At 74.3% G+C, this 56,765-nt stretch carries 48 protein-coding genes (1 of these 48 running past the window's edge); 31 read left to right on the forward strand and 17 right to left on the reverse strand.

Annotated elements, in window-relative coordinates; all coding sequences use genetic code 11:
- Positions 1-147: 147 nt before the first annotated feature.
- Positions 148-792 (forward strand): GNAT family N-acetyltransferase, encoded by a 645-nt coding sequence (locus ACFYYN_RS21490; RefSeq protein ID WP_500331257.1) that lies wholly within the window; start codon positions 148-150, stop codon positions 790-792.
- 12 nt (positions 793-804) lie between these two features.
- On the opposite strand, the gene ACFYYN_RS21495 is transcribed toward ACFYYN_RS21490, so the two are convergent.
- On the reverse strand, positions 805-1,239 hold the full coding sequence (locus ACFYYN_RS21495) for an ATP-binding protein (RefSeq protein ID WP_499510363.1): 435 nt from the start codon (positions 1,237-1,239) through the stop codon (positions 805-807).
- A gap of 288 nt (positions 1,240-1,527) precedes the next feature.
- On the opposite strand from ACFYYN_RS21495, the gene ACFYYN_RS21500 reads away from it, so the two are divergent.
- Both ACFYYN_RS21500 and ACFYYN_RS21505 read left to right on the forward strand, forming a co-directional pair.
- Positions 1,528-2,379 (forward strand): helix-turn-helix domain-containing protein, encoded by an 852-nt coding sequence (locus ACFYYN_RS21500; RefSeq protein ID WP_499510364.1) that lies wholly within the window; start codon positions 1,528-1,530, stop codon positions 2,377-2,379.
- 15 nt (positions 2,380-2,394) lie between these two features.
- The gene (locus ACFYYN_RS21505; RefSeq protein WP_500331253.1) at positions 2,395-2,646 is read left to right on the forward strand and encodes a DUF397 domain-containing protein; all 252 of its coding nucleotides are present in this window, start codon (positions 2,395-2,397) and stop codon (positions 2,644-2,646) included.
- A 2-nt stretch (positions 2,647-2,648) separates the two neighbouring features.
- On the opposite strand, the gene ACFYYN_RS21510 is transcribed toward ACFYYN_RS21505, so the two are convergent.
- Positions 2,649-3,797: an 8-amino-7-oxononanoate synthase gene (locus ACFYYN_RS21510; protein WP_500547107.1), complete on the reverse strand. Its 1,149-nt coding sequence runs from the start codon at positions 3,795-3,797 to the stop codon at positions 2,649-2,651.
- 147 nt (positions 3,798-3,944) lie between these two features.
- Here ACFYYN_RS21510 and bioB point away from each other — a divergent pair, with 147 nt between their 5' ends.
- The 10 genes from bioB (at position 3,945) to ACFYYN_RS21560 (ending at position 19,030) form a co-directional block, all read left to right on the forward strand.
- A complete protein-coding gene (bioB, locus tag ACFYYN_RS21515; protein ID WP_500547108.1) occupies positions 3,945-5,168 on the forward strand; it encodes a biotin synthase BioB in 1,224 nt (407 codons plus the stop codon).
- Positions 5,161-6,453, forward strand: a complete 1,293-nt coding sequence (locus ACFYYN_RS21520; RefSeq protein WP_500370982.1) for an adenosylmethionine--8-amino-7-oxononanoate transaminase — start codon at positions 5,161-5,163, stop codon at positions 6,451-6,453. The genes bioB and ACFYYN_RS21520 overlap by 8 nt, the downstream gene beginning before the upstream one ends.
- The gene (bioD, locus tag ACFYYN_RS21525; protein WP_500358544.1) at positions 6,450-7,181 is read left to right on the forward strand and encodes a dethiobiotin synthase; all 732 of its coding nucleotides are present in this window, start codon (positions 6,450-6,452) and stop codon (positions 7,179-7,181) included. Before ACFYYN_RS21520 ends, bioD begins: the two co-directional genes overlap by 4 nt.
- 144 nt (positions 7,182-7,325) lie before the next feature.
- Positions 7,326-8,003: a class I SAM-dependent methyltransferase gene (locus ACFYYN_RS21530; protein ID WP_500547109.1), complete on the forward strand. Its 678-nt coding sequence runs from the start codon at positions 7,326-7,328 to the stop codon at positions 8,001-8,003.
- Between the two features lie 40 nt (positions 8,004-8,043).
- On the forward strand, positions 8,044-8,607 hold the full coding sequence (locus ACFYYN_RS21535) for a TetR/AcrR family transcriptional regulator (protein WP_500547110.1): 564 nt from the start codon (positions 8,044-8,046) through the stop codon (positions 8,605-8,607).
- A 125-nt stretch (positions 8,608-8,732) separates the two neighbouring features.
- Positions 8,733-12,365, forward strand: coding sequence for a WGR and DUF4132 domain-containing protein (locus tag ACFYYN_RS21540; protein ID WP_500547111.1), 3,633 nt, complete (start codon positions 8,733-8,735; stop codon positions 12,363-12,365).
- Positions 12,362-13,489, forward strand: coding sequence for an ATP-binding protein (locus ACFYYN_RS21545; RefSeq protein ID WP_500547112.1), 1,128 nt, complete (start codon positions 12,362-12,364; stop codon positions 13,487-13,489). Before ACFYYN_RS21540 ends, ACFYYN_RS21545 begins: the two co-directional genes overlap by 4 nt.
- Positions 13,489-15,858, forward strand: a complete 2,370-nt coding sequence (locus ACFYYN_RS21550) for a DUF5682 family protein (RefSeq protein ID WP_500547113.1) — start codon at positions 13,489-13,491, stop codon at positions 15,856-15,858. The genes ACFYYN_RS21545 and ACFYYN_RS21550 overlap by 1 nt, the downstream gene beginning before the upstream one ends.
- Positions 15,855-17,030, forward strand: a complete 1,176-nt coding sequence (locus ACFYYN_RS21555) for a VWA domain-containing protein (protein WP_500547114.1) — start codon at positions 15,855-15,857, stop codon at positions 17,028-17,030. The genes ACFYYN_RS21550 and ACFYYN_RS21555 overlap by 4 nt, the downstream gene beginning before the upstream one ends.
- Positions 17,027-19,030, forward strand: a complete 2,004-nt coding sequence (locus ACFYYN_RS21560; protein WP_500547115.1) for a YehQ family protein — start codon at positions 17,027-17,029, stop codon at positions 19,028-19,030. The genes ACFYYN_RS21555 and ACFYYN_RS21560 overlap by 4 nt, the downstream gene beginning before the upstream one ends.
- A gap of 29 nt (positions 19,031-19,059) precedes the next feature.
- Here the strand turns inward: ACFYYN_RS21560 and ACFYYN_RS21565 are convergent, their stop codons facing one another.
- The 3 genes from ACFYYN_RS21565 to ACFYYN_RS21575 form a co-directional block, all read right to left on the reverse strand.
- Positions 19,060-19,431, reverse strand: a complete 372-nt coding sequence (locus ACFYYN_RS21565; protein WP_500547116.1) for a fic family toxin-antitoxin system, toxin component — start codon at positions 19,429-19,431, stop codon at positions 19,060-19,062.
- Positions 19,428-19,655, reverse strand: coding sequence for a toxin-antitoxin system HicB family antitoxin (locus ACFYYN_RS21570; protein ID WP_500547117.1), 228 nt, complete (start codon positions 19,653-19,655; stop codon positions 19,428-19,430). The genes ACFYYN_RS21565 and ACFYYN_RS21570 overlap by 4 nt, the downstream gene beginning before the upstream one ends.
- Positions 19,656-19,768: 113 nt before the next feature.
- Positions 19,769-20,359 carry a DUF3558 domain-containing protein gene (locus tag ACFYYN_RS21575; RefSeq protein ID WP_500547118.1) on the reverse strand — a complete coding sequence of 197 codons (591 nt, stop codon included), beginning with the start codon at positions 20,357-20,359 and terminating at the stop codon, positions 19,769-19,771.
- Between the two features lie 243 nt (positions 20,360-20,602).
- Between ACFYYN_RS21575 and ACFYYN_RS21580 the strand changes: the two genes are divergently transcribed.
- The 8 genes from ACFYYN_RS21580 to ACFYYN_RS21615 all read left to right on the forward strand — a co-directional run bounded on the left by ACFYYN_RS21580 (position 20,603) and on the right by ACFYYN_RS21615 (position 29,318).
- On the forward strand, positions 20,603-21,388 hold the full coding sequence (locus tag ACFYYN_RS21580; RefSeq protein ID WP_500331231.1) for an ABC transporter ATP-binding protein: 786 nt from the start codon (positions 20,603-20,605) through the stop codon (positions 21,386-21,388).
- Positions 21,389-21,399: 11 nt separating this feature from the next.
- Positions 21,400-23,967, forward strand: coding sequence for an ABC transporter permease (locus ACFYYN_RS21585; protein WP_500547119.1), 2,568 nt, complete (start codon positions 21,400-21,402; stop codon positions 23,965-23,967).
- Positions 23,968-24,026: 59 nt separating this feature from the next.
- Complete coding sequence (locus tag ACFYYN_RS21590) at positions 24,027-24,986, forward strand: TIGR03621 family F420-dependent LLM class oxidoreductase (RefSeq protein WP_500547120.1); 960 nt, start codon at positions 24,027-24,029, stop codon at positions 24,984-24,986.
- Between the two features lie 81 nt (positions 24,987-25,067).
- Positions 25,068-25,499 carry a GNAT family N-acetyltransferase gene (locus ACFYYN_RS21595; protein WP_500331226.1) on the forward strand — a complete coding sequence of 144 codons (432 nt, stop codon included), beginning with the start codon at positions 25,068-25,070 and terminating at the stop codon, positions 25,497-25,499.
- Between the two features lie 181 nt (positions 25,500-25,680).
- Positions 25,681-27,045 (forward strand): hemolysin family protein, encoded by a 1,365-nt coding sequence (locus ACFYYN_RS21600; protein WP_500331224.1) that lies wholly within the window; start codon positions 25,681-25,683, stop codon positions 27,043-27,045.
- Entirely contained in the window at positions 27,042-28,067 is a 1,026-nt protein-coding gene (locus ACFYYN_RS21605; protein WP_500547121.1) for a hemolysin family protein, read from the forward strand. The genes ACFYYN_RS21600 and ACFYYN_RS21605 overlap by 4 nt, the downstream gene beginning before the upstream one ends.
- Before the next feature lie 37 nt (positions 28,068-28,104).
- On the forward strand, positions 28,105-28,875 hold the full coding sequence (locus tag ACFYYN_RS21610) for an SGNH/GDSL hydrolase family protein (protein ID WP_500547122.1): 771 nt from the start codon (positions 28,105-28,107) through the stop codon (positions 28,873-28,875).
- 131 nt (positions 28,876-29,006) lie between these two features.
- Complete coding sequence (locus tag ACFYYN_RS21615) at positions 29,007-29,318, forward strand: hypothetical protein (protein ID WP_500547123.1); 312 nt, start codon at positions 29,007-29,009, stop codon at positions 29,316-29,318.
- 191 nt (positions 29,319-29,509) lie between these two features.
- On the opposite strand, the gene ACFYYN_RS21620 is transcribed toward ACFYYN_RS21615, so the two are convergent.
- Positions 29,510-29,746: a hypothetical protein gene (locus tag ACFYYN_RS21620; RefSeq protein WP_500547124.1), complete on the reverse strand. Its 237-nt coding sequence runs from the start codon at positions 29,744-29,746 to the stop codon at positions 29,510-29,512.
- A 182-nt stretch (positions 29,747-29,928) separates the two neighbouring features.
- Here ACFYYN_RS21620 and purB point away from each other — a divergent pair, with 182 nt between their 5' ends.
- From purB to ACFYYN_RS21635, 3 genes are all read left to right on the forward strand, one after another.
- Positions 29,929-31,362, forward strand: a complete 1,434-nt coding sequence (gene purB / locus ACFYYN_RS21625; protein ID WP_500547125.1) for an adenylosuccinate lyase — start codon at positions 29,929-29,931, stop codon at positions 31,360-31,362.
- Positions 31,363-31,430: 68 nt separating this feature from the next.
- Positions 31,431-31,919, forward strand: a complete 489-nt coding sequence (gene mug / locus ACFYYN_RS21630; RefSeq protein ID WP_500547126.1) for a G/U mismatch-specific DNA glycosylase — start codon at positions 31,431-31,433, stop codon at positions 31,917-31,919.
- Positions 31,920-31,926: 7 nt separating this feature from the next.
- Positions 31,927-32,685 (forward strand): hypothetical protein, encoded by a 759-nt coding sequence (locus ACFYYN_RS21635; protein ID WP_500547127.1) that lies wholly within the window; start codon positions 31,927-31,929, stop codon positions 32,683-32,685.
- A 27-nt stretch (positions 32,686-32,712) separates the two neighbouring features.
- Here the strand turns inward: ACFYYN_RS21635 and ACFYYN_RS21640 are convergent, their stop codons facing one another.
- The 4 genes from ACFYYN_RS21640 to ACFYYN_RS21655 form a co-directional block, all read right to left on the reverse strand.
- Positions 32,713-33,399 (reverse strand): HAD family hydrolase, encoded by a 687-nt coding sequence (locus tag ACFYYN_RS21640; protein WP_500547128.1) that lies wholly within the window; start codon positions 33,397-33,399, stop codon positions 32,713-32,715.
- 4 nt (positions 33,400-33,403) lie between these two features.
- Positions 33,404-34,054, reverse strand: a complete 651-nt coding sequence (gene ribB / locus ACFYYN_RS21645; protein ID WP_500437472.1) for a 3,4-dihydroxy-2-butanone-4-phosphate synthase — start codon at positions 34,052-34,054, stop codon at positions 33,404-33,406.
- A gap of 98 nt (positions 34,055-34,152) precedes the next feature.
- The gene (locus tag ACFYYN_RS21650; protein WP_500547129.1) at positions 34,153-35,496 is read right to left on the reverse strand and encodes a glycoside hydrolase domain-containing protein; all 1,344 of its coding nucleotides are present in this window, start codon (positions 35,494-35,496) and stop codon (positions 34,153-34,155) included.
- 171 nt (positions 35,497-35,667) lie between these two features.
- On the reverse strand, positions 35,668-36,114 hold the full coding sequence (locus tag ACFYYN_RS21655; RefSeq protein WP_500547130.1) for a hypothetical protein: 447 nt from the start codon (positions 36,112-36,114) through the stop codon (positions 35,668-35,670).
- A gap of 128 nt (positions 36,115-36,242) precedes the next feature.
- Between ACFYYN_RS21655 and ACFYYN_RS21660 the strand changes: the two genes are divergently transcribed.
- Together ACFYYN_RS21660 and ACFYYN_RS21665 are read left to right on the forward strand one after the other, a co-directional pair.
- Positions 36,243-37,400 carry an ROK family transcriptional regulator gene (locus tag ACFYYN_RS21660; protein ID WP_499510395.1) on the forward strand — a complete coding sequence of 386 codons (1,158 nt, stop codon included), beginning with the start codon at positions 36,243-36,245 and terminating at the stop codon, positions 37,398-37,400.
- 225 nt (positions 37,401-37,625) lie between these two features.
- Positions 37,626-39,260, forward strand: coding sequence for an alpha/beta hydrolase (locus tag ACFYYN_RS21665; RefSeq protein ID WP_500547131.1), 1,635 nt, complete (start codon positions 37,626-37,628; stop codon positions 39,258-39,260).
- Positions 39,261-39,297: 37 nt separating this feature from the next.
- On the opposite strand, the gene ACFYYN_RS21670 is transcribed toward ACFYYN_RS21665, so the two are convergent.
- Complete coding sequence (locus ACFYYN_RS21670) at positions 39,298-40,062, reverse strand: GntR family transcriptional regulator (protein WP_500547132.1); 765 nt, start codon at positions 40,060-40,062, stop codon at positions 39,298-39,300.
- Positions 40,063-40,322: 260 nt separating this feature from the next.
- On the opposite strand from ACFYYN_RS21670, the gene ACFYYN_RS21675 reads away from it, so the two are divergent.
- Positions 40,323-41,069 (forward strand): SDR family oxidoreductase, encoded by a 747-nt coding sequence (locus ACFYYN_RS21675; RefSeq protein ID WP_500547133.1) that lies wholly within the window; start codon positions 40,323-40,325, stop codon positions 41,067-41,069.
- Between the two features lie 9 nt (positions 41,070-41,078).
- Here ACFYYN_RS21675 and ACFYYN_RS21680 read toward each other — a convergent pair whose 3' ends face one another.
- Together ACFYYN_RS21680 and sigJ are read right to left on the reverse strand one after the other, a co-directional pair.
- Positions 41,079-42,902 carry a tetratricopeptide repeat protein gene (locus tag ACFYYN_RS21680; RefSeq protein WP_500547134.1) on the reverse strand — a complete coding sequence of 608 codons (1,824 nt, stop codon included), beginning with the start codon at positions 42,900-42,902 and terminating at the stop codon, positions 41,079-41,081.
- Between the two features lie 200 nt (positions 42,903-43,102).
- Positions 43,103-44,020 (reverse strand): RNA polymerase sigma factor SigJ, encoded by a 918-nt coding sequence (sigJ, locus tag ACFYYN_RS21685; RefSeq protein ID WP_500547135.1) that lies wholly within the window; start codon positions 44,018-44,020, stop codon positions 43,103-43,105.
- Between the two features lie 212 nt (positions 44,021-44,232).
- Here sigJ and ACFYYN_RS21690 point away from each other — a divergent pair, with 212 nt between their 5' ends.
- Entirely contained in the window at positions 44,233-45,684 is a 1,452-nt protein-coding gene (locus ACFYYN_RS21690; protein ID WP_500547136.1) for an NCS2 family permease, read from the forward strand.
- Between the two features lie 129 nt (positions 45,685-45,813).
- Here ACFYYN_RS21690 and ACFYYN_RS21695 read toward each other — a convergent pair whose 3' ends face one another.
- Positions 45,814-46,731: a DMT family transporter gene (locus tag ACFYYN_RS21695; RefSeq protein WP_500547137.1), complete on the reverse strand. Its 918-nt coding sequence runs from the start codon at positions 46,729-46,731 to the stop codon at positions 45,814-45,816.
- A gap of 48 nt (positions 46,732-46,779) precedes the next feature.
- On the opposite strand from ACFYYN_RS21695, the gene pdxR reads away from it, so the two are divergent.
- The 3 genes from pdxR (at position 46,780) to ACFYYN_RS21710 (ending at position 50,475) form a co-directional block, all read left to right on the forward strand.
- Entirely contained in the window at positions 46,780-48,267 is a 1,488-nt protein-coding gene (pdxR, locus tag ACFYYN_RS21700) for a MocR-like pyridoxine biosynthesis transcription factor PdxR (RefSeq protein ID WP_500547138.1), read from the forward strand.
- Between the two features lie 157 nt (positions 48,268-48,424).
- On the forward strand, positions 48,425-49,663 hold the full coding sequence (locus ACFYYN_RS21705; protein WP_500547139.1) for an MFS transporter: 1,239 nt from the start codon (positions 48,425-48,427) through the stop codon (positions 49,661-49,663).
- A 50-nt stretch (positions 49,664-49,713) separates the two neighbouring features.
- Positions 49,714-50,475 carry an N-acetyltransferase gene (locus ACFYYN_RS21710; protein WP_500547140.1) on the forward strand — a complete coding sequence of 254 codons (762 nt, stop codon included), beginning with the start codon at positions 49,714-49,716 and terminating at the stop codon, positions 50,473-50,475.
- Here the strand turns inward: ACFYYN_RS21710 and ACFYYN_RS21715 are convergent.
- From ACFYYN_RS21715 to ACFYYN_RS21725, 3 genes are all read right to left on the reverse strand, one after another.
- Positions 50,472-52,313 carry a glycoside hydrolase family 15 protein gene (locus ACFYYN_RS21715; RefSeq protein WP_500331190.1) on the reverse strand — a complete coding sequence of 614 codons (1,842 nt, stop codon included), beginning with the start codon at positions 52,311-52,313 and terminating at the stop codon, positions 50,472-50,474. The genes ACFYYN_RS21710 and ACFYYN_RS21715 overlap by 4 nt on opposite strands.
- 165 nt (positions 52,314-52,478) lie before the next feature.
- On the reverse strand, positions 52,479-55,403 hold the full coding sequence (locus tag ACFYYN_RS21720) for an ATP-binding protein (RefSeq protein ID WP_500547141.1): 2,925 nt from the start codon (positions 55,401-55,403) through the stop codon (positions 52,479-52,481).
- Positions 55,400-56,765, reverse strand: partial view of an HSP90 family protein gene (locus ACFYYN_RS21725; protein ID WP_500547142.1) — the 3' portion only. 473 nt of this gene lie beyond the right edge of the window; only the last 1,366 of its 1,839 coding nucleotides appear in the window; its start codon lies beyond the right edge, outside the window; it ends in the stop codon at positions 55,400-55,402. Before ACFYYN_RS21725 ends, ACFYYN_RS21720 begins: the two co-directional genes overlap by 4 nt.

A 56,765-nucleotide genomic window follows, 5' to 3' on the forward strand; every position in this document is an offset into this window, starting at 1 on the left:
ACCCGCGGGGGGGGGGGGGGGTTGTTATCTGTGGGCCGCCCGCCGGGGGGGGGGGGGGGGGGGCCGGGCCCGCGGGGGGGGGGGGGGGGGCGGGGGGCCCCCGGCCCCCCGCGACCGGCGCCGCGGACGTGCCGGTAGCGTGACGGTGTGTCGCTGATACGGATCCTCGCCGACGCCGCCGCGGGCGTCTTCCCGCCCGCCGACGGCTCGGTGACCGTCGTGCCGCAGCCCGCGCCGCGCGACGCCGGGGTGATCGCCTTCACCGCCCATGCCGTGGTCTTCGCGGACGCCGATCCGGAGCGGATCCGCGGACTGCTCCCGCCCGGCGACCTCTCGGCGCCGCTCAATCCGCCGTTCCTCACCGCGCTGTGCGGGCTGCTGGACCGCACGGTGAACAACGTCGACCTGCTGACCGCCGCCCCGGCCCTGCCGGGGCCGCCGCCGGCCGCCCTGGGCCTGCCCCTGCGGGAGACCGCCGACCGGGGTCATCCGCGGATCGTCCGGGCCCTGCGGCACCGTGACGGGGTACGGGCGTGGACGGTGCCCGGGGGCACCGTGCTGACGGGCCGGGGTGTGGCGGGCCGCTGGGAGGCGGCCGTGGAGGTCGATCCGGGGGCGCGCGGTGCGGGCCTCGGCCGCCGGCTCGCGCTGGCGGCACGTCATCTCGTCCCGGAGGGCGGGACGGTGTGGGCGCAGATCGCCCCGGGCAACGCGGCGAGCGTGCGGGCGTTCACGGCGGCGGGCTTCGTGCCGATGGGCGCCGAGGCGCTGCTGCTCACCCGGGAGGGCTGAGGGCCGCCGGGCTCACTCGACGGCGGCGGCGGTGGCCCAGGGCAGGCTGATCCACACCGTCTTGCCGCCCTCCGCGGTGGGGGTGACCAGGAGCGTGCCACCCGCCTCCGCCGTGAGGTGACGGATGATCACCATGCCGCGGCCGTTGTCCTGCTGCACGGCGGCGGGCAGCCGCTGGGGCCACCGGGGGTGGCTGTCGGTGACACCGATGCGCAGCTGCTCGTCCCGGTCCAGCTGGACGTCGAGGGTGAAGGTGGGGGACTGGCCGAGGGTGTGCAGCACGGCGTTGGTCGCGAGCTCGGAGACGATGAGCCGGACGGAGTCGGCGGGGTCCGAGTCCTCGGGCATGCCCCACTCCACCAGCAGCTCGCTCACGTAGCGACGTACCGCGGGGACCGAGGCAGGGTCGCTCGGCAGGGTGACGGATGCTTCCTGGTGGTCTGCCATGGCGACGCTGTCCCTTTCCCGCCGTGACCAGGACGCCGGCGCCTGCCGCGCCCGTGGCCGCGCGCGCGACGGCCGGCGGCGCCGTGCCCCGCCTTCCGCGCGGCACGTCCCCGTTCGGCACTCACGCGCCAGAGTGTCACTCATCGTGCCCTTAATCGGGTGTCACCACAGCTATATGCATATATCTGTCGCCCAAAGCGGTGAACTCTGCTACGAGAGAACGTATTTGCGCGGCAGACTTCGCCCGGGGACCGGCGGGGGTGCCGGGAACCGGGAGGTGCACACACCATGCAGCAGGTGCCGGCGGTACGCCGCCGCAAGATCGGCTCGGAATTGCGTCGTCTGCGCGACACGGCGGGGCTCACGAGCGGTGAGGCCGCCCAGCGCCTGGGATGGCACCAGTCCAAGGTCAGCAGGATCGAGACCGGCCGCAGCGGCGTGCGCCCCGAGGACGTCACGGCACTGCTGGACGTGTACGGGGTGCGCGACCAGCGGTTGCGGGAGATGCTCTCCGCGCTGGCGGGCGAGGGCGACCGGCGTGGCTGGTGGCATGAGTTCCGCGAGGAACTCCCGTCCGCCTACCGGGACTTCATCTCCCTGGAGACCGACGCCTGCCGGGCGCGGACCCTGGAGACGACGGTGGTGCCGGGACTGCTGCAGACCCCGGACTACGCCCGCGAGCTCACCCGGTCCGTCCTGCCGCAGCTCGGTCCGCGGCAGATCGCGACCCTGGTGCAGGTGCGGATGGCCCGCCAGGCGGTGCTGCGCGCCGATCCTCCGCTGGAGCTGTGGGCGGTGCTGGACGAGGCGGTGCTGCGCCGCAGGGTCGGGGGTCCCGGAGTGATGGCGGCGCAATTGAGCCATCTTGTGGAGCTGGGTTCACTGCCTCATGTGCATCTGCAGGTGCTGCCTTTCTCGGCCGGTGGGCATATAGGCGTCACAGGCCCTTTCGTAATCTTCTCATTTCCGCGCATTGCTGATCTCGACGTGGTTGTTCTCGACCATTTGACGAGTAGTCTCTATCTAGATCAGCACGAGGACGTCAGGGCGTACGGTGCTGCCTTCAATCGGTTGCGCTCCCATGCCCTGTCGAGTGAGCAGTCGCTGTCCTTCATCTCCGGCATCGGCAAAGGCGCGTAAGGAGGCACACCCCCCATGTCCAACGCTCTGCCTCAGTACGTCACCTCCAGTGCGTCCCTCTCAGGTGTGAATTGGCGACGCAGCAGCTACAGCACGGCGGCGAACAACTGCGTCGAGACGGCCCTCATCGGGGACGGGCCGCTCTCGGGACAGCTCGCCGTACGCGACTCCAAGGATGTGCGCGGCCCCGCCCTGCTCTTCCCCCCGGCGGCCTGGGCGGAGTTCCTCACCGCCGTGACGACGGGGAGCCTGACCGAACGCCCCTGAACTCAGGGGCGCGGCGGCGCCGTACGGACGATCGTCCCCACGGCGTCGCCGATCTCCCGGTCCGTCAGGTCCGCCCGCGCGGTGAGCCGCAACCGCGAGATCCCGTCGGGCACGGACGGTGGCCGGAAGCAGCCCACGGCGAGACCCGCCTCACGGCACGCCCCGGCCCACGCGACGGCCGCCTCCGGCGACGGCGCCCGCACCGACACCACGCACGCGTCCGGCGCGGTGGCGTCCAGGCCCGCCCCCACCAGCCGCTCGTACAGCTCGCGGGCGACCGCCCGGGCCCGTACGGCGCGTTCCGGCTCACGCCCCAGCAGACGCAGCGCACCGAGCGCCGCGCCGGTGGCCGCCGGGGCGAGGCCCGTGTCGAAGATGAACGTCCGCGCGGCGTTGACCAGGTGCTCGATGACGCGGGCCGGTCCCAGCACCACGCCGCCCTGGCTGCCCAGGGACTTGGAGAGCGTGGCGGTGCACACCAGTCCGGGCGCGCCCGCCAGACCCGCCTCCGCGGCCGCCCCCCGGCCTCCGGGACCGAGCACCCCGAGCCCGTGGGCGTCGTCCACCAGCAGCGCGGCGCCGTGCTCGCGGCAGGCGGCGGCCAGCGCGCCGAGCGGGGCCGCGTCGCCGTCCACCGAGAAGACCGAGTCGGTGACGGCCACGGCGGGGCCGTCGTGGCCGGTCAGCGCCTTGCGCAGGGCGTCCGGATCGGCGTGCCGCACGACCTCGGTGGTGGCGCGGGAGAGCCGGCAGCCGTCGATGAGCGAGGCGTGGTTGCCGCTGTCGGAGACGAGGAGCGTGCCCGGCTCGGTGCTGAGCGCCGTGACGGCGGCGAGGTTGGCGGCGTACCCGGAGGCCAGGACCAGCGCCGCCTCGAAGCCGCAGAAGGCGGCCAGTTCGGCCTCCAGCTCGGCGTGGAGCTCGGTGCTGCCGGTGACCAGCCGTGAACCGGTCGAGCCGGCGCCCCAGCGCAGGCAGGCGTCCGCACCGGCCCGGGTCACCTCGGGATGGTGGGCGAGCCCCAGGTAGTCGTTGGAGGCGAGGTCCAGCAGGGGCGACCGTGCGGGCCGCGGCCGCAGGGTGCGCACCAGCCCGGCCGCGCGACGCCGTTCGGCGTGCGCGTCGATCCAGTCGAACGGGTCGCGGGTCATGGTCGTCCCCTGGGGTCGGCGGAGGGTTCGGCGCCACCGTAGTGTGCCGGATCGTCTCGCACGGTGTGGTGATGCACACACCCTGAGCGAGCGGTCTTGTGGGATGCCCCATTGGCCCGGGCGCGTGCGGTACGCCAGGATCGCGACATGGATCTGCTGAATGCTTTGGTCGAGAAGGGCCTGCGCCGCGAGCTGCCCACCCGTGAGGAGGCGCTCGCCGTGCTGGCGACCTCCGACGACGAACTCCTCGACGTGGTGGCCGCGGCCGGCAAGGTGCGCCGCGCGTGGTTCGGCCGCCGGGTGAAGCTGAACTACCTGGTCAACCTCAAGTCGGGACTGTGCCCGGAGGACTGCTCGTACTGCTCGCAGCGGCTCGGCTCGGAGGCCGGGATCCTCAAGTACACCTGGCTCAAGCCCGACGAGGCGGCGGCCGCCGCGGCGGCGGGGGTCGCCGGCGGTGCCAAGCGGGTCTGCCTGGTGGCGAGCGGACGCGGCCCGACCGACCGCGACGTGGACCGGGTCTCCAAGACCATCGAGGCCATCAAGGAGCAGAACGAGGCCGTCGAGGTCTGCGCCTGCCTGGGCCTCCTCTCCGACGGGCAGGCCGAGCGGCTGCGCGGCGCGGGCGCCGACGCGTACAACCACAACCTCAACACCTCCGAGGCCACCTACGGGGACATCACCACCACGCACACCTACGCGGACCGGGTCGAAACGGTGCAACAGGCCCAGGCGGCGGGCCTTTCGGCCTGCTCCGGACTGATCGCGGGCATGGGCGAGAGCGACGAGGACCTGGTCGACGTGGTCTTCGCGCTGCGCGAGCTGGACCCCGACTCCGTCCCGGTGAACTTCCTCATCCCCTTCGAGGGCACCCCGCTGGCGAAGGAGTGGAACCTCACCCCGCAGCGGTGCCTGCGGATTCTTTCGATGGTGCGGTTCGTCTGTCCCGATGTGGAGGTCCGCATCGCGGGCGGCCGCGAGGTGCACCTGCGGAGCATGCAGCCGCTCGCGCTGCACCTGGCGAACTCGATCTTCCTGGGCGACTACCTCACCAGCGAGGGCCAGGCCGGCAAGACCGACCTCGACATGATCGCGGACGCCGGTTTCGAGGTGGAGGGCGCCGGCGAGGTGACCCTGCCCGAGCACCGGGCGGACGTGGCGGCCCCGGCCGGGGGCTGCGGTTCCCACTCCTCCGCCGGCTGCGGCTCGCACGGCGAGGGCGAGGGCGGCGGCTGCGGCCCCTGCGGCGGCCACGCCCACGGCGACGGCCACGGCGACCTCGCGCAGCCCGCGACGGCCGGTGCCGCCCGCACCGACCTGGTGGCCGTGCGCCGCCGCGGCACCGGCACGGACCTGCCGCCCAATGCCTGAGCCGCTCACCCCGGGCGAGCTGCTGGCACTGGACCGGGAGCACGTCTGGCATCCGTACGGGCCCATGCCGGGCCGTCAGGAACCGCTCGTCGTCGAGTCCGCGGCCGGGGTCCGGCTGCGGCTCGCCGAGCCGTTCGAAGGCGCGGGCGAACTCGTCGACGGGATGTCGTCCTGGTGGTCGGCGATCCACGGCTACAACCACCCGGTGCTCAACGAGGCCGCCCGCGGCCAGCTGGACCGGATGAGCCACGTGATGTTCGGCGGGCTCACCCACGAGCCCGCCGTGCGGCTCGCCGCCCGCCTGGTCGAGATCACCCCCGATCCGCTGCGGCACGTCTTCCTCGCCGACTCCGGCTCGGTGTCGGTCGAGGTCGCGGTCAAGATGTGCCTGCAGTACTGGCGTTCGCTCGGACGGCCGGAGAAGCAGCGCCTGATGACCTGGCGCGGCGGCTACCACGGCGACACGTGGCAACCGATGTCCGTCTGCGACCCCGAGGGCGGCATGCACGGGCTGTGGTCCGGCGTCCTGCCCCGGCAGGTCTTCGCGGACGCGCCGCCGGCCGCGTACGAGGAGGCGTACGCCGGCCACCTGCGGGAGACGATCGCCGCTCACGCGCACGAACTCGCCGCGGTCGTCGTCGAGCCGGTCGTGCAGGGCGCGGGCGGCATGACCTTCCACTCCCCCGCCTACCTGCGGGTGCTGCGCGAGGCCTGCGACGAGCACGACGTGCTGCTGGTGTTCGACGAGATCGCCACCGGCTTCGGGCGGACCGGGACGCTGTTCGCCGCCGACCAGGCGGGCGTCTCACCGGACGTGATGTGCGTGGGCAAGGCCCTGACCGGGGGCTACCTCACGATGGCCGCCACCTTGTGCACCGCGCGCGTCGCCGACGGGATCTCCCGCGGCGAGGTGCCGGTGCTCGCCCACGGCCCGACCTTCATGGGCAACCCGCTGGCCGCGGCCGTCGCCTGCGCGTCTCTCGACCTGCTGCTCGGCCAGGACTGGGCGCAGGAGGTCAAGCGGATCGAGGCCGGGCTGCGCGAAGGGCTCGCACCCGCCGCCGGCCTCCCCGGGGTACGCGACGTGCGGGTGCTGGGCGCGATCGGTGTCGTCCAGCTCGACCACCAGGTCGACCTCGCCGCCGCGACGCGGGCCGCCGCCCGCAGCGGGGTATGGTTGCGGCCGTTCCGGGACTTGATCTACACGATGCCCCCGTACGTCACGGGGGACGAGGACGTCGCGCGCATCTGCGCGGCGGTGCGCGCGGCGGCGGAGGCGGCATGACGGTGTTGTTCGTGACCGGTACGGGCACGGAGATCGGCAAGACGGTGACGACGGCCGCGATCGCGGCGACGGTGCTGCTCGGCGAGTACAGCGTCGCCTACCTGAAGCCCGCGCAGACCGGGGTGGGCCCCGGCGAGCCGGGCGACGCCGCCGAGGTCACCCGGCTGGCCGGTCCCGAGGTCACCGGCGTCGAACTGGCCCGGTACCCCGAGCCGCTGGCGCCCGCCACGGCCGCGCGGCGCTCCGGACTCGCCCCGGTGGGCCCGGCCGACATCGCGGAGGCGGCGGCGAAGCTGGCGGCGGTGCACGACATCGTCCTCGTCGAGGGCGCGGGCGGGCTGCTCGTCCGTCTCGACGACACGGGCTCGACGCTGGCGGACGCGGCACGGATGCTCGCGGCCCCGGTGCTCGTGGTCGCCCCGGCCGGGCTCGGCACCCTCAACGGTGCCGCGCTGACGGCGGAGGCCCTGAAGGCGCGGGACCTGAAGTGCGCCGGCGTCGTCATCGGCAGCTGGCCGGACGACGCGGACCTGGCCGCCCGCTGCAACCTCGCCGACCTGCCCGAGGTCACCGGCGCCCCGCTCGTGGGCGCCCTGCCCGCCGGCGCGGCCGCCCTCGACCCCGCCGACTTCCGGCAGGCGGCACCCGGTTGGCTCTCCCCCCGCATCGGCGGCATCTGGGACGCCGCCGCCTTCACCTCGTACTGGGCGCCCGCCGACCCCGCCTGACCCGCACCGCCGTCCGGCCCCGGCCGCGGCCGGGGCCGGACGGCGGGCGACACGCCGGATCTGCCCCGCAACGGGGAGGCTTGGGACGGGCTCCGAAGCGGCAGAATCGGAAGTGAGGGGTGCCGAGACGAAGGGGGTCCGGCCATGAGGAGCCGTACCGGAGTGACGGGCGAAGCCGTCCACCACCCGCTGTTCGCCCGCTTCTACGCCCGCTGCGGTCCGGTGATGGACGCCCGCGCGGGCTTCGGCGCGCACCGGCGGACCGTGCTCGCGGGACTCACCGGCCGGGTCATCGAGATCGGCGCGGGCTCGGGGCTGAACTTCCGTCACTACCCGCGCACCGTCGCCGAGGTCGTGGCGATCGAGCCGGAACGGCATCTGCGCCGGCTGGCCGTCGACGCCGCGCAGCACGCCGAGGTGCCGGTGGACGTCGTACCCGGGGTCGCCGAGGCGCTGCCGGTCAAGAGCGAGGCCTTCGACGCGGCGGTCGCCTCGCTGGTGCTGTGCTCCGTACGCGACCAGAAGCGCGCCCTGGCCGAGCTCCGCCGGGTACTGCGCCCGGGCGGGGAACTGCGGCTGCTGGAGCACTGCCGGGCCGAGGGCCGAGCGCACGCGGCGCTGCAGTGGGCGGTGGACCGCACCGTGTGGCCGCTGCTGTTCGGCGGCTGCCGGACCGGGCTGGACACGCTCACCGCGGTCGAGGCGGCCGGCTTCGAAGTGCTGGAGCTGCGCCGCTTCCGTGTTCCGGAGCGCGCCAAGGGCCTCACCCTGCCCGTGCCGAGCGCCCCGCACATCCTGGCCACCGCGCGCCGCCCCGCTTGAGCTCCACCGCTCTGTACCTACTGGTATGTACACTGCCGGCATGGAGACGACGTCGGAACGCCTGATCGAGAGCACCCGCGAACTGCTCTGGGAACGCGGCTACGTCGGCACCAGCCCGAAGGCCATCCAGCAGCGCTCCGGCGTCGGCCAGGGCAGCATGTACCACCATTTCTCGGGCAAGCCGGAGCTCGCGCTCGCCGCCGTGCGCCGTACCGCCGAGCAGATGCGGCAGACCGCCGAGCGCGAACTCGCCGGCCCGGGCCCGGCGGTCGAGCGGGTCTCGCGGTACCTGCGCCGCGAACGCGACGTGCTGCGCGGCTGCCCGATCGGGCGGCTCACCCAGGACCCGGAGGTCGTCGCCAGCCCGCAGCTGCGGGCGCCGCTCGACGAGACCTTCGAGTGGCTGCGCGGCCGGCTCGCGGACGTGCTCGCCGAGGGCCAGGCGCGCGGGGAGATCGCGCCCGGCCTCGACACCGGCGACATCGCGGCCGCGCTCGTGGCCGTGCTCCAGGGCGGCTACGTGCTCGCCCGCGCGGCCGGCTCGGCCGCGCCCTTCGACCAGGCCGTCAGCGGCGCACTGGCCCTGCTGGCACAGCGGGCCTGAGCGGCGTCCGGCGAGGGACGGCCCCTGCGCCGGACCGCTTGTCACAGGCGACTACTAGGGTGACGCCCGTTGATCACCGGACGAGTGATGCCTCCGGTGTGCGGTCGTGGGTGGGAGGGGTTGCTGTGCGGCGCTGGGAACTTGTCGGTGGTGGATCCGCGAAATTCTGGGAAGCAGCGGTCGACGGCGCGCTGGTGACCGTGCGCTACGGCCGGATAGGCGCCGAGGGGCGGCTCCAGGAGAAGGAGTTGGGGTCGGCCGAAGCGGCATCGTTGCACTTCGGCAAGCTGGTCGCCGAGAAGGAGCGCAAGGGCTACCTCGAGGTCGGTTCGTCGGCACCGCAGCAGCCGGAGCCGACAGCGGCAGCGGCAGCGGCAGCGGCCAAGCCGGAATCACAGCCGCTGCCGGAGGCGCCTCCGGAGGGCGGACTTCCCGACGAGGACACGTTCGTCCTGCCCGGCTCATGGCGCCGCGTGCTGCACCCGCGCCGCGGCGGGGTTCGGCGGGGCGCCGCCGTGCCGGCGCCGGATGCCATCGATCAGGTCCAGGAACGGATCGCGGCCGAGCTGGACTGGATCGAGCAGGTTCTCGCCGCACAGCAGGCGGATCCGGCGCTGGTCAAGGCAGCGCGCGCCTATCTGGCGGGGAAGCCGGACCCCCGCGGGGCAGCCGTCCTGGCGAACCTGGTGACGCCGGTCTGGCCCCCCGCCGCAAGGGAGGATTTCCCGTTCGCCGACGCGTGGGCCGCGAGCCACGGGCCGGCCTTCGCCGCCCGGGCGGTGGTGGAGGTCTTCGACATCGACGCCGGCCAACGGTATCGACAGGGGCACAGCATCCCGACACTGCGCTACCGGGGCCTGACCGACCACATCACGCCCCAACCCGCACGTCAGCTGGCGGACCGGGTGCGTGCGCTGCTCGCCTGCACGGACGACGAGACCTACCGGGAGACCGTCACCGCGCTGCGTGAGTGCCGCACCACCGCGCGGCGCCGGGTCGTCGCCGCCTATCTCGCGCCGGGCACGCCCGGCTGGGCCGACGAGTGCATCGCCGAGGAGCCCGGATACGGATCCGGCGGTGACGTGCTCCGGCCGCTGCTGCTCTGCGCGCTCGACGATCCCGGGCAGGTCGGCCGGCTCGGCACGGCCCCCAAGCTCGTCTGGCGCGGCTGGTCCGTGACACTGGTCGCCACGCTCGCCGACGGCCTGGGCACGGAGTGCGTGCCCTTCCTCGACGAGGCGATCGAACGGTCCTGGGACTCCGACCAGTTCCGGAGCATCACCATGGCGGTGGCGAACTTCCCGACCGACGAGGCCTTCAGGCTGCTGCTGTCCCGTCTGGACAACAAGCACATCCGCCCCGCCATACAGGAGGCCATGCAGCGCTACCCGGGCCGGGCCCTGCGTCTGCTCGCCGAAGCGGGCCTGAAGGACGGGAAGAACGCCCCTGCGGCACGCCAACTCCTCAACACGCACGTGATGCTGAACAACGCCCGGTTGCCCGAGCTGCTGCCGCGACTCGGCGCCGCGGAGGCGGAGCTGGTGCGGTCGCTCGACGGTGCGCGCGAGCGCGTCACCGAGGCGGCAGCGGAGGTGTTGCCGGCGCTGCTCGTCTCACCGCCCTGGACGCGCAGGCGAACGCCCCTCAAGCCACGGGTGCTCACGGGCCTGCTGCCGGACGGCACGCGGCGGCTGGCGTGGCGCGAGGGTGAAAGGGAGCGTTGGGCCGGGCACCCGTCCTGGGGCTGGGAATACCCCCGGACGACCGACTGGGACCAGGAGGCCCGCAAGATCCTCGGACGCGAATCGGGCCTGTGGCACTCGACGCGCTTCTTCGTCCAGGGCCCACTCGACGTGCTCTCGCCCTGGCTGGAGAAGTGGTCGCCGGAGGACCTCTGGGGTGGCGTGGACCTCCTCAAGCCTGTCGTCGCCAAATACGGCATGGCGGCGCTGCCGCTCGCCCTCAAGGTGGCCTCGGCCAAGCCGGCGCACCTCACCCCGCTCCTGATGCCCTTCCTCGACCTCGGCGCGGCACGGTTGATGGCGGACGGGCTGGTCCGGCTCAAGTCGGTGCAGATGACGGCCCGCTCCTGGTTCGCCCGGTACGGGATCGACGCGGGCCTGCTGCTCGTACCGGACGCCGTCGGGCAGCCCGGCCCGGCCCGGAAGGCGGCCGAACAGGCGTTGCGCCTGGTCGCGTCCGCCGAGGGGACGGACACCGTCCTGGCCGCCGTGACCGCGGCACACGGCGGCGAGGCGGCCGAGATCGTCGCCGAGACGCTGGCCGCGGACCCCCTGGAGATCGCGCTCCCCGCCCGGATGCCGGCCCTGCCCAGCTGGGTGCAGCCCTCGGTCCTCCCGCAGATCCTGCTCACCTCCGGCGAGGCACTGCCGGAGGAGGCGGTCCGCCACGTGCTGACCATGCTCGCCCTGTCGAAACCCGGTGATCCGTACCCCGGGGTCGCCGTCGTCGGAGAGGCGTGCCGCGCCGACTCGCTGGCCGCCTTCGTCTGGGCGCTGTTCGAGGAGTGGCGGCAGGCGGCCATGCCGGCCAAGGAGAGCTGGATCCTGCACGCGCTCGGCCGGCTGGGGGACGACGAGACGGTGCGCCGGCTCACTCCGATCCTGCGCGACTGGCCGGGTCAGGGGGCGCACCACCGCGCGGTCGAGGGCCTGAACGTGCTGGCCGAGATCGGCAGCGACGTCGCCCTCATGCACCTCCACGGTGTCGCCCAGCGGGTGAAGTTCAAGGCGCTCAAGGTCCGGGCCCAGGAGAAGATCTCCGAGGTGGCGGAGGGACTCGGGCTGACCGGCGAGCAGCTGGCGGACCGACTGGTGCCCGATCTCGGACTGGACCCGGACGGCACGACGGTCGTCGACTACGGCACGCGCCGCTTCACCGTGGGCTTCGACGAGCAGCTGCGTCCCTTCGTGCTGGACGCCGAAGGGAGGCGCCGCAAGGATCTGCCCGCCCCCGGCGTCAAGGACGACCAGGAGCTCGCCCCGGCCGAGCGCAAACGCTTCGCGGCGTTGAAGAAGGACGTCCGCACCATCGCCTCCGACCAGATCCGCCGTCTGGAGGCGGCCATGGTCACGCAGCGGACCTGGACCGCGGCGGAGTTCCGTGAGTTGTTCGTGCAGCACCCCCTGGTCTGGCACCTGGTGCGCCGACTGGTCTGGCTCGCCGACGCGGCCGGCGCGGCGACCGCCTTCAGGGTCGCCGAGGACCGCAGCTTCGCCGACGTCGACGACGACGAGTTCACGCTCGCCGCCGAGGCGACGGTCCGGCTGGCCCATCCGCTGCACTTGGGCGACACGGTGCCCGAGTGGTCCGAGCTGTTCGCGGACTACGAGATCCTCCAGCCCTTCCCGCAGCTCGGCCGACCGGTGCTTCGGCTGACGCCGCAGGAGGAGACCGCCAACCGCCTGCACCGGTTCGAGGGGTGCAAGGTGCCGGTGGGCCGCCTGCTCGGACTGACCAAGCGGGGGTGGGAGCGGGGGGAGCCGCAGGACGCCGGCGTCGAGCGGTGGTTCTCCAAGCGGCTCGCCGAGGGCTGTCACCTGGTCATCGCCCTGGACGAGGGCATCGCCGTCGGCGTCGTCGACATGTTCCCCGACCAGACCTTCGAGACGGTCTGGCTGGACACGGAGCCCTGCGACCACTGGCCCAGCCGGGAGTACCCCTTGCGCTTCGGCGACCTCGACCCGATCGCCGCCTCCGAACTGCTCGCCGACCTGGAAGGGGTGACGGCCCGGTGACCGCCGTCGACGACGCATCCGCGACCCGGCCCGACCGGGCCCTGGATCCGGAAGGCTCCCCGCTGCAGCGCCCCCCTGCCGAGGTCAGGTACGCGGAGGAACTGGCGGCTCTCCGGGCCCGGGACGAGGACCCCCGCCCGCCGGGGTGGCAGCTGAGCCTGCGGGCGGCGCGCCGTTTCATCGTCGGGGACGCGGAGGCCGGGATCAGCCGCAAGTTCGTCGGCAACCGTTCCCTGGTCGAGCGCGCGCTGGTGACGCTGGCGACCAACCGCGGCCTGATGCTGGTCGGCGAGCCGGGCACGGCGAAGTCGCTTCTGTCGGAGCTGATCGCCGCGGCGGTCAGCGGCACCTCGACGCTGACCGTCCAGGGCGGCGCGGCCACCACCGAGGACCAGATCAAGTACTCCTGGAACTACGCGCTGCTCGTCTCCGAGGGGCCTTCACCGCGCTCGCTGGTGCCCGCGCCGATGCTGCACGGCATGGCCGAGGGCCGGATCGTCCGCTTCGAGGAGATCACCCGCTGTCCGCTGGAGGTGCAGGACTGCCTGCTCTCGCTGCTGTCCGAACGCGTCCTGGCCGTTCCGGAGCTGGACGGTCCCGAGGGAATGGTCTTCGCGCGGAGCGGATTCAACGTCATCGCCACCGCCAACACCCGTGACCGGGGCGTCAACGAGATGAGCGCCGCGCTCAAGCGGCGATTCAACTTCGAGACGGTCTTCCCCATCGCGGACTTCGACACCGAGCTCGCACTCGTCGAAGCGGAGGCGGGAGCCCTGCTGCGCCGGTCCGGGGTGGAGGCGCCGCCGGACCGCGACGTGCTCGAGGTACTGGTGGGGACCTTCCGCGAGCTGCGCGGGCAGCAGGCGTCCGGCGAGCGGCTCTCCGCTGTGATGAGCACCGCGGAGGCCGTCTCGGTGGCGCACGCGGTGGGCGTGCGCGGCTGGTTCCTGCGCGGGGAGCCCGGCGACGCCGCCGATCTGGTCACCTGCCTGGCCGGCACCGCGGCCAAGGACAGCCCGGAGGACCTGGCCCGGCTGCGCCGGTTCCTCGACCAGCAGGCAGGGCGTCGGCACGGCGCCCAGTGGCAGGCCCTCCACGAGGCACGACACCTGCTGGCCGACTGATGACCACGGTCTTCGTCGGCGTTCGCCACCACTCGCCGGCCTGCGCCCTCCTGGTGGCCCGCACCATCGAGGCGCTCCGGCCGGCCTACGTACTGGTGGAGGGGCCGGCCGACATGAACGGGCGGCTGGACGAGCTGCTGCTGGGCCATGAGCTGCCGATCGCCGTGTTCAGCCACTACCGCGACGAAGAGCGCACGGCGACGTCCTGGACACCGCTGTGCGACTACTCCCCCGAGTGGGTCGCGCTGCGGTCCGGCCGGGCCGTCGGCGCACAGGTGCGCTTCATCGACCTGCCCGCCTGGCACCCGGCCTTCACCGGGCGCCCCGAGCCGCTGGCCAACCGCTACGCGGACGCCGAGGCCCGCTACGCGGTGGCGACCCAGCGCCTGTGCAGCCGGTTCGACGTGGACTGCGTCGACGCGCTGTGGGACCGGCTGTTCGAGATCGCCGGTCCTGAGGGGCTCCAGCGGCGGCTCGACGCCTACTTCGACCTGGTTCGGGGCGACTCCGAGGCCGAACAGGGCGACCGGGCGCGGGAGCAGTACATGGCCTCCTGGATCCGCGCCGCGGCCGTCCGGGCGGAGGAGCGGCCGGTGCTCGTGGTCACCGGCGGGTTCCACACGCCGGCGCTGCGTGCGCTGGCCGCGCCACCGGTCCGCACCACGGACGCACCGGGGACCACGTCGGCGCCGTGGCCCGGGATTCCCGAACCGCCCGCCGGGGCCGTCGGCGGCAGCTTCCTGGTGCCGTACTCCTTCCACCAGCTCGACGCCTTCGCCGGTTACCAGTCCGGCATGCCCTCGCCCGGCTACTACCAACTGCTGTGGGAGCACGGCCCCGCTGCGGCGGCGGACGGACTGCTGGAACAGGTCGTCGCACGGCTGCGAGGACGACGCCTTCCGGTGTCGACCGCCGATCTGATCGCGGCCAGGAGCCTCTCCCAGGGTCTGGCCGCGATGCGAGGGCACCCGCTGCCGGCCCGGACCGATGTGCTCGACGGCCTGGCGGCCACGGTGATCAGCGATGCTCTGGAGCAGCCGTTGCCCTGGACCGGGCACGGCACGCTCACGCCGGGCACGGATCCGGCGGTGGTCGAGATGGTCGCCGCGAGCACCGGCGACCGGGCCGGCCTCCTGCATCCGGACACGCCCGCCCCGCCGCTCGTCCTGGATGTGGCGGCCCAGTTGCAGCAGTGCGGGATCGTCCTGGGAGAACGGGTCACGGCCGACCTGACCGAGCCGGCCGGCCTCGCCCGCAGCCGGTTGCTGCACCGGCTGCGTGTCCTGGGCGTTCCGGGGCACGTCCGCACCTCGGGCCCCGCGACCGGATCGGACCCGGTCTTCGCCGAACGCTGGGAGCCCGGCCCGGCACACGGACGCGAGGCGGCGCTGATCGAGGCCGGTGCGTACGGCGCGCGACTGGAGGAGGCCGCCGCCGTGGCGCTGTCGGCGCGCGTGCGGTCCGCGGGGGGCACACCCGGTGGGTCGCCGGATTCGGTCACGGCCACCTTGTCGGAGGTGCTCTTCGACGCGGTGCTCTGCGGTGCGGACACGCTCTCCACCGAGCTGCTGGGCTCCCTGGCGTCTCGCGTGGGCGGGCTCGGTGAGCTCGGCCCGGCTGGTGCGGTGCTGACCACCGCGCTCCAGCTGTGGCGGCACGACCGCGTGTACGGCATGGCCGGGAATCCCCTGCTCGGCGAAGTCGTCGACAAGGCGGTCGACCGGGTGTTCTGGCTGGCCGAGGGCCTGCACGGGGGCAGGGGCGTCGACTTCGCCCGGCTGCGGGCCCTGTCCGCCGCCCGCGACGCACTGCGGCACGCGGAGCGCCTCCTGACACTCTCCCCGACGGCGGCGGCCGACACGGCCCGGCGGATCGGTGCCGACCCCGCCGCCCCCGCGGACCTGCGTGGCGCGGCTCTGGGCCTGCGGCTGTCCCTCGGTCCGGCCGGTGACGACGCCGTCGGCCAGGCACGTCTCCTCGCGACCTCGGATCCCGGGGAGCTCGGCGACTGGCTGGCCGGACTGTTCGCCCTGGCCCGGGACGAGTTGACGGCCGGCGGTGGAACGGTCGCCGACGGGTCGGGCCCCTCCCTGCTGGACGTGCTCGACGAGATCGTCGTCTCCATGGCGGACACGGACTTCCTGATCGGCCTGCCCGCGCTGCGGCAGGCCTTCGCCTTCTTCCCGCCCCGTGAGCGCGAGCGCATCGCGGAGCATCTGCTGGAGCGTCGCGGCCGGCGCGGCTCGGCCCGCTCACTGCTGCGCACGTCCGCCGACCCCTTGGTCCTCGCCCGCGCCCGCGCCTTGGAGGAGAACGTGATCCGCCTGCTCGACAGGTACGGTCTGCGAGCCGGGCAGGCGAAGCGATGACCGAGCGCAACCACCCCACGGCCGGCTCCGCCCCGCAGCTCCCCGACGCCGGGCTGGAGCGGTGGCGGCTGATCCTGGGTGCGCCGGCCGACCGCTGCACGGGCTCGCTCGGCCTGCAGGCCGCCGCTCGCGACGTGGCACTGGACTGGCTCTACGGCCGCGACCCGGACCTGGAGCGACGCGGGGTGCGCCGTGGCGCCTCCGCAGGACGGGAGGGCGGTGACGGCGCCTCCCGGATCACCGCGGTGGACTGGCTCGACGACGTCCACCGGCTGTTCCCCAAGGAGACCGTCGAGCGGCTCGAGCGCGACGCCGTGGAGCAGTACGAGATCAACGAGATCGTCACCGACCCCGACGTGCTCTCCCGCGTGGAGCCGAACGCGACCCTGCTCCGCGCCGTACTGCGCACCAAGCACCTGATGAACCCGCAGGTGCTGGCGATGGCCAGGCGCATCGTCGAGGCGGTGGTCAGGGATCTGATGGAACGGCTGCGCCCGGAGGTGCGCCAGGCTTTCGCGGGCGCCCGCTCGCGCCGCCCCAGCCGGCTGCCGCTGGCACGGGACTTCGATTTCCGGGGCACGATCCGGGCGAACCTGGCCCACTACCAGCCCGAGGGGCGCCGGATACTGATCGAGCGGCCGCGCTTCCACTCACGGACTCGGCGGCACCTCCAGCAGTGGCAGCTGATCCTGCTGGTGGACCAGTCCGGCTCGATGGCGGGCTCGGTCATCCACTCCGCGGTCACCGCCGCCTGTCTGTGGAGCCTGCCCGGTCTCCGCACGCACCTCGTCGCCTTCGACACCCAGGTGGTCGATCTGACCGCGGACGTCACCGACCCGGTGGAGCTGCTGATGCGGGTCCAGCTCGGTGGCGGCACGGACATCGCACGCGCCGTCGCCTACGCCGCGGACCTGGTGGACAACCCGCGCCGCACCATCGTCGCGATCGTGTCCGACTTCTACGAGGGCGGCGATGCCCATCGGCTGGTCCGCACCGTGCGCAGCCTCGTCCAGCAGGGCGCCACCGTGCTCGGCCTGGCCGCGCTGGACGAGGAGGCCAACCCCGACTACGACCGGGCGCTCGCGGCCCGGCTGGCCCAGGAGGGAGCCCACGTGGGTGCCATGACCCCTGGGCGGCTGGCCGAGTTCGTCGCCGAGAAGGTGGCCCGGTGAGCGGTACGACGACTGCTTCGGCTGCCGGCGCGCCGCCGCGCGAGGATCTGCTGGCCCTCAGCACCGACACACTCGCCTCCCTCGCCAACCGCGGCTTGGTGAAGCGCGCCGCCAAGGATGTGGATGCCGGCTCGGGGCCGGACGTCAGCTGCGAGGCCGACGGAACCGTCTGCGGCACCTACCCGGACGGCACCCGGACACGGCTGCCCGTCGGCACCGGCCTGGAGGCTGCGGAGTGCAGCTGCGGGGCGACCGGGGTGTGCCGCCATCGGATCGGCCTGGTACTGGCGTACCAGCGGCTGGACGGTACCGCCGAACCCACGGGCCCGGAGGTGGCCGCGTGGTCGCCGGGCGAGTTCGACGACGCCGCACTCGAGGCCGGGCTGGGGCGGGCCGCTCTGCTGGCCGCGCGCCGGATCCGGGAGCGCGGCTTCTCGGCGACCGTGCACCGCCCGAACGCGGTGCGGCCCGTGCCGACGGTCGATCTGCCGACGTGCACCGTGCGCTTCCCCGTCCCGCACCAGCTCGGCTACGCCCTCACCGACGCCGCGGCCCCGCGCCGCGGGGAGATGATCACGCTTGCGGTCTGGGCCTTCCGCGCCGCGGACGGCGACGCCGCGGCCGGCGCGGACGCGCAGGTCGTCGTCGGCGGACGCCCGCCCGCCGCGCCGGACGCGGACGACGCGCTCGACGCCGCCGTCGCCCTGGCCGATGAGTTGCTGCTGGACGGCATCGCGCACACGACCCCGGTGTTCGCAGCGCAATTGGCCCGCGCCGGCGCGCAGCTGTCGCATGCCTCGCTCCACTGGCCCGCCGCGATCATGGCGGACCTGCGCCGCCAGGTCGACGCCTACGCTGGGCGCGATGCGCACCACGAGGCCGGGCGTGTGGCCCACCTCCTCGCCGAACTGCACGCCCGCCGTCGCGCGGGTGGGTCCGACCGCCCGGGCGTGCTCGGTACGCAGGAGCCGGCCGACACCCCGCTGCGCCGGGTACGGCTGGTCTCCCTCGGCTGCCGGGTCACCGGCCGGACGGCGTCGGAGCGCACCGCCGAGGTGTACTTCGCGCACCCGGCCGCCGGGATCGCCCTGGTCCTGCGCAAGCGCTGGGAGGTGGCGGAAGGCCACTCCCTCACCGGCCACGACCTGGCTTCACGCCGCCTGCTCGGATCCCCGCTGCGGGCGCTGTCCGGGGCCAACGTCGTCAGCGAGCACATCTCCCGCAGTCCCAGCCGCACCGTGACCATCGGACGCGGACGCATCGCCCCCACGAGTGTCACGCCGCTCGGTTCGGCCTGGGCCGATCTCCCCGACACCCTCCTGATCAGCGATCTCGCCGCAGCGCTGTCTTCCTGGGAGGGCCGGCCACCGCACTTGATCCGGCCCAGGGTGGAGGCCGACACCGCCCGGGTCCTGGCCGTGGCCTCCGTCGAGTCCGTCGGCTACGACGCCGCCCAGCAACGACTCGAAGCGGTCGTCCGGGATCCGTCGGGCAACGCGGCGGTGGTCCGTGCCGACCACAACCCCGCCTGTCCCGGCGGCCTGGACGCGCTGGCCACGGCACTCGGCAGCCCCCGGGTCCGATTCGTGAGCGGCCTGCTGGGCCGGGAGGGCGGCCGTCCCGTGCTCGACCCGCTGGCCGTCCTCACCGAGGACGGACTCGTCGTACCCGACCTCGAAGCGGGCGAGGGCGCGGGTGCACTCGCCGAGGCTGCTCCGCGCACCTCCGACCCGATCGCCCTGGCACTCGAATCGGGCTTGTCCGCCCTCGCGGACATCGCGCACAGCGGCCTGCGCGGCCGCGGTCCTTCGGCTCGCGACCGGCTCGCAGCGGCGGCGGCAGGACTCCGCCGTACCGGGCTCCAGTCCGCCGCGGCGCTGCTCGACTCGCTCGCCAGGAGCTTGGACGGGGAAACAGCCGGGGCAGCGACGGCTCCGTGGGTGGACGCCGTGATCCACCTTCTGGTCAGCCTCGAACTGCACCAGGAGGCCGATGCCTGACGACGGCCGACCCGGTCTGCGGCCGGGCCTCAGACGCACCAGGAGCGCAGCTCGTCGGCGATCTCGTGCACGTCGGCGGTGCCGCCCTTGACCAGCCTGGCCAGGTCGCGCACCCGGTCGGGGGACGTGGCGACCTTCAGGCCGCTGGCCACCAGGTAGGCGTAGGCGACCGCGGAGGCGAAGAGCGCGTTGGACCGCTCCAGGGCCGGTACGTGGACCAGCAGTTGCAGCAGGCACGCGGCGCGCTCGTGGGGGTCGGCGTAGACGGGGACGCCGAATATCTCCGCCTGGTGGCGGCCGACCGCTGCGACGAGGGCGCCCCAGTCGGTCACCTGGGGGTCACCGGGGGTGTTGCGCTCGGCGACCATGAGCAGCCAGGCGAGGTCGATCTGCAGGGTCAACGGCGTCCTTCGCGCTCCGTGCCGAACTCCTCGGTGAAGACGGACTCGTAGCGCTGCATGAAGTCGGCGGCGGCCTCGACGAAGCTGCGGCCCGCTTCCCCCGCGTCCTTCCGGACGAGTTCCTCGATGTACCGGTTGACGCTGACGCCCCGCTGCGCGGCCCGCTCGCGGGCGGCCGCGGCGGTGGTCTCGTCCACCCGCACGTTCAACTGCGTCTTGGCCATGCCCTCAAGCTAGCGCCGATGCACTAGCAGTGACAAGCGGCTCCCGGGCGCATCCGCCCTGGGCCCGTGCGCCCCGGGGCCCGACGGGGCTCCGGGGCGCACGGGGAGCGCGTTCAGAGGCGGCCCGCCACCGTGCGCGCCAGTTCCTCGAGCGGCTCGTCGAACCGGGACGGCTCCTCGTTGCGGACCAGCCGGATCGCGACCCACTGCCCGGACACCCGCAGGAAGACCGAACCGTCCTCCAGCCAGGCCTCGTCGCCGATGCCGTCGAGCGGCTTCAGTTCGTGGCCGAGCCCGCGTTCGGCGTCGTAGTAGTTCTTCCCCTGCTCCCCCGCGAAGACCTCGACCTGGGCCGTCGGGCCGGACTCCGGTGCGGGGTAGGTGCAGGTCCCTTCCAGGTCCTGACCGGGTTCGAGGGCCGTACCGGCGAGCCGCTCGGCCTCCTCCTGCGTCACCAGGGCGCACGGGTCGCCGGCCGTCCCGCCCGGCGACGACGCGGACGGCTGCCCCGGGGACGCCGCGGACGACCCCGCCGCGCCCGGGGTGCCCGGCGCGGTCGCGGACGGCGTGTCGCCGGCGTCGTCGGCCGCCGGGTCCTGGCACCCCTGGAGCGCCAGGGCCAGCAGCGCCACCACGGGCGCCACCGCCCAGGCCCGCGTGCGCCTGCGGTCACCGGACCCGGTCCGGATACGTGCGTGCACCATCGATTCGGTCCCCCCTCGGTACCGGTCCTCGTCCCCCACCCGGCCACACCGTGCCCGGCCCGGGTGCACCTACAGACGTACCGGGACGGCCGGCCGGTTTCGGCCGGACGAACTCGCGGTCGCACGGCGGCCGCCCGCGCGCCCCCGGCGCTCACCCTCGGGGACGATGCGGCACCGCACCCGACGACCTACGCTCGGGTCGCATACGGACAAGTACGCACTTCCTCATCTTGGGGGGCAAGCGTGTCGACATGGACGGCAGCGGACACAGAGGGCATCGAGGCGGGAGCGGAGCCCGCCGCGCGGGCGACCGCGCTGACGAAGGCGTACGGGACGGGCGAGACACGGGTCGTGGCGCTGGACGCGGTGGACGTGGAGATCGCCCGCGGCCGCTTCACCGCCGTCATGGGGCCGTCCGGCTCCGGCAAGTCCACGCTCATGCACTGCCTGGCGGGGCTGGACTCGGTCACCTCGGGGCAGGTCTGGATCGGCGAGACCGAGATCACCCGTCTGGCGGAACGCGAACTGACCCGGCTCCGCCGCGACCAGGTCGGCTTCGTCTTCCAGGCGTTCAACCTGCTGCCGACGCTCACGGCGGCCGAGAACATCACGCTGCCCATGGACATCGCCGGCCGCAGGCCCGACCGGGAGTGGGTGGACCGGGTGATCGACACCCTTGGCCTGCGCGACCGGCTGGGGCACCGTCCCGCGCAGCTGTCGGGCGGGCAGCAGCAGCGTGTGGCGTGCGCCCGCGCCCTGGCCTCCCGGCCGCAGCTGATCTTCGCCGACGAGCCGACCGGCAACCTCGACTCGCAGGCGGGCGCCGAGGTGCTCGGCTTCCTCCGTGAGGCCGTGGACGCCCTCGGCCAGACCGTGGTGATGGTGACCCATGACCCCACCGCGGCGGCCTGGTCGGACCTGGTGCTCTTCCTGGGCGACGGACGGATCGTCGACGAGATGCACGGGCCCACCGCGGACGGCGTCCTGGAACGGCTCAAGCGGTTCGACGCGCTGCGCAAGCACGGCTAGGCACCGGCGAAATGCTCCGGGCGACGCTGCGCAGCTTGCTGGCCCACAAGGGCCGGCTGCTGCTCAGCGCGCTCGCCGTCCTGCTGTCGGTGGCCTTCGTCACCGGCAGCATGATCTTCTCCGACACCGTCAACCGCACCTTCGACCGACTGTTCGCCTCGACGGCCGCCGATGTGACGGTGGGCCCCCCGGAGGCCTTCAGCGAGGACCAGCAGTTCGCCTCCGGCCAGGTGCGCACCCTGCCGGCGTCCCTGCTGGACCGCGTGAAGGCGGTACGGGGCGTCGCCGACGCGCGGATCGACGTCACCGTGCACAACACCACCGTCGTCGACGCGGAGGGCCGGCCGGTGGAGCCGACCACCGGCGCCCTCACCGTGGCCACCAACTGGTCGGGGAACCCGCGCAGTCCCGTCCGGCTGACCAGCGGGCACGCGCCGCACGGCCCCGACGAGGCGCTGATCGACGCCGACACCGCGGCGAAGCGTCACCTGGAGATCGGCGACCGGCTGCGGGTGCTGGCACAGCCGGGCGCGTTCTCGGTCCGGCTCGTGGGCATCGCCACCTTCACTACGACCAATCCGGGCGCCGCCCTGTTGTTCGTCGACACCCCCACCTCGCAGTCGCGCCTGCTGGGCCGGACCGGTGTCGCGACTTCGGTGCAGGCCGACGCCGCACCCGGGGTCTCGGACGACGTGCTGAAGAAGCGGATCGCCGCCGCGCTCGGTCCGCGCTACACGTACACGACCCAGGCGGAGCAGGCGAAGTCGGCGGTGGAGAGCCTGGCCACCTTCCTGGACGTGATCAAGTACGTGATGCTGGGCTTCGCCGGGGTCGCGGTGCTGGTCGGGGTCTTCCTGATCGTCAACACCTACTCGATGCTGATCGCCCAGCGCACCCGGGAACTCGGCCTGCTGCGCGCGCTCGGGGCGGACCGCGGACAGGTGCGGCGGTCGGTGCTGGTGGAGGCGTTGCTGCTGGGGGCGGTGGGCTCCACCGTTGGCCTGGTCTGCGGAGTCGGACTCGCGGCGGGCCTCTTCCGGCTGCTCGGGGTGTTCGGGATGAACATCGACGCCGCCGAGATGGTCATCCGCATGCGCGTGCCGGTCGCCGCGTACGCCGTCGGTCTGCTGGTGACGCTGGTCGCGGCCTACCTGCCGGCGCGCCGGGCGGCACGGGTCTCCCCCATGGCCGCGCTGTCCGACGCCGAGGTCGCCGGGAGCGGGCGGAGCCTGCGGTCGCGGGCGGTGGGCGGCGCGATCGCGACGCTGGTGGCCGCGGGGGCGCTGGCCGGGGCGGCGGTGGCCGGGAGCACCGGTGACGCGGCGACGTTCCTGGGGATCGGCATCGGTCTTTCGCTGATCGCGGCGGTGGTCGTGGGGCCTCTGCTGGTACGGCCGGTGATCCGGGTGCTCGGCGGGGCGTTCCCCCACGTGTTCGGTCCTGTGGGGCGGATGAGCCAGCGCAACGCGCTGCGCAACCCGCGTCGCACGGGTGCGACGGCCGGCGCGCTGATGATCGGGCTGGCCCTGGTCACCGGCATGTCCATCGCCGGCACGTCGATGGCGAGCTCCTTCGACCAGGAGATCGACAAGGCCCTGGGCGCGGACTACGTCGTGCAGGGCGACCACTTCGCGCCCTTCCCCCCGGAGATCACCGACCGCGTCCGGAAGGTGCGCGGGGCCGGGGAGGTGGTGCGGGTGCGCTACGTCTCCGTCCTGATGACCCTGCCCGACCACCGCACGACCAAGCTGACGGGCACCGCGATCGGCCCCGGCGCGGACCGGGCGCTCAACCTGGACTACGCCGCGGGCGACACGGCGCACGCCCTGGCCCGCGACAGCCTCTCGCTCTCCGCGACGTACGCCGCCCACCACGGGCTGCGCGTGGGCAGCCACATCCCCGTGCGCTTCGTCGACGGCCGCTCCACGACGTTCACCCTGCGCGCGCTGACCACCAGCCAGAGCACCCTGCTCGGGGACGACGCCACCCTCACCATGGGCCTGGCCACCGCCGAGCGGTTCCTCCCCCGCGGCCAGGACGCCGCGCTCTACGTGAACGCCGCCCCCGGTACCGACAAGCCCACGCTGCGCGCGAACCTGGAACGGGCCCTCAAGCCGTACCCGCAGGTGGAGGTCCGTGACCAGGCCGACTACAAGCAGCTGGTGCGCACCCAGATCTCCGTGCTGCTGAACCTGGTGTACGCCCTGCTCGGCTTGGCGATCATCATCGCCGTGCTGGGGGTCGTCAACACCCTCGCCCTGTCGGTGATCGAGCGCACCCGGGAGATCGGGCTGCTCAGGGCGATCGGTCTGTCGCGGCTGCAACTGCGCCGGATGATCCGGCTGGAGTCCGTGGTGATCGCGGTCTTCGGTGCGGTGCTGGGGCTCGCCCTGGGGCTGGTCTGGGGCGTGGTCACGCACGAGGTGCTGGCGCTGGAGGGCATGCGGGCGTTCACCGTCCCGTGGACCACGGTGGGGGCGGTCATGGCCGGTTCGGTGGTGGTCGGCCTGGTCGCGGCGTTGCTGCCGGCCCTGCGCGCCTCCAGGATGAACGTCCTCGCCGCGATCGCCCACGAGTGAGCGACCCGCGGGCGGGGAAGGTCGTTGACCGGCGGAAGGGTCGGGACGAGGGGGCGGTCATGGCACGACGGTTCCGATTCGGTGTGAATCTGCTCGAGCCCGCGCAGGGCGACGCGTGGGAACGCAAGTGCCGCCGGGCGGAGGCGCTCGGCTACGACGTCCTCCAGGTGCCGGACCACCTGGACTGGCCCGCGCCGTTCCCCTCGCTGGCCGCGGCGGCGAACGCCACGCGGCGCCCACGGCTGGGGACCTTCGTGCTCAACGCCGCGTTCTGGAACCCGGTCCTGCTCGCCCGCGAGGTCGCCACCACCGCCCGGCTCACCGGCGGCCGCCTGGAGCTGGGCCTCGGCGCGGGGTACGTGCGCGCCGAGTTCGAACGCGCGGGCCTGGCCTACGGCACCGCCCGCGACCGGGTCGACCACCTGGAACGCACCGTCGAGGCGCTGACCGGGCTGCTCGCGGGGCCGCACGGCACGGACGGAACGGGAACGGACGGAACGGGATCAGGCAGAACGGACGGCGCCGGTACCCCCCTGACCCCGCTGCTCCTGGGCGGGAACGGCCCGCGCATGCTGCGCCTCGCAGCACGGCACGCGGCCGTCGTCGCCTTCACCGGCGCCGAGGCCGACCCGGCCAAGGACGACGGCACGCTGCGGCTGCTGTCCGCCGCGACCGTGGAGGAGCGGGTCGCCACCGCACGCGGCTTCGCCACGTCGTACGGCACCGACCCCGAGTTCAACGTCCTCGTCCAGCGGGTCGTGATCACCGAGGACCGCGGGGCGGCGGCCGGGGAGTTCGCCCCGCACGCGCCGCACCTGGACGAGAAGGAGCTGCTCGACCTGCCGACGCTGCTCGTCGGCACGGTCGCGGAGATCGCGGAGCAGCTGCGGCGGGGCCGCGAGCGCTTCGGCTTCAGCTACGTCACGGTGCTGGAACCCTCGATGGAGGCGTTCGCCCCGGTGATCGAGGAGCTGCGCCGCGACGCACCAGGGGAAGGGCACGAGGGAGTGCACGGGTAAGACGGGTAGGAGCGCGGGGAAGAGCGCGGGGAGGCGTAATACGCTCGCCGCCCGGGCCTGGAGGCTGGTTGGCTGACCCTCATGGACGATCTCGGGATACGCAACGCGGTACCGGCCGACGCCGAACGGGTGCTGGACTTCTGGAAGACGGCCGCCGAGGGCACCAGCGTCAGCGACGACCCGGAGGGCGTCGCGCGCCTGATCGCACGCGACCCCGAGGCCCTGCTGCTCGCCGAGGACGGCGGCGTGCTCGTCGGCACGGTCATCGCCGGCTTCGACGGCTGGCGCTGCCATCTGTACCGGCTGGCGGTCCACCCCGAGCGGCGGCGGCAGGGCATCGCGCGGGCCCTGCTGGCGGCGGCCGAGGAGCGCTTCACCGCGCTGGGCGGCCGGCGCGGCGACGCCATGGTGCTGGAGCGCAACGAGCGCGCCCACCACGCCTGGCGCTCGGCGGGCTACGCGCCCGAGCACCACTGGCGCCGCTGGACCAAGCCCTTCCAGCGCACCCGGTAGCGCGCCGGGCGGGTCCGGGGCACACCCCCTGGCCGCGTTCCCGGGCTGTCCGTTGCGCCCGCGCTTCCTACGATGGGCGTATGGACGACCCTGCGAGTCCGTCACGTCTCCCTTCCCGTCGCCCACGCCTGCAGCGCGCGGTCCACCCCGGCCTGACCGATCATGGGACCGAGGTGTCCCGATGACCGAAGTGCTGCTCCTGGCCGTCGCCCTGCTGCTGACCCTGGCCTGCGCCGTCTTCGTCGCCGCGGAGTTCTCCCTGACCACGGTCGAGCGCACCGACCTGGAACGGGCCGAGAAGGCGGGCGAGCGCGGTGCCTCCGCGGCCCTGCGGGCCGTGCGCAGCCTGACGGTGCAGCTGTCGGGCGCCCAGCTCGGCATCACCGTCACCGGCCTGGTGATCGGCATGCTGGCGCAGGCCTCCATCGCCGAGCTGCTGGCGGGGCCGCTGCGCGCGCTGGGGATGTCCGCCGCCGGGGCCGCGTCGCTGGGCCTGGTGCTCGGCACCGGCGTCTCCACGGTGGTGCTCATGGTGGTGGGCGAGCTCGTCCCCAAGAACTGGGCGATCTCCCGGCCGCTGCCGGTGGCCAAGGCCGTCGCCCCGCCGCAGACCGTCTTCACCGCCGCCTTCGGCCCGCTGATCCGCCACCTGAACAACACCGCCAACCGTGTGCTGCACCGTCTGGGCATGGAACCCACCGAGGAGCTCGCCTCGGCCCGCAGCCCCGAGGAGCTGGTGGCCCTCGCCCGGCACTCCGCCCGGGCGGGCGCGCTGGAGGCCGACACCGCCGAGCTGTTCGTACGGACGCTGAGCCTGGCCGGGCTGACGGCCGAGAACGTGATGACCCCCCGCGTCCAGGTGGTCGCCCTGGAGGAGGGCGCCACCTGCCAGGACGTCGCCGACATCACCCGCGCCACGGGGCTGTCCCGCTTCCCCGTGCACCGCGGCGGCCTGGACAACGTCATCGGCATCGTCCACATCAAGGACGTCCTGGCCGTGCCCTACGAGCGCCGCGAGGGCCACCCCATCACCCCGCTGCTGCGGGAGCCGGTGCCGGTCCCCGAGACGCTCGGCGTGGACCGGCTGCTGGACCGGCTCTCCGGCTCGATGAGCATGGCCGTCGTCATCGACGAGTACGGCGGCACCGCGGGCGTCGTCACCCTGGAGGACATCGTGGAGGAGGTCGTCGGCGAGGTCCGCGACGAGCACGACCCGCAGGAGACCCCCGACCTGGCCTTCATCCACCAGGACCGCACCGGCCGCCGCGTCTACGACGCCGACGGCGCGGTGCGGACCGACCGGCTCGCGCACATCGGCCTGCGGGCCGGGAACGGCCCCTACGAGACACTGGCCGGCCTGGTCGCCGAGCGGCTCGGGCGGATCCCCGCCACCGGCGACACCGTCGAGGTGAACGGCTGGATGGTCGAGGTCACCGACGACTCGCACCACCGTGCGGCGCACGTACGGCTGATCTCGCCGGCGCCGCGCGCGCAGAACGGGCTCGCCCCGCAGGACGCGGACGACGGGACGGCGGGTGCGCGATGATCTTCCTGCAGTTGTTCATCGGCGCGCTGACCCTGGTCGTGAACGCCTTCTTCGTCGGCGCCGAGTTCGCGATGATCTCCGTCCGGCGCAGCCAGATCGAGCCCCGCGCGGAGGCCGGGGAGCGCGGGGCGCGCCACGTGCTGTGGGGGCTGCAGCACCTGTCGCCCCTGATGGCCGCCGCCCAGCTGGGCATCACGCTGTGCACCCTGGTGCTGGGCATCGTCGCGGAACCGGCCATCGAGCACCTGCTCGCGCCGCTCTTCCACCTGCTGCACGTACCGCAGGGCGCCATCCACGCCCTGTCGTTCGCGATCGCCCTGACCCTGGCCACGTACGCGCACATGCTGCTCGGCGAGATGGTGCCGAAGAACATCGCGCTCGCCGCCCCGGAGCGGACCGCCCTCGTCCTCGGTCCCCCGCTGGTCACCCTGGCGCGGGCGCTGCGCCCGGTGATCTTCACGATCAACGCCTTCGCGAACGGGCTGCTGAAGCTGCTGCGGGTCGAGCCGAAGGACGAGGTCGCGGCGGTGTTCTCGGACGACGAGCTGGCCCGGATGGTCACTGACGCCGGCCAGGCCGGGCTGCTGGACGAGCGCGCCGCGATCCGCCTGCAGGACGCCCTCGAACTGGGCCGCCGCCCGGTCCGTGCGGTCGTCGTCCCGTGGGAGCGCGTGGTGTCCGCCCGCTTCGGGATGACCCCGGCGGGTCTGGAGCGCCTGGCCGCGCGGTCCGGGTTCTCGCGCTTCCCCGTGACCGACGACGCCTGCCGCATCCTGGGCTACCTCCACGTGAAGGACGCCCTGGCCCTCGGCCCCAGCCGCCACGACCAGCCCTTCCCGCGGGGCGCCCTGCGCCGGATCACCCGGGTCGTCGCGGCCACCCCGCTGGACGACGTCCTGGCGGCGATGCGGGCCAGCGGGGCGCACCTGGCGGCGGTCGTCGACGACCAGGGCCGCGGCATCGGCCTGGTCACCATGGAGGACGTGCTGAAGGAGCTCGTGGGCCACGCACCGGCCGCCTGAAGCGACGGTCCGCGGGGCCGGTAGGATCACGCGCGCCATGCAGATGAACGCCACCCACACCAGCTTCGTCGCGCTCGGCGACTCCTTCACCGAAGGCATGTCCGACGCGCTCCCCGACGGCTCCTACCGGGGCTGGGCGGACCTCCTCGCCGGACGCCTGTCCGCCCACGCGCCGGGCTTCCGCTACGCCAACCTGGCGGTACGCGGGAAGCTCATCCAGCAGATCGTGGACGAGCAGGTGGAGACCGCCGCCTCGATGGAGGCCGACCTGGTGACCCTGGTGGGCGGGCTCAACGACGTGCTGCGCCCCAAGTGCGACGTGGCGAGGGTGTGCGCGCTGCTGGAGGAGGCGGTGGAGCGGCTGGCGCCGAACTGCCGACAGCTGGTGCTGATGCGCAGCCCGGCCCGCCGGGGCCCGGTCGCGACGCGGTTCCTGCCCCGCATGGAGCAGCTGTTCGGCTTCGTCGACGACCTCGCCGCCCGGCACGGCGCGCTCGTCGTGGACCTGTACGGCGCCCATGTGCTGGGCGACCCGCGGCTGTGGGCGGACGACCGGCTGCACCTGGACGGCGAGGGCCACCGCCGCGTCACCGAGGCGGTCTGGCAGACCCTCGGCCACACCCCGCAGTTCGACTGGACCGAGCCGCTCCCCACGCACGTGCCCCTGTCGTGGCCCGCCCGCCGCGCCGCCGACCTGCGCTTCACGCGCCGGCACCTCGTCCCCTGGATCGGCCGCCGCCTGACCGGCCGCTCCTCCGGCGACGGCCTGCCGCCCAAGCGCGCCGAACTGGTGCCGTTCGACCTCTGAGCGGGCCCCGGCGGCGCCACGGCAACAGGTCCGACGAGCCCCCGTCCGTCCGTTCCGCCATCACGCCCGGTGACCGCCGCATCGGCGTCGACGAAGCCCCACGCGACGGCTCGCGGCGGAATGCCACCCACATGAGCGAATGGGGGATCGCACTCATCGTGGCTGGTTCAGCCCTGGCAGGCAGCCTCATCACCGGGTGGCTCACCAAGAACGCCGGCCGGCGTCAGGCGGAGGCCGCACGGCACGCCGGGGACAGGCAGGCCGACGCCTTGCTGCACACCGTGCAGGCCTCGCTCAACGAGCAACGACGCGCCCGCATCGAAGACCAGCGCCGCCAGGCGTACACCGCGTTCCTGAAGGCCACGGAAGACGTGGCACGCGAACCGCACGACCCGTCGTCGATGAGAGCCTTCAGCGAGGCTGGGCCGCGGTTGACCATCTAGGGCCGCGTGCCGTGTGCGATGCGGCCTACGCGTCGGGGGATTTCGTCATGACAGGGAGTCCGGGCCCTCACACTCAGCACGCGATCCTGCGCCATGCGTACATCGAAGCCGTGCAGAAGGCGCTCGGTACCGTGGAGCCACCGCCTGTCGACCCGGGCTCGCCAACGACAGACGCCTGACCGTTCCGGGTATCAGCGGCGCCGGGACCGCCCGGGGCGGGCGTTGCCGCCGGGGAGGCGGGCGGGCTGGAGGTCGCGCGGGCCCTGGGCCTTCCGCCAGGCGTATCGGGCCGCCGACCCGGCGCCGATGGCGACGAGGCACGAGAGGGCGATGTCCAGGGGGTGCTTCGCCACGAAGATGCCGGTGGCGCCGGCCAGGGTGATGACGCCGGACACGACGGCGAGCACCGTCCAGAGCCTGGTTCTCACGGCGGAAGGGCAGAGCCGGACGATCTCCGCCGTAAGCCATCCGGGTCGCCCTCGGTGGTCGGTCCGGCGACGAACGGACCCGGCCCGCGTACCCCCCGGGCACTCCCGGGCCCCCACGGCGCTACGCGCATAGACCGGTGCGGGGCGCTGACCTGCGCCGACGCGCAGTAGAATCTCGCTACGTGACTTCCAAGCCCCGCATCCCCAACGTCCTGGCCGGCCGCTACGCCTCCGCGGAGCTCGCCACCCTGTGGTCCCCCGAGCAGAAGGTGGTGCTGGAGCGCCGTCTGTGGCTGGCCGTGCTGCGGGCCCAGAAGGACCTGGGGATCGAGGTGCCGGAGCAGGCCCTCGCGGACTACGAGCGGGTGCTGGAGCAGGTCGACCTGGCGTCGATCGCCGAGCGGGAGAAGGTCACCCGGCACGACGTCAAGGCGCGCATCGAGGAGTTCAACGCCCTCGCCGGGCACGAGCACGTCCACAAGGGCATGACCTCGCGCGACCTCACCGAGAACGTCGAGCAGCTGCAGATCCGGCTCTCCCTGGAGCACGTGCGCGACCGCACGGTCGCCGTGCTGACCCGGCTCGGCAGGCTCGCCGCCGAGTACGCGGAGCTGGTCATGGCAGGCCGTTCGCACAACGTGGCCGCCCAGACCACCACCCTCGGCAAGCGCTTCGCGACCACGGCCGACGAACTGCTGGTGGCCTTCGCTCGGGTCGAGGACTTGCTGGGCCGCTACCCGCTGCGCGGCATCAAGGGCCCGGTCGGCACCGCGCAGGACATGCTCGACCTGCTCGGCGGCGACACCGCCAAGCTCGCCGAGCTGGAGCGGCGGATCGCCTCGCACCTGGGCTTCTCCGAGGTCTTCACCTCCGTCGGCCAGGTCTACCCCCGCTCGCTGGACTACGACGCCGTCACCGCGCTGGTGCAGCTGGCCGCCGCGCCGTCCTCGCTCGCCAAGACGATCCGCCTGATGGCCGGCCACGAGCTGGTCACCGAGGGCTTCAAGCCCGGCCAGGTCGGATCCTCGGCCATGCCGCACAAGATGAACACCCGCTCCTGCGAGCGCGTCAACGGCCTGGCGGTCATCCTGCGCGGCTACGCGTCGATGGTGGGCGAGCTGGCCGGCGACCAGTGGAACGAGGGCGACGTCTCCTGCTCGGTGGTGCGCCGGGTCGCCCTGCCGGACGCGTTCTTCGCCTTCGACGGCCTGCTGGAGACCTTCCTGACGGTCCTCGACGAGTTCGGCGCCTTCCCGGCCGTCATCGCCCGCGAGCTCGACCGCTACCTGCCGTTCCTCGCCACGACGAAGGTGCTCATGGGTTCGGTGCGGGCCGGCGTCGGCCGCGAGCTGGCGCACGAGGTCATCAAGGAGCACGCGGTCGCCTCGGCGCTGGCCATGCGCGAGAAGGGCGTGGAGCGCAACGAGCTGCTGGACCGGCTCGCCGAGGACGAGCGCATCCCGCTCGACCGCGCCCAGTTGGACGCGCTCATGGCCGACCGCCTCTCCTTCACAGGTGCGGCCGCGGACCAGGTCGCGGAGGTCGTACGGCGGGTCGGCGAGGTCGCCGAGCGCCACCCGCAGGCGGCCGCCTACGCCCCCGAGGCCATCCTCTGACCACGGTCAGGCGCACCCGCCCCACCCAGGACGAGCTGGAGGCCGCCCGCGACCGCGTCATCCCCGACGTGATCGCGGACGGCCTGGGGGTGCTCTTCTGCGGCATCAACCCCGGGCTGATGTCGGCCGCCACCGGTCACCACTTCGCCCGCCCCGGCAACCGCTTCTGGCCCGTGCTGCACGCCTCCGGCTTCACCCCGCGCCGGCTCGACCCCGCGGAGCAGGACGAACTCCTGGCGTACGGGCTGGGGATCACCAACGTCGTCGCGCGCGCCTCCGCCCGGGCCGACGAACTGACCCGCGACGAACTGCTGGAGGGCGGGCGGCTGCTGACGGAGAGGGTCCTGCGCCACGAGCCGCGCTGGCTCGCCGTCGTGGGCGTCACCGCCTACCGGGTCGCCTTCGCCGAGCCCCGCGCCCGCATCGGCCCCCAGGAACACACGATCGGCGGCACCCGGATCTGGGCCCTGCCCAACCCCAGCGGCCTGAACGCCGGTTGGTCGACGCAGGCGATGACGGAGGAATACGGCCGCCTCCGCGACGCGTCGCAGGCATGATGCACACGTGGGTACGGGGACCGAGGAGGACGCCCGGCGCTGGCTCGCCGCACGCGGCGTGCGGCAGGCCGGTGCCGACGCATGGACGGACGACGAGCAGCCGGGCCGGCGGTTCACCACGAACGAGATCGCGCACTCCCGGGCCTACGAGGTCTTCGTCGACGAACACCTGGACGCCGAAGGCCGGGTGCGGCTCGCGTTCGGGCTGCTGGACCTCCTCGACGACTACTGGGTGACCTGCGAGATCCGCATGGCCGACCGGGGGCCGGACGGCCCCTTGCCGTCGGGTGCGCTCTGGGGCGGCTACCGCCGGCGGCTGGAGGCGGAGCGGGACGCCGGACCCGTCACCTCCTCCCTGTGGGTCGACTGGTTCGAGGACCGGAGCACCGCCGCGACGGCCTTCGCCGAGGTCCTCGGGCGTGACCTGGAGCGCCTGCGGGACGACGCCTCCCCCGCCCTGCTGCTCCGTGCCCGGCGAGTGCTGGACGGCTCGGGCCCGGTGCCCTGGCCGGTGAAGGAGGAGGCGTACGACGTGGCCGCACGCCTCCCCGCGCTGCACGGGGCGCTCTTCAAGGGCCTGTTGGCCTCGTACCACGACTTCCACGGCGACCTGCGCCCGGATGCGGCACTCGCCCTCCTGTCAGGGCTCGAACTCCCCCCGGACACCCGGCACCTGGCGCAGCTGCGCCTCGTCCTGGCCGCGGGGCGCCGGAACCACCACCGCAGCCCCGGCGCGTGGGACGCCGCCCTCCGGACCGCGTCCTGACACCGCCCGCCCGGTACCGGAGGCCGCTCACGGGGTGCCCCCGTGGACCAGGGGTCCGGGACGTGGCGCGAGCAGCCGGGTCAGGAGCGGGAGGGCGGCGGCGGTCGTGGGGGCCTGGGCGGCGGGCAGGTGGGCGACGTCGGGCGGCAGCGGCATGCCGCCGCGGGGGACGGCGAGGACGCGCATGCCGGCCGCGGTCGCCGAGCGGATGCCGTCCGGGGAGTCCTCGACGGCCAGGCAGCCGGACGGCGGCACGCCGATCTCGGCCGCCGCGCGCAGGTAGGGGTCGGGCGCGGGTTTGCCCCGGGCCACGTCCTCCCCGCACACGACGGCGCTCAACCGTCCCGTCAGGCCCAGCCCGTCGAGGACCGCCAGGACGAAGCGGCGCGGGCTGGCCGTGGCCAGGCCCACGGGGCCGTGCCGTCCGGCTTCGAGGACCAGGTCCACGGCGCCGGGCAGCGCCCGGACCCGGCCCGCGGCCACCTCGCCGGTCGCCGCGGTGGTGCAGGCCTGGACCACCTCGGCGGGGCCCGCCGTGCCACCGCACAGTCCGGCGACGTACGCCGCCCAGCCGCCGTTGCCGTGCAGGGCGGCGCTGTCCTGCGCCCGCCAGCGATGACCGTGGCGGGCGGCGAAGGCCGCGCAGACACGGACCCATGCGTCCGCACTGTCGACCAGCGTGTCGTCCAGGTCGAAGATCGTCGCTCGGCTCATCCGGTCACACCGTCGCGGGGTCCGCGAGGCGCGGCCCGTTCGACAGCTGCTCGATCGAGATGAGCGCCAGGCCGTGCCGGTCGGCGAAGGCCCGCAGCCGGTCGAAGCGGGCGACCGAACCGTCGTCCTCGCAGACCTCGCTGATCACACCGACCGGCGGCAACCCGGCCAGGCGCAGCAGGTCGACGGTGGCCTCGGTGTGCCCGCGCCGCTCGGCGATCCCCCCGGGGCGGGCGCGCAGCGGGAAGACGTGCCCGGGGCGGTGCAGTTCGTCGGGCCGGGTCGCCCGGCCGGCCAGCGTCCGTACCGTCCGGGCCCGGTCCGCGGCGGAGATCCCGGAGCCGACGCCGACCGCGTCGACGGAGACGGTGTACGCCGCCGTGTCGAGGCCGGGGCCGGGCGGGACCATCAGCGGCAGTTCCAGGCGGTCGGCGATCTCCGGCGCCAAGGGCGCGCAGATCAGGCCGCTGGTCCAGCGGACGAAGAACCCCATGGTCTCCGCGGTGGCGAACTCGGCCGCCATGACCAGGTCGCCCTCGTTCTCGCGGTCCTCGTCGTCGACCACGATGACGGGCCGCCCGGCCCGCAGGTCGCCGACGGCGGTCGCCACCGCGTCCAGGCCCGCAGCCGAGCGCGGCGCCGATGCTGACGTCACAGATCCAACCTCTCCTCGCAGTAGCGCTTCCTGCGGGATGCATCGGTGACCGAACGGGGGAGCTTGAGAAGTCCGTACGCCGAACGGGCTTTCCCCGCTCAACAGCGCGGGATCGGCTTGCTGTAACCCGTCGTGCCGGGCGTGGCGACGTAGTGGTCGGAGACGTAGCGGCCGTTGTCGAGGCGGTTCCAGATCTTGGTGGCGCCGACCTTGGATCCGGACTTCTGGCAGACGACCCAGGCCAGCGCGCCGTTCGGGGAGGTGCCCTTGGCGGCGTAGGAGGTGCCGGGACCGCTGCGTTCGGTGAGGCCGCCGGGCGCGGTGACCTGGTAGGGCAGGACGCAGCGGGGCAGGGGGGCACTGTAGCCCGTGGCCGACGGGGTGCTGACGTAGTGGTCGCTGACGTAGGTGCCGTCGGTGAGCTTGTCCCACACGGAGGTGGTGCCCACCTTCAGGCCCGGGGCCTGGCAGACGACGCGCAGGGCGGAGCCGGGCGCATGGGTGGTGACGACGGGATGGGTCGTCGAGGGGCCGCTGCGCGCCTTGAGGGCGGTGGAGCTCGTCACCGTGTAGCCGAGGGCGACGGTGGCGACGGGCGCGTCGAGCCGGTCGTTGTCGATGTTCACGGTGACGCCGCCGTAGGTCTCGTCGTGGCCGCCGCGGTACTGCTTCGCGCGCTGGTGGACGGGCCACTTGGCGTCGGCGACGCCGGTCCAGCCCTTGAGGGTGTCGGCGCCGTCGTAGCGGGCGATCCACAGGGCGTCGGGGCGGGCATAGGAGGCGGAGGTGTAGACGTCGGCGAGCTGCTTGGCGCCGAGGTTGAGGTTCATGTAGACGCCGGAGACGTACCCCAGCCGGTGCAGTTCCTTCGTCCAGGCCGACAGATAGGTGAGGACGCCGGTGCGGCAGGCGGCGTCGTCCTGGGCGTAGTTCTCGATGTCGTTGTAGAGGGCGCTGCCGGGCTGCATGCCGAGGGCCTTGGCCGCGGCGACGGCCTCGCCGGCCGCCCTGGTGCCCTGGGTCCGCGCGGAGCCGGGGGTGGTGCTGATCTTGGCGTCACCGGGCCGGGCGCCGCAGGGCGGCTGCAGGCCCTTGTGTATGGGCAGCAGGCGCCACTTGAGCCGGGCGACGGAGGTCACCCAGGAGGCGGTGAGCTGCGGCTGGGCGCAGGTGCGGTTGACCCCCGATACGTACACGCCGAGCGCGCGGTACGGGGAGGCGTTCCACGCCTGGATCGTGGTGAGCGGCGGCGCGGTGCACGTGTCGAAGGCGAGCCCGGAGTAGCGGGTGGCGCCCGCCCCCGCGGGGTAGCCGGCCGCGGTGGCGGGCTCGGCGGAGGCCGCGGGGGCGAGGACGAGGGCGGTGGCGCCGCCCAGGAGCAGGGCGGAGGCGGCGGCGAGGAGTCTTCGCGCGGCGCGGTGGAGGAAGTACGGGTTCGGCATGACGGCCCCCCGGGTACGGCACGGCGCCATGGCGCCGGAATCACTGGGTCAGCCGTCCGCGCCGTGTGTGCCGGGCCCCGGGGCGGGAATCGTCGCGCATGACGACACATCAGGCCGTTGTGGACAAAGGGTAGTGGGGGTGCGGCGACCGCGTCGAGGAGTGCGACGCGGTCACGGTACGGCCGCGGCGTCGCCGACGGCGGCGATGAGCTGGAAGGGCAGTTCCGGGTCCCCCTGGCCGACGCACACCCCTATCCAGCGGTCCCCGACGCGCCAGGCCCATGCCTCGCAGGCGTAGCCGCACAGGGTGTCCAGCGGCGGCGGAACCGGCTCACCGTGGAAGGAGCGTTCGAGGTGGGCGGCGAGGTCGACCGTCTCGGGCGCGCCCCAGCGCTCGGTGAGCACCTCGACCAGGGCCTGGCACTCGGCCTCGATGTCGTCCTCGACCTGCCCTCTGTACCCGGGGTCCCCGTCCGCGTCCCAGAAGTCCTCACTGATCCGGAGGTCCGTTATGTGGTGGCCGGGGCCGCTGTCGACCGCGCCGCAGCGCTCGCGCCGCGCCGGGAAGGGGCGGGCGCGCAGCGCGTCGACGACGGCCACGTGGCCGGGCAGGTCCATGGCTCCAGTAAACCCCGCGCCTGTGACACTTGACATCGAGTCAGTAACCCTGTGCCGGAGCTACTCGCCGCGGGCCGCCGGGACGGGTACGATCCGGCCAACACGCGCGCAAGCTGGGAGGACGTACGTTGGGGCGGCTCACCGGCGGGGACCCGTCCCTGCTCCGGCGGATCAATTCCGCGGTGGTGCTCCATGCGCTGCGCGGCGAGCCCGCCGTGAGCCTGACCGAACTGGTGCAGACGACGGGGCTGTCACGGCCGACCGTCGAGGGCGTGATCGAGGGCCTGACGGAGTCGGGCCTGGTGGTGGAGGCGCCGCAGGAGCCCGGTGACGCGCGCAAGCAGGGCCGTCCCGCGCGCAGGTTCCGCTTCCACGCGGAGGCGGGGCACCTGCTGGGCGTGGAGATCGGGGCCCGGGAGATCCGGACGCTGCTGTCGGACCTCAGCGGTCGCGTCCTGGGGTCGCTGGCGCACGACGTCGCCGACACCCTGCCGGCCGAGGAGCGCCTGGAGCGGGTCCGCGGCACCGTCGCCGAGCTTCTGCGCAAGGCCGGCGTGGCCCGCAGCACCCTGTGGGCGGTCGGCGTGGGCAGCCCGGGGATCGTGGAGACCGACGGCGCGGTCCGGCTGAGCACGGCGCTGCCCGGCTGGACGGGGCTGCCGCTGGGCGAGCGGCTGCGCCGGTCCTTCCGCTGCCCCGTCCTGGTGGAGAACGACGCGAACGCCGCCGCCGTCGCCGAGCACTGGAAGGGCGCGGCCGTCGGCACCGACGACGTGGTGTTCGTGCTGGCGGGGCTGAGCCCCGGAGCCGGGTCCCTGATCGGGGGCCGGCTGCACCGCGGCTTCGGCGGGGCGGCGGGCGAGATCGGGGCGCTGCACCTGCTGGGCCGGGAGGCCCGGCCGGAGCGGCTGCTGTCCACGACGGGGACACCGCTGCACCCGCTGGACGAGTCCGCGGTGGCCGAGGTGTTCGCGCTCGCGAGGTCGGGCGACGTCCAGGCGCGGGAGGCCTTCGACCGGTTCCTGCAGCGCCTGGTGCACGACGTGGCGGCGCTGGTGCAGGCGATAGACCCGGAACTGGTGGTGATCGGCGGCTGGGCGGCCGGACTGGACGGCGTACTGGAGCCGCTGCGCACGGAGTTGGCGCGCTACTGCCTGCGGCCGCCGGAGGTGGCGCTGTCGGCGCTGGGGCACGAGGCGGTGGCCACGGGGGCCCTGCGGCTCGCACTGGACCACGTCGAGGAGCAGTTGTTCGCGGTGGCCAGGACCTCGCTGCTCGGCCGCTGAGCGCGCGACGCGAGCCGGGCCGCACCACCCGGCCGCACCACCATCGGCCGGCCCCCACCGGCCGGCCCCACCGCCGACCACGCGAACCACCGGCCAGGGCAATACGGGCGAAATTCCGCGGCTCACCGGCCTGCCTGCTTGGCCCGTTTGTCCGACCAGCCGACGATCCGTCGCATCGGCGAGCGTGCCGCGCCGGCGGGCGCGGCCGGCGAAAGGGCGTCCCTCGTGCGGCGAGCAGTGGTCCCGGCAGTGTCCCTGGTGCTGGCGGCCGGCGCGGCGACCGCCCCGGCCGCCGGGCACTCCCCGGATCCCCTGGTCGCCGAGCAGCTGCGGATGGCGGGGGCCACGGTCGCGGCCCGGACGGCCGGGGCCACCGGGATCGTCTTCGGGGCGTGCCCGGCCGACAGCGGGCTCAAGGCGCCCGTGCAGTGCGGCACCGTCCGGGTGCCGGTGGACTACGCGGAGCCGGGCGGCGCGACGATCGGCCTGCTGGTGAGCCGCTTGCGCGCGGCGGGCCCGGCTTCGGTGCGCCAGGGCGCCCTGGTGTTCAACCCGGGCGGCCCCGGATCGTCGGGGCTGTGGTTCCCGGCGGTGGGCCGGCCCGGCGTGGGCGCGGTCACCCGCAAGGTCTGGGAGACCGCGGCCAGGACGTACGACCTGGTGGGCTTCGACCCCCGCGGGGTCGGCCACTCCGCACCGCTGTCCTGCCAGGACCCGGCGGGCCACCAGCGTTCCCCCGGCCCCGATCCGCGACTGCCCACCGCCGCGGTGAAGGCCGCCAAGCGCGCGGAGGCCCGGCGCACGGCGCAGAACTGCGGCGCGCGGGGCGGCGCGCGGGGCGGCGCGCTGCTGCGGAACATGCGCACCGCGGACCTGGCACGGGACCTCGACGTCATCCGCGCCGCCCTGGGCGAGCCGCGCCTCAACTACTACGGCGTCTCCTACGGGACGTACCTGGGCGCGGTGTACGCCACCCTCTTCCCCTCGCACGTGCGCCGCATGGTCGTCGACAGCGTCGTCAACCCCGACCCGCGCGGTGTCTGGTACGGCGCCAACCTCGCGCAGGACGTGGCCTTCGAGCGCCGCTGGGCGGACTGGCGCACCTGGGCCGCCGGGCACGACCGCGTGTACGGCCTCGGTGCGACACCCGGGCGCGTGCAGGCGAGCTTCGACCGGGCGATGCGGATGCTCGGCAAGCGCCCGGCCGGCAAGGTGGGCGCGGGCGAACTGCACTCGGCGGCGGTGCAGGCCGCCTACTACGACCAGCGCTGGGCCTCCTTCGCCCATCTGCTCTCGCGCTACCTGCGCGGTGACGACGACCCGCTCGTCGACGCGGCCGCCCCGGACCCCGGGCAGGCCAAGGACGAGGAGAACAGCGAGGCGGTCTACCTGGCGGTGGAGTGCTCGGACGGGGCATGGCCGCGCGACTGGAGCGTGTGGGACCGCGACAACTCACGGATCGCGCGCCAGCGTCCCTTCGAGACCTGGGCGAACGCCTGGCTGAACCTGCCCTGCGCCTCGTGGCCGGTCCAGGGCGGGCGGGCGGTGGACGTCGGGGCGCGTCCCGGGTCGGGGCTGCCGCCGGTGCTGATCGTCCAGTCGGAGCGGGACGCGGCCACACCGTACGAAGGCGCGGTCGAACTGCACCGCAGGCTGCCGGGCTCCCGGATGATCACCGAGGAGGGGCGGGGCTCCCACGGCCTGATCAGCTTCTGGAACGAGTGCGTCACCGCGCGCGTCGACCGCTACCTGATCTCCGGCGCCACCGGGGACCGGGACGTCCGCTGCTCCGGGCACCCGCTGCCCGTACCCTCCGGCCGTGATGGCGCCGAGGACGCCAACACGGGCCGCTTCTACTGACCGGACGGACCGGGCGGCACGGACGCCGGAGCCGGGTTCACGACGCGGCGGCGTGCCGCTCCTGGCCGTGGTGGGTGATCTCCATCGCGCCGCTGTCGCCGAAGGTCAGCCGGCAGGTGTCGGCACGGTAGGTGGCGACGGCGACGGCCGCGACACGTCCACCGCTGAAGTAACGGGTGGTGACGACCAGCACGGGGGCGCCGGGCAGCCGGTCGAGCTGCTTGGCGTCCTCGGCGCGGGCCGAGCCCAGCTCCACGGCCCGGTCGTCGCCGTCGAGCCCGAGGACGTGCAACTCCCGTAGGACGGCGGGGGCGTGGTCGGCCGGCGTCAGGTCGCCGGCGAGGCCGGGGACGGAGGCCCGGGGGACGTAGAGCAGCTCGGTGGCGACGGACTGGCCGCCCATCGCGCGGACCCGGCGGACGGTGTGCACCGCCTCGTCGGCGTCGGTGCCCAGCACCTCGGCGACCGCGGTGGGGGCGACGGCCTCGACGCAGCCCACGGTCCGCCACGCGTCACCCGCGGCGCCGGGCCAGCTGCCGCTCGACGGGCCGACCGAGACGCCCACGCGCGGCGGTGCGACCGTGGTGCCGACACCGCGGCGGCGCTGCAGGCGGCCCTCCAGCTCCAACTGCTCCAGGGCCTGGCGCAAGGTCGCCCGGGCGACACCGAAACGGGCGGCGAGCTCACGCTCGTTGGGCAGGATCTCACCGACCGTGAACTCGGAGTCGAGGGCGTCGATGAGGAGGGTCTTGAGGTGCCAGTACTTGGGCTCCGGCACGTTCTCGAGCTGCGTGGTCCCCACCCTGTCCTCCGCAATCGGCCTGACGCCGTCCGGGGTTTGTTCAGCCTTGTTTCCGAACGGCTCTTTATTAAAGGTTCTTGCACTACTAGGCGACGATAGAGCTGCCTTCCGACTTGGTCAAGACCAATGCTCAGGGGCCCGGCCGCGTCCGGCGGGCACGGACGCGCGGTGTTCACGAGGTGTTCGCGCCCGTCATGGGCCCGTCATGGGGCGTTCGCGCGCTGGTAGCGTTCGTGATCACGTCGAGTGAGGGAGCTGGCATGGGTCCGGTCACGGTGGTCACCGGAGGCGGCCGCGGCATCGGTGCGGCGGTCGCGCTGCGGCTGGCCCGCGAGGGGCACGCCGTCGGCATCGGTTACGAGAAGGACGCCGACGCAGCCGAGGACGTCGCCCGCAAGATCCGGGACGCGGGCGCGCGCTGCGTCGTGGTGCGCGTCGACACCAGCGACGCCGGACAGGTGGACACGCTCTTCGACACCGTGGGCGAACAGCTCGGCGCGGTGACCGGCCTGGTCAACAACGCGGGCGTCACGGGGCCGCTGGGCCGGTTCACCGAGACCCCGGTCGAGGTCATGCGCCGGGTGATCGACGTCAACGTGATGGGCGCGATCATGTGCGCCCGCCGCGCGGCGCTGGGGATGTCCACCCGGTACGGCGGCCAGGGCGGCGCGATCGTCAACATCTCCTCCGGTGCCGCGACGCTCGGCGGCCCCGGGGAGTACGTGCACTACGCCGCCAGCAAGGCGGCGGTCGACGCGCTGACCGTGGGCCTCGCCAAGGAACTCGCCCCGGACGGCGTGCGCGTCAACTCCGTGCAGCCCGGCATGATCGTGACCGACATCCACGCCGCGATGGGCGACCCCGAGCGGCCCTGGCGCAATCCGGACCGCGTGCCCATGCGGCGGCCCGGTGAGCCGGACGAGGTCGCCGGCGCGGTGGCCTGGCTGATGTCGCCGGACGCGTCATACACCACGGGCGCGGTGCTGCGCGTCGCCGGCGGCCTGTAGCGCCGCCCGCTACTCCCGGGCGACGGCCTCCGCGTCGTCCTCCGCGTCCATCGTGCGCAGCACGTCGGTGGCGAGAGCGGCGACCTGCGGGATCAGCTCCGGGGTGGCGAGGGCGAGGTGGCACAGCGACCAGGTCAGGGTGACGACGCGGCTCCGCCTCGCCTCCAGGGCGTCCAGCAGGCGGCGGCCGACGAGTTCTGCCGCGTCCTTGCGCACGGCTGGGTCGGTCCAGGCGGTCGCGACGATCGCGAGCGCGGCCGCCTCGCACACCCAGTCCTCGGCGTTGTCCAGCACGTCCACGAGGAGCGCACGGCGCCGCGAGACGGCCCAGGGCTCGTCGCTGCGGTGGTGCGCCAGGCCCAGGCACGCCCACACCTGCACGCACCGTATCCACAGGTCGGGGGCCTGGGCGGAGAGCGCGCGGCCCAACTCGTCCTCGCGCGGGGCCGGCGGATGGACCAGCACGCCGAGCAGGTCCTCGGGGTCGAGCCCGGAGAGCGCCACCGCGTCGTCGTAGGCGGCGACCAGGTACGGCCAGCCGTGCCAGGCCAGGCGGCGCACCGCTTCGGCCGCCTCCGGGGACGGCGGACGGACGGCGGGCCGCGCGGTGGTGCCCTCGTAGGCCCAGAGCGCGACCTCGACGGGGCGCGGGGCGATCCGCAGGTCCGGCTCGGGCACGGACTGGATCTCGGTGACCGCGTTCGGGTACGCGGCGCGCAGCGCGAGCAGCGCGCTCGGCGGCTCCAGGGCGGAGACGGTGAGCGTCAGTCCGGCGTCCGCGGGCACGGACTGCCCGAGCGCCTGGTGCAGCAGGCTGACCACGGCCTCGTTGCCGCCGGGTATCCAGTTCAGCCACGGCGACCCCTGGCTCAGCCGGGCGAGCAGGTCCGCGGCGTAGCCGTGTCCGGGTTCGGCCCGCAGATGGTCCGCGAGGGCCACCAGGTGCCGCAGGTCCGGCTGCACCGCGTGGCGCAGCGCGTGCGCCGCGGGTCCCGCCTTGGGGTGCGCGGGGTCGGCGGCCAGCGCCCGCTCGGCCCACGCCACGCCCTCGGCGGGACGGCCGAGCGACCCCAGCAACTCGGCGACGTCGACGTACAGGTCGAGGTCGGAGGGGTCGCGGGCGACCTCGCGCTGCCAGACCTCCAGCGCCTCCTCGGGGCGGCCGGCGCTGCGCAGCGCGTAACCGAGCATCACCGCGGCGGGGTGGGAGGGTTCGAGCTCGTACGAGCGCCGTGCCCAGCCCACGGCCTCCTCGGAGCCGCCCATGCGGCGGGCGAGCGTGGAACCGCACCAGAGCAGCATCGTGTGGTCGGGGTGGCGCTCGGCGCTCGCGCGGACCAGGTCGAGCAGCGGCAGCAGCGGGCCGCGCCGCTCCTCCTCCACCGGGTCGGGCAGTTGCGGCGCGACGCGCGCGGCCGCCCAGGCCACGGTGTCCGGCGCGACGAGCTCCGCGATGTCGGGGCGGCGCAGCCACGCGACGTCCAGCCAGGGCCGCTGCGGCTCGTGCCCGGCGCACTGGGCGAGCAGGCCGACGGCCTCGTCCCAGTGGCCCGCGACCGCGCAGAGGTGGCCGCGCGCGGCCACGGTGCCGATGAACGCCCGCTCCTCGGGGGCGAAGTACGTCAGCGCCGCCTCCGTGCCCCCGACGCTCGCGGCGAACTCGGCCATGGCCTCGTGGGTCTCGGGGAGTGCGGGGTCACGCGCCAGCGCGTCCTCCAGGTGCCGGGCGGCGTGCTCGAGGTCGCCCCCGGCCAGCGCGATGCGCGCCGTGGCCACTTCGCCCTCCGCCTCCAGGCGCGCCCCGTCCTCGTGGCCCTCCGGATGATCGTGCACAGCCGCTCCCCGCCTCGCGTCGCTCGTGGTGCCCCCGCCCCCGGGGCACCCTAACCGACGGCGGCGAACCGCCTGTCGGAGCGCCTCGGCGGGAAGTCCGTGGGGAGGCGGGCCTGGTGTTCTGGACCCCCGCATTACTTCTCCTCCCGTTCACGGAGACGTGGCTGCGGGAGGACCGCCGCCGCGTGCGGGACCGGCGGTCAGGCCCTGCCCTTGTCGCGGAGGGCAGGGGCCGCGGTGGCGACGCCGGTGAGCTTGCCGGGGTTGGTGAGGAGGTAGACCGTGGAAACGAGGCCGTCGGTGACCTCCAGGCTGAACACGGTGTGGGGGCGGCCGCGGGAGGTGACGACGATCGACGGGACGCCGTTCACCTCGCGGAAGGCGAAGGCGGGTTCGGCGATCGGGGTGGGCGCGATGGCGTGCAGGAAGCGGCCGACCTTGCCGGCGGTCTCGATGACCCGGAGCGGGGCGCGTTGCACGCCGCCGCCGTCGCCGAGCAGACGCACGTCGGGGGCGAGCAGGGCGAGCAGCCCCTGGAGGTCGCCGCCCACCGCGGCGGCCAGGAAGCGCTCGGTGACCCGGGCGGTCTCGGCGGGGTCGGCGTCGTAGCGGGGGCGCTTGTCCTCGACGTGGCGGCGGGCGCGGCCGGCGAGCTGGCGTACCGCGGGCTCGGTCCTGTCGAGGACCGCGGCGATCTGCGCGTACGGGAACGCGAAGGCCTCGCGCAGCACGAACACGGCGCGCTCCAGCGGGGAGAGCGACTCCAGCAGGACGAGGACGGCGAGCGAGACGGACTCGGCGAGGACGACGCGTTCGGCGGCGTCGGGCACGGTGTGCCCGAAGTCGGTGGCGACGGGCTCGGGGAGCCAGGGACCGGGGTAGGACTCGCGGCGCGACCGCACCTGCCGCAGGCGGTCGATGGCGAGCCGGGTCGTGGCGGTCACCAGGAACGCCCGCGGGTCGCGTACGGTCGCGCGGTCGGCGGCGGCCCAGCGCGGCCAGGTCTCCTGCACGACGTCCTCGGCGTCGGCGAAACGGCCGAGCATGCGGTACGCGATCCCCGTGAGCAGGGGCCGGTGCCGCTCGAACTCCTCCGCCGCGCTGTCCTGGTCGCCCACGGTCCCCATCCCACCGGACGGCGGGAGGGCATGTCCAGGCAGGACGCCGCTGCGCGCCGGTTTCGACGCCGGAGTCCGGGTGGGGCGCCCAGCGGTGCCGATTCGTTAACACAAGGAAACGGATTCAAAACCCGAGCGGGCGTTCCGGCGTACACAATCCCCCCAGCCTCCAGCAGCTTTATCCGGTTGCCGTACCGACCCCGAGGAGCACCATGTCCGCTCAGGCCACCGACGTGGCGAAGGGCTCTCCGCCACCACCACCGCAGAACGCACTGGACCGCTACTTCCACATCGGGGAGCGCGGGTCGACCTTCGGCCGCGAAGTGCGCGGCGGTTTCGCCACCTTCTTCACGATGGCCTACATCCTCGTGCTGAACCCGATCATCCTGGGGAGCGCGAAGGACAAGTTCGGCCACGTCCTGTCGACCGGTCAACTGGTCACCGCCACCGCGCTGGTGGCGGCGGTCATGACGATCGTCATGGGCGTCGGCGGCAACCTGCCGCTGGCCATCGCGGCGGGCCTCGGCCTCAACGCGGTGGTCGCCTTCCAGATCGCGCCCATGATGAGCTGGGACGACGCGATGGGCCTGATCGTCATCGAGGGCCTGGTCATCTGCGTCCTGGTGGTGACCGGGCTCCGCGAGGCGGTGATGCACGCGATACCCCAGGCGTTGAAGCAGGCGATCAGCGTGGGCATCGGCCTGTTCATCGCCTTCATCGGCTTCGTGGACGCCGGTTTCGTCAGCCGCATCCCGGACGCCGCGAACACCACGGTGCCCGTGCAGCTGGGCGGCAGCGGGGCGTTGTCGGGCTGGCCGGTGCTCGTCTTCTGCCTGGGGGTGCTGCTGACGATCGCCCTGCTGGCCCGGAAGGTGAAGGGCGCGATCCTGATCAGCATCGTCGCCATGACGGTGCTGGCGATCGTGGTCGACGCCGTCGCGGACGTGAAGAGCTGGGGACTGACCACCCCCAAGGTGCCCGACGACGTGTTCGCCGCACCGGACTTCGGGCTTCTGGGTCACTTCAGCCTCTTCGGCGCCTTCGCCGAGGTCAGCTTCATCACGGTGGTGCTGCTGGTCTTCACCCTCATCCTGTCGGACTTCTTCGACACCATGGGCACGGTCGTCGGCATCACGGCCGAGGCGGGCCTGCTGGACGAGGAGGGCAAGGTCCCGAACCTGGGCCGGGTCCTGCTCATCGACGGTGCCGCGGCGGTCGCGGGCGGCGCGGCCTCCTCGTCGTCGAACACGGCCTACATCGAGTCGGCGGCGGGGGTCGGCGAGGGGGCGCGTACGGGCTTCGCCAACCTGGTCACCGGCGGCCTGTTCGCGGTGGCGCTCTTCCTGAGCCCGCTGCTGACGATCGTGCCGCTCCAGGCGGCGGCGCCGGCGCTGGTCGCGGTCGGCTTCCTGATGATGACCCAGGTCAAGAACATCGGCTGGGACGACTTCGAGATCGCCATCCCGGCCTTCCTGACGATCGCCGTGATGCCCTTCACGTACTCGATCACCAACGGCATCGGTGCCGGATTCATCGCCTTCGTGCTGCTCAAGGCCGTGCTGGGCAAGGCCCGTCAGGTGCACTGGCTGCTGTGGGCGGTGTCGGCGCTCTTCGTCGTCTACTTCGCGATCGACCCGCTCGAACAGTTGCTCGGGGTCAAGTAGGGCCCGGTGGGCCGCGGGGGCCGAGGCGGCCTCCCGCGGCCCCACGATGAAGACCCCGACCGGGACGGGGGCCCCCGGTCGGGGCCGCTGGCCGGACCGGCGCTCCGCACGCGGCCCGTACCTGTCGAACTACCGGCGCAGGGCGCGAGTTCCCGCCCGTTCCGGATCCCCGGGTGTGACGTGGCGCACGCCCGCGCCCAGCGCGACCCCGCCCGCGACCAGCAGGCTGCCGGCCAGTTGCCCGGTGCCGTACGTGCCGACGCCGGCGAGCGGCGCGGTCAGCGCGGCGGAGACCGGGATCAGCCCGGAGAAGAGCGTGGCCCGCTCGGCGCCGATCCGCTGGACGCCCGCGTACCAGCAGACGAAGCCGATCACGGTGGTGACCGCCGCCTGCCAGCCCAGCGCCAGCGCCTGCGCGCCGGTGGGCGCCGGGAGGGCTTCCGCGCCGTCGAGGGCCACGCCGAGCAGTGCCGCCTCGGCCGCGGCCATGCCGCACACGCACGCGGACAGCAGCTTCGGGCCGAGCGGCCGCAGCACCGGCACGGCCAGCACGGCGAAGGCGACCTCGCCGCCGAGCGCCGCCAGCGACCACAGCAGCCCGGCGACGTCGGTGGCGCCCCAGCCCTGCACCACGAACGCCCCCGCCGCGACCAGGACGGCGGCCGCCGTCACCCGGGTCGCGGGGCGCCGGCCCTCCACGGCGGGCACCAGGACGGCGACGACGACGGGCGCGCAGCCCACCAGCACCCCGGGCACGGCGGGTTCCGCGGTGCGCTCGGCGCCCAGCACCGCGAGGTTGAAGGCCACCATCCCGGTGGCGGCCAGCAGCGCCAGCCGCGCCCACTGCCGCGGGGCGAGCGCGCGGAGCCGGGGCCCGGCGCCGCGCCGGGCGACGGGCAGCAGGAGCAGGAAGGCGAGGCCGTAGCGCAGTGCCTGTCCCCCGGCGTGGGGGTAGCCGACGAGGATCCCGGACGCGGTGAAGGAGCCGCCGACCAGGACGCAGGCGAGGGCCGCGAGCAGCGCCCCGCGGCGGTACGAGAGATCCATGCCAGGCACGCTAGGAAGGTCCGCCGGTCCGGTTTAAGGTCCAATGCGATGACGGTTACGGGGACCAGTGGGGGCGGGGACGCCGGCGAGCGCGGTGCGGGTGGTGGGGGCGGCGGAGGCGGCGGTCCGTGGACGGCCGCGTGGGAGCTGCTGCTGCCGACGGCCGCCGCGCCCGCCCGGCGACGCGGCCGGGTGCTCCAGGCGGCGCTGCGCGAGGCCGTCCGCACGGGGCGGCTCGCCGCGGGCACGCCGCTGCCGTCGAGCCGTGAACTGGCCGTGGATCTGGGGGTGTCACGGGGGCTGGTCACGGACGCGTACGCGCAGCTCACGGCCGAGGGGTACCTGCTGAGCCGGCAGGGTGCGGGAACGTGGGTGGCCGGCGCCGTGGCGCGGCCCGTCGCCACAGTGCCGGACGGGGCCGCCGTGGACGAGCGGGGCGGTCCGGCGGACTTCCGTCCCGGAGTGCCGGACCTGGCGCTGTTCCCCCGGGCGGCATGGGCGGCGGCGCACCGGCGGGTGCTCGGGCGGCTGCCGGACCTGGCGCTGGGCTATCCCGATCCGCGCGGGCTGCCGGAACTGCGCGGCGCGCTCGCCGACCTGCTGGCCCGCCGGCGCGGGGTGGCGGCAGGACCGGGGCGGCTCGTGGTGTGCTCGGGTGTCTCGCAGGCGCTGACCCTGCTGGCGCTGGTGCTCGCCGGGCGCGGTGTGCGGTCGGTGGCGGTGGAGGACCCGGGCAGCCCGGAGCAGGCGGCGCTGTTCGCGGCCGTGGGCCTGACGGCGGTGCCGGTCCCGGTGGACGGGGACGGGCTCGACCCGGTGGCGCTCGCGACGTCCGGCGTCCGGGCGGCGGTGGTGACGCCGTCCCACCAGTTCCCCACGGGGACGGCCTGTCCGCCGCGGCGGCGGGCCGCACTGCTGGAGTGGGCGCGGCGCGTGGACGGCCTGCTGGTCGAGGACGACTACGACGGCGACTTCCGTTACGACCGGGCCCCGGTCGGCGCGCTGCAGGGGCTGGCCCCCGACCGTGTGGCCTACGCCGGGTCGGTCAGCAAGACGCTGGCACCGGGCCTGCGGCTGGGCTGGCTGGTGGCGCCGCCGGACGTCGCGGAGGAGGCGGCCGCGCGGAAGCGGACGATGGACCTGGGCAATCCGGTGACGGAGCAGGCGGTGCTCGCCGAGTTCGTCCGCTCCGGTCGGTACGACCGTCATCTGCGGCGCTGCCAGCGGCGGTACCGGGAGCGCCGGGACGTCCTCGTGCGGGCGTTGGAGCGGCACTTCTCCGGCGCGGAGGTGTCGGGGATCGCGGCCGGTCTGCACGTCGTGGCCACGCTGCCCGAACGCCACGGCCCCGAGCCCGCGTTCCTGGCGCGGGCGGCACGGGCCGGGGTGACGCTGCGGCCGCTGTCGTCGTACACCGCCGGGACCGGCGCGGGGCAGGCGGAGGAGGACGGCCGGGTACGGCTCGTGCTCGGCTACGCGCACCTGTCGGCGGGCGACATCGAGACCTGTGTGCGTGTGCTCCGCGCAAGCGTTTGATCTCGATTCGGCAACAGCAGGTTTGAGCGGGGAATACCCCCTTATCGCCGAGCCTCGTTGCTTGATACACATGGTTCCGCGCGTTCCTGTCCGTCGATGGGCGCACTCCCCCCACCTGCTCGCCGTGCCTTCGGCCGTCCCTCACCCAGGAACGCCCATGTCTTCGCGGACCGCGCCCTCGCGCGCCCTGCTGCCGCTCGTCGCGCTCTTCTGCGCCGGCTACCTCGCGCCGTACCTCATGCCGACCGTCGTCGGCCGTCTCACCACCGGTCTCGCCCTGAGCGGCTCCCAGGCCGGAGCGGTCGGCAGCACGCTGCTGCTCGGCTCGGCCTGCGCCGGGTTCACGCTGGCCTCGCGGGTCGACCGGATCGGCCGGGCGCGGCTGGCCCGGTACGGCCTGCTGCTGATCGCGAGCGGCTTCACGACGGCCGCGGCCACCGGCCACGTGCCCCTGGTGGTCCTCGGCTGCGTCGCCGGCGGCTTCGGGTCCGGTACGTCGGCCGCGGTGGCCGCCGTCGGCATCGCCGGTGAACGGGAGCCCCACCGGGTCACGGTGCTCACGCTGCTGACCACCTCGGCGACGGCCGGGGCGCTGTACCTCGTCCTGCCGCGGCTCGGCGGGGGCCACGCCCTGCCGTTCGCGGCCATCGCCGCGACCGCCCTGCTCGTCCTCCCGCTGACCCGGCGGCTGCCCGCGCGGCCGTGCCCGCGGACCACGGCCGTGGCGCGGCACACCGGGCTGCCGCTGCCGCACCCGGGCGCCGGGACCGTGCTCGCGGCGTCGATGCTGTGCTGGTCACTGGCCCAGAACGCGCTGTGGGGGGTGAGCGGACGCATCGGGCTGGACCGCGTGGGCCTGTCGGAGGCCGCGGTGGGCATGGTGTTCGCGGTCGCCCTCGGGGGCGGGCTGCTCGGCGTCGTGGCCGCGGGGGCCCTCGGTACCCGCATCGGGCCCGCGGTGCCCGTCGGCCTGGGCACGGTCGTGATCGCCGTGTGCGTGGCGGCCAGCGCCTCGGCCCGCGGCGCGGTCGCCTTCGCGGTCGGCGAGGTGCTGTGGAACACCGTCTACCCGGTGGTGCTCTCGTACCTGATCGGCCTGGCCGCCGCGCTCGACCCGCGCGGCCGCTGGGCGGTGTACGCCGGTTCCGCGTCCTCGCTCGGGGTGGCCTGCGGACCGCTGACCGGCGCACTGCTCGGCGCCCGGCTGGGCTTCCCGGTGATGGGCGCCGTCCTGGGCTGCCTGCTGCTGCTCGCCGCCGTACCGCTCACCGCGGTGGCCCGGGGCGCCGGTTCCGGGACCTGGGGCCGGGGCGCCGTGGCGGCCGGCCGTCGCGCCGCCGCCGCGGTCGTGGCCCGCTCGGACGTGGCCCGCTCGGACGTGAGCCGGGCGGCCTGAGGGGAAATCGGGATGCCGGGGCGGTGGCGCGTCTGGCAGGGTGCCACCTCGTGAACGACGACATCGGCACCCTCCGCATCACCCCGCTCGCCGAGCGCCCCGCCCTGGTCCCCCGGCTCTGGGAGATCACCGAGAACTGGCCGGCCTTCGTCCCCCAGGACCCGGTCGCCGGGGGCCTGTTGCACCGGGTGGCCGAGGACTTCCCGCGGTACTGCGTCGTCGCCACCGACGGCGACCGCGTCGTGGCGCGCGGGTTCGCCCTCCCCTTCGACGCCACCCGCGAGGGCCGCGAGGAGACGCCCGACCAGGGCTGGGACCGCGTCCTGGTGTGGGCGTACGGCGACCTGCGCGACGGGCGTCCGGCGACGGCCGTCAGCGCGCTGGAGATCACCATCGACACCGGGTACCTGGGGCGCGGCCTGTCGCACCGCATGGTGGCCGCGCTGCGCGACACCGCACGTGACCTGGGCCACGACGCGCTGCTCGCCCCGGTCCGGCCCACGGCCAAGCACCTGCGTCCACGGCTCCCCATGACCGAGTACGTCGGCCTGCTGCGCGAGGACGGGCTCCCCGAGGACCCCTGGCTGCGGGTGCACGTCAGGGCGGGCGGCGTCGTCGTCAAGGTCGCGCCGGCCTCCATGACGGTCAGCGGGACGCTGGCCCAGTGGCGGCGCTGGACGGGGCTCCCCTTCGACCGCGACGGCGCCGTCGAGGTACCCGGCGCCCTGGTCCCCGTGCACTGCGACACCGCGCACGACCACGCCGTGTACGTGGAGCCCAACGTGTGGGTCAGGCACGGAACGGGCGGTTAGCCCAGCGCCCGGTCCAGGTTGAAGGCGGCGCTGATCAGGGCCAGGTGCGTGAAGGCCTGCGGGAAGTTGCCGCGCAGTTCGCCGGCGCGGTCGATCTCCTCGGCGTACAGGCCGAGGTGGTTGCCGTACGTGAGCATCTTCTCGAAGGCCAGGCGCGCCTCGTCCTCGCGCCCGGCACGGGTGAGGGCCTCGACGTACCAGAAGGAGCAGATGGAGAAAGTGCCCTCGTCGCCGGGCAGGCCGTCCGGGCTCGACAGGGGGTCGTAGCGGTAGACCAGGGAGTCGGAGACCAGGTCCTTGCCGAGGGCGTCGAGCGTCGAGAGCCACTTGGGGTCGGTCGGCGAGATGAACTTGGACAGCGGCATCATCAGCACCGACGCGTCCAGCACGTCCTCGCCCTCGCTCTGGGTGAACGCGCCGCGCGCCTGCGACCAGCCGTTCCTCATGATCCGCCGGTAGATGGCGTCGCGGGCGCCGTACCAGCGCTCGCGGTTGGCGGGCAGGCCGCGGTGGTTCGCCATGCGGATGCCGCGCTCGATCGCCACCCAGCACATCACCCGCGAGTACAGGAAGTTCTTGCGGCCGCCGCGGGTCTCCCAGATGCCCTCGTCGGGCTGGTCCCAGTTGTCGCAGACCCAGTCCACGAGTTCGCAGACGGTGTCCCAGTGGCTGCTGGAGATCGGCTTGCCCCACTTGTCGTACAGGTACAGGGAGTCGATGAGCTCGCCGTAGATGTCCAGCTGGAGTTGGTGGACGGCGTTGTTGCCCACCCGGACCGGTGCGGAACCCGCGTACCCCTCCAGGTGGTCCAGCTCCCGTTCGGGCAGCTCGGAGCGGCCGTCGATGCCGTACATGATCTGCAGCGGGCCGGCGGTGCAGCGGGGTCCCCCCATGCAGATGCGGTCCGACAGGAAGTTCATGAAGGCCTCGGCCTCGTCGGTGAAGCCCAGCCGGAGCAGCGCGTAGACGCAGAAGGCCGCGTCGCGGATCCAGACGTAGCGGTAGTCCCAGTTGCGCTCCCCGCCGATGCGCTCGGGCAGGCTGGTGGTGGGCGCGGCGATGATGGCGCCGGTCGGCGCGTAGGTGAGCAGCTTGAGGGTCAGCGCGGACCGGTGCACCATCTCGCGCCAGCGTCCGCGGTACCTCGACTGGGAGAGCCAGTGGCGCCAGTAGCGCACGGTCTTCTCGAACTGGTCCTCCGCCTCGGTCAGCGGGCAGCCGCGGGGGCCGACACCGTCGCCGACCTGGTCCAGGGCGAAGACGGCGGTCTCGCCCTCGGAGAGCTTGAACTCGGCCCACACGTCCCGGCCGTCGTTCTCCAGCGGCACCGAGCAGGTGAGGGCGAGGGTCTGGGCCGGGGTGGCGAAGAGCGCCTGCATCCCGTTCATGTGGACGGTGTGCGGCACGCTGCCGTACTCGAAGCGTGGCGCCACCCGCATCCGGAACGGCAGCACGCCCCGCACGCAGACCACGCGGCGGATCAGGCGGTGCCGGTCGGCCTCGTGGGAGTCGTCGACCACCGGCATGAAGTCCTGCACCTCGCCCATGCCGTCCTCGGCGAAGAACCGGGTGATCAGCACGTTGGTGTCCGGGAAGTAGAACTGCTTGGTGCGCGCGGGCACGTCCGCGGCCAGCTCGAAGCTGCCGCCCCGGTCGGCGTCGAGGATCGAGGCGAAGATGCTGGGGGCGTCGAAGCGCCCGGAGCAGTACCAGTCGATGGTGCCGTTCGTGCCGACGAGCGCGGCGCTGCGCAGGTCGCCGATGAGCCCGTGGGCGGCGATCGGCAGGTACCGGCCGTCGGCCGGTGGGAACTCGGGCCGGAGGGCTTCGGCTGTCACGGTGGCCTCCTCGCGTACCGGGAAGCGGCAAAAGCCACCATTCAGACTAACCCTCCACGGCCTGCTCCTTCTCGGTCGGGACCGTGCCGGCGGCCGGGCCTACGCCTGCCCGGCCTGTGCCTGCCCGGCCTGCGCTTCCCCGGCGTGTGCCTCTCCGCCCTCCGCCTAGTCCGGTCCGGCGGACCGCTCGCCGACGTATTCGAGGACGGAGCGCGCCTCGGCCCGCCGCTGCCGGGCGACCTCGTCCTCCTGGCCGCCCTCCTCGCCCCCGTACAGGGCGATCACGGCCCGGGCCCGCTCCGCGGCCGCGGTGTGCCGTCCCAGATCGGCCTCGAGCCAGGCGGCCATCAGCTGGGCCGCGCTGCGCGCGGGACCCGGTTCGAAGACGGCGACCGCGCGTTCCGCGCAGGCCAGGCCCTCCTCGTACGCGGCGCGCGCCGAGCCGTCCGTGTCGTCCTCGCCGGGCTCGCCGGGGCAGGCGCGGACGACCAGTTCGCCGGTCTGCCGGTGGGTCCCCGCCAGTTCGGCGCGCAGGTGCGCCGCGGCGTCCCCGTCACCGGCCGCCGTCGCCGCGGCCAGCGCCTCCTCGGCCACCGCGACGGCCTCGGCCATCACCGGGCGGCCCACGGCGAGACCGCCCTGGCCGTCGTGGAGGGCGAGCCAGGCCCGGGCGCGCAGCGAGCGGACGAGGGGGACGGGACGCTCCAGGGCACGCCAGAGCTCACCGGCGCGGGTGTACGCCTGTGCGGCCTCGCCGGCCAGGCCGGCCCGTTCCAGGCAGTCGGCGGCGAGGTTCGCGAGGACGGCGTGGTCCTGCTGCTCCTCCCAGCCCTGAGCGATCTCCGCGGCGAGCAGGAACTGCTCGGCGGCGGCGCGCGGCTCGTCCAGGTCGCGCAGTGCGTCCCCCAGCCACCAGCGGGCCTGGACGACGCGCCCGTCGTGGTGGGCGCGCACCAGGTCGGGCAGGGCGGTCTCCAGGACGGTGGCGGCCTCGGCGGCCCTGTCCTCGCGCAGCAACGCCCCGCCGAGCACGAGCCGTGCCCAGGCACCGAGCTCCTCGGACACGTCGCCCTCGTCGGCCCAGTGGGCGCCCTCCAGGGCGTGGTCGGCGGCCTCGGCGTCGGCGCCGCGCTCGGCGAGCGCGGCGGCGAGCACGGTGTGCAGGTGGGCCCGGTGCACGGGGCCCAGGACCGCGGCGCCGTCCTCCAGCGCGGCGCGGGCGGACCGCTCCGCGGTGGTGTGGTCGTCCCGCTGGAGGGAGAGGTCGGCGAGGAGCGCCTCGGGTTCTGCGGCGTGCCACGGGGTTCCGGCCTCGTGGTGGAGGCGCGCGGCCCTCGCGAAGAGCTCGGCGGAGGTCGCGACGTCGCCGCGCGCGGCGGTGTGCCGGGCGTGCAGCGCGATCGCGTCGGCGAGCCGTCCGGCCATCCGGTCCTCGTCGCGGTGCTCCTCGGCGAAGGCGATGACCCGCAGCAGTTCCGCCTCGCCCTCGGCGCCGGGCGGCCGGACGTGGAGCCGGGCCAGCCAGGCCCCGGTGAGCTGGCGGGCGGTGGCCCGGCCGGTGCCGTGCAGCTCGCGCAGGGCGTCGACGGCCGCGTCGAGCGCGGTCAGGGCCTGGCCGCTCTGTTCCGCGACGGCCACCGCGTAGGCGGCGCGGGCACGGCAGGCCGCGGCCTCGCCGGGCTTGCCGGCCGCCTCGAACAGCCCGGCGGCGGTGTCGAAGAGCGGTACGGCGGTGCCGGGGTCGGTGAAGGCGTCGATGCCGGCGTGGTCGGCGATCTCGGCGCGGGACAGGTCGTCCAGGGCGGTGCCGGTGCTGTCCGCGGCACGGCCCGCGGTGGCCCATGCGGCGCCCGCGTCGGGGTGCTGGGCGGCGCTGAGCCTGCGGGCCTCGGCGAGCAGTGCGGGGACGTCCTCGGCGCCCGCGGGCACGGCGGCCGGTGCGGGCTGCGGGCGGGCGGGCGCGGTCAGGCGCTGCCGGGCCCGGACGCCCAGCGGGAGCCGCTCCACGAGGGGCTCGGCGCCGAGGCGCTCGCGCATGCGGCGGCTGACGGCGTCGTTGCCGTTGCGGGCGTCGAAGCGCGCGGCGACCGCGGCGGCCTCGCGCTCGGCGTGGGCGAGCAGCGTGCCGGCGGTCCACTCGGTGCCGGCCGGGCCGGGGACGCCGCGGTCGGCGTGGCCGAGGGCGAGCAGGCGGCGCATCAGGAGCGCGGTGACGACCAGGTGGTCCATGAGCGTGTCGGGGTCGCCGGTGTCGGTGAAGTACGCGGGGTGCTCGGCGAGGATCTCCAGGGCCCGTGCCTCGTTGCCGGTCAGGGCGCAGAACTCGACGTGGGAGGAGACGGCGCCGCGCATGCTCTCCATGGAGCGCACCAGGCGGTGGCCGCGCAGGTGGTGGGCGCGTGCCTCGTCGAGCCGGCCGAGCCGGACCAGCGGCAGCAGCGAGGACGCCAGCACGTTGTGCGGTTCGTGGGCGCAGGTGTACTGCCCCGTCAGGACCGGCTCCCAGGTGCTCAGCGCCTCGTCGTCACGGCCGCGTTCCACCTGCCAGCTGCCCTGGCCGTGGAGTTCGCAGGCGTGGCAGTCGGCCATGCCGTCGCGGTCGGCGGCGAGCCATGCGGCGTGGGCGGCCTCGGCGCGGGCGGTGTCACCGAGGTGCCGGGCGATGCGGAACTCGCCCTGGCGGACGGCGCGTTCGGAGTGACCGGCGAGGCGGTAGCGGTGCTCCATCTCGCGGTGCCACTTCTCGATGGAGGCGAGCGGCACGTCGGGCTGGTCGAGCATGCCGTTGGCCACCCACTTGAAGATCCAGTGCAGGTGGTGGGTGTTCGCGCCGTCGAAGTCCCCGGGCCGCTCGTCCCACATGCGCAGCAGGCGGGCGAAGGGCACGAAGAACTTGTCCTTCTCGCTGCTGTAGGCGTAGGCGTTGGCGAGGTTGAACAAGGCCTCGAGGAGCAGCGGGGTGTCCCCGGTGGCCTCGGCCTCGGCGACGAGCCGCTCCGCGCCGGCGTTGCGGGCGCGGCCCTCGGGCTCCTCCCGGTTGTGGTGCAGGGCGCGGCGTACGGTCTCGACCGCCGGGTCCTGGGTGCTCATCGGCCGTCCTCCTGTTCGGCGTCAGCGGGCTTGCCGGCGGGGCTGTCGGCGGTCTGCGCCGCCCACTGCAGCAGGCCGAGGAAGGCGCGGTTGAGGAGCGCTGAGTCGGCGGGGCGCAGCGGGCGCTGGGCCATCAGCAGGGCCTGGCCGTACAGCGCCTCGGCGGCGGTGCCGACGAGTTCGGGGTCGGTGAACCCGCTGATCCGCCGGACCAGCGGGTTGAGGTGGTTCAGGACGAGCCGGGCGCGCGGGGCGCCGCCGCGCAGGGAGCCGAGGATGCCCGCCCACAGCTCGTCGGCCTGCTCCTCCTCCTCGGCGCGGGCGCGTTCGTGGCGGGCGGCCCGGTCGTCCAGGTGCAGCGCGGGGACGGTGATCGGGTGGAAGGTGCGCAGCGACACGTCGCAGCCGAGCGGGTCGAGCCTGGCGCGGGCCGCGGCGAGGAAGCCGGACAGGGCGAGTTCCTCGGCAGGGTCGACGGGGTCGAGGTGCGCGGTCACGGTGTCCGCGTCGAGTTCGGCGACGGCGGTGCCGGGACGCACGGCCGGCAGCAGTTCGACCAGGTCGGCGTCGTAGGTGTAGCCGCCGTTGACGACGCCGATGCCCTGCGCGGAGGCGATCGCGGCGACCTGCCGGTACTCCTCGACGGTGCGGGTGAAGTGGACGACGGGGTGGCGGCGGGCGAACTCCTCGAGCGACAGCTGCCCGTCGGTGGTCTCGAACGGCAGCCACGGCAGCATCGTGCGGAGCATCCCGGCGTCGTGCCGGGCGAGCGACTTGACGCCGAGGTGGTGGACGGCGAGGAACTGGGCGAGCCGTTCCCGGTCGCCCGCGGCGAGTTCGGTCAGCCAGCCGCGGATGCGTTCGCCGAGGGCCTCGCGGACGGCGGCGAGCGTCTCGTCGGAGTACAGGCTCTCCCGGGACGCGGTGGGACGCAGGCTGTCGGTGTCGATCACGCAGCGGACGAAGAAGGCCCACTCCGGCAGGAGTTCGTCGGCCCGGTCGGTGAGCAGCATGCCCTTGAGGTGGACGCGGTGCCCGGCGCGCTGGGCGGGGCTGACCGCGGCGGGCAGGACGTAGCCGACGCCGCGCACGCCCGCGAGGGGGACGTCGAGGTCGATGACGTCGAGCGGGGTGAAGCCGAACTGCTCGTGGCAGTGCCGGGCGAGCGCGACCCGGCGGGCCGCCTGCCCGGGGTGCGGGCGCTCCCAGACCGGCGGGCGCTCGGTGACGGGCGTGTCGCCGACCCGCACGTCGTACGGCAGCAGGGACCCGAAGTCCTTGGCGAGGGCGAGCACCCGCTCCTCGGCGAGCCACTCCCCGGCGCCCGGCCGGGCGGTCAGGTGGACGGTCGTACCGGGCTCG

Source organism: Streptomyces sp. NPDC001902 (assembly GCF_042891295.1).
GTDB lineage: Bacteria > Actinomycetota > Actinomycetes > Streptomycetales > Streptomycetaceae > Actinacidiphila.

Excerpts from the sequence above, each read along its gene's own strand:
- ACFYYN_RS21530 (WP_500547109.1), top strand. The coding sequence starts at position 7,326 with ATGAGGAGCCGTACCGGAGTGACGGGCGAAGCCGTCCACCACCCGCTG.
- ACFYYN_RS21605 (WP_500547121.1), top strand. The coding sequence starts at position 27,042 with ATGATCTTCCTGCAGTTGTTCATCGGCGCGCTGACCCTGGTCGTGAAC.
- bioD (WP_500358544.1), top strand. The coding sequence starts at position 6,450 with ATGACGGTGTTGTTCGTGACCGGTACGGGCACGGAGATCGGCAAGACG.
- ACFYYN_RS21570 (WP_500547117.1), bottom strand. The coding sequence starts at position 19,655 with ATGGCCAAGACGCAGTTGAACGTGCGGGTGGACGAGACCACCGCCGCG.
- ACFYYN_RS21595 (WP_500331226.1), top strand. The coding sequence starts at position 25,068 with ATGGACGATCTCGGGATACGCAACGCGGTACCGGCCGACGCCGAACGG.
- ACFYYN_RS21655 (WP_500547130.1), bottom strand. The coding sequence starts at position 36,114 with ATGGACCTGCCCGGCCACGTGGCCGTCGTCGACGCGCTGCGCGCCCGC.
- ACFYYN_RS21695 (WP_500547137.1), bottom strand. The coding sequence starts at position 46,731 with ATGGATCTCTCGTACCGCCGCGGGGCGCTGCTCGCGGCCCTCGCCTGC.
- ACFYYN_RS21575 (WP_500547118.1), bottom strand. The coding sequence starts at position 20,359 with ATGGTGCACGCACGTATCCGGACCGGGTCCGGTGACCGCAGGCGCACG.
- ACFYYN_RS21610 (WP_500547122.1), top strand. The coding sequence starts at position 28,105 with ATGCAGATGAACGCCACCCACACCAGCTTCGTCGCGCTCGGCGACTCC.
- ACFYYN_RS21690 (WP_500547136.1), top strand. The coding sequence starts at position 44,233 with ATGTCCGCTCAGGCCACCGACGTGGCGAAGGGCTCTCCGCCACCACCA.
- ACFYYN_RS21550 (WP_500547113.1), top strand. The coding sequence starts at position 13,489 with ATGACCACGGTCTTCGTCGGCGTTCGCCACCACTCGCCGGCCTGCGCC.
- ACFYYN_RS21590 (WP_500547120.1), top strand. The coding sequence starts at position 24,027 with ATGGCACGACGGTTCCGATTCGGTGTGAATCTGCTCGAGCCCGCGCAG.
- ACFYYN_RS21500 (WP_499510364.1), top strand. The coding sequence starts at position 1,528 with ATGCAGCAGGTGCCGGCGGTACGCCGCCGCAAGATCGGCTCGGAATTG.
- ACFYYN_RS21600 (WP_500331224.1), top strand. The coding sequence starts at position 25,681 with ATGACCGAAGTGCTGCTCCTGGCCGTCGCCCTGCTGCTGACCCTGGCC.
- ACFYYN_RS21640 (WP_500547128.1), bottom strand. The coding sequence starts at position 33,399 with ATGAGCCGAGCGACGATCTTCGACCTGGACGACACGCTGGTCGACAGT.
- ACFYYN_RS21615 (WP_500547123.1), top strand. The coding sequence starts at position 29,007 with ATGAGCGAATGGGGGATCGCACTCATCGTGGCTGGTTCAGCCCTGGCA.
- ACFYYN_RS21705 (WP_500547139.1), top strand. The coding sequence starts at position 48,425 with ATGTCTTCGCGGACCGCGCCCTCGCGCGCCCTGCTGCCGCTCGTCGCG.
- ACFYYN_RS21555 (WP_500547114.1), top strand. The coding sequence starts at position 15,855 with ATGACCGAGCGCAACCACCCCACGGCCGGCTCCGCCCCGCAGCTCCCC.
- pdxR (WP_500547138.1), top strand. The coding sequence starts at position 46,780 with ATGACGGTTACGGGGACCAGTGGGGGCGGGGACGCCGGCGAGCGCGGT.
- ACFYYN_RS21510 (WP_500547107.1), bottom strand. The coding sequence starts at position 3,797 with ATGACCCGCGACCCGTTCGACTGGATCGACGCGCACGCCGAACGGCGT.
- ACFYYN_RS21535 (WP_500547110.1), top strand. The coding sequence starts at position 8,044 with ATGGAGACGACGTCGGAACGCCTGATCGAGAGCACCCGCGAACTGCTC.
- ACFYYN_RS21495 (WP_499510363.1), bottom strand. The coding sequence starts at position 1,239 with ATGGCAGACCACCAGGAAGCATCCGTCACCCTGCCGAGCGACCCTGCC.
- ACFYYN_RS21585 (WP_500547119.1), top strand. The coding sequence starts at position 21,400 with ATGCTCCGGGCGACGCTGCGCAGCTTGCTGGCCCACAAGGGCCGGCTG.
- ACFYYN_RS21720 (WP_500547141.1), bottom strand. The coding sequence starts at position 55,403 with ATGAGCACCCAGGACCCGGCGGTCGAGACCGTACGCCGCGCCCTGCAC.
- ACFYYN_RS21650 (WP_500547129.1), bottom strand. The coding sequence starts at position 35,496 with ATGCCGAACCCGTACTTCCTCCACCGCGCCGCGCGAAGACTCCTCGCC.
- ACFYYN_RS21505 (WP_500331253.1), top strand. The coding sequence starts at position 2,395 with ATGTCCAACGCTCTGCCTCAGTACGTCACCTCCAGTGCGTCCCTCTCA.
- ACFYYN_RS21520 (WP_500370982.1), top strand. The coding sequence starts at position 5,161 with ATGCCTGAGCCGCTCACCCCGGGCGAGCTGCTGGCACTGGACCGGGAG.
- ACFYYN_RS21675 (WP_500547133.1), top strand. The coding sequence starts at position 40,323 with ATGGGTCCGGTCACGGTGGTCACCGGAGGCGGCCGCGGCATCGGTGCG.
- bioB (WP_500547108.1), top strand. The coding sequence starts at position 3,945 with ATGGATCTGCTGAATGCTTTGGTCGAGAAGGGCCTGCGCCGCGAGCTG.